This window comes from Bradyrhizobium semiaridum (genome assembly GCF_020329505.1).
Lineage (GTDB): Bacteria > Pseudomonadota > Alphaproteobacteria > Rhizobiales > Xanthobacteraceae > Bradyrhizobium > Bradyrhizobium semiaridum.
Genome location: NZ_JAGKJJ010000002.1, coordinates 166,388 through 222,745, shown reverse-complemented (window position 1 = coordinate 222,745; position 56,358 = coordinate 166,388). Strand labels below are relative to the sequence as shown.

Below are 56,358 nucleotides of genomic sequence, written 5' to 3'. Positions count from 1 at the left end.
ACTTCGGCGAGTTCGACAGCCGCCTCTTGGCGGGCCCTTCGGTGGTGACGCCGCGGCTCACCAACGTGCCGGTGCGCATGCCGCTGCCGCCGGCGAAACGGCAGGGCTCGATCTACGAGACCCAGTCGGCGTCGAAGAAATCCTACTTCACCCGCGCCGCCTGATCGAACGACCAATGCCCGCGGTCTCGCCGCGGGCATTGCTGCTTTCAATACATAAAAACAGACATAACGGGAAAACGAATGACCAAGATGGCAGATGGCGCCGGCCAATCGCGCCTGCGTGTGATTCTCGCAGCCAGCGTCGGATCCGCGCTGGAATGGTATGACTTCTTCCTCTACGGCACCGCCGCCGCGCTGGTGTTCGGGGAGCTGTTCTTTCCGAAGAGCGATCCGGTCGTCGGCACGCTGCTGTCGTTCCTGACCTTCGGCGTCGGCTTCGTGGTGCGGCCGCTCGGCGGCCTCTTGTTCGGTATCCTTGGCGATCGTTACGGCCGCAAGCCGGTGCTGGTCTCGACGCTGCTGATGATCGGCATCGGCACCACCGCGATCGGCTTCCTGCCGACCTATGCGCAGATCGGCGTCTGGGCGCCGATCCTGCTGGTCGCGATGCGCGTCGTGCAGGGCCTCGGCGCTGGCGCCGAATATGGCGGCGCGGTGATCTACCTCGTCGAGAACGCGCCGCCGAAGCATCGCGGCTTCTGGGGCGGCTTCGCGCCGCTCGGCGTCTCCGTCGGCAATCTGCTCGCGGCCGGCGCGTTCGCGCTGGCGACGATGCTGCCGCGCGAGGATTTGATGAGCTGGGGCTGGCGGGTGCCCTTCCTGGCGAGCTTCCTGCTGATCCTGGTCGGCATCTTCGTCCGCATGCGCGTCGCCGAGACGCCGGTCTATACCGAGGCGGTGGTCGCGCGCGGCAAGGTCGAGAGCAATCCGGCGATGGAGGCGCTGCGCCGCCACCCGCGCAACTTCTTCGTGGTGCTGGGAGCGCGGATGGCCGAGAACGGGCTCGGCTATTTCTTCCCGGTGTTCGGTCTCAGCTACGTCATCACCACGCTGGGCGTGCCGAAAGCGGATGCGCTGAGCGCGCTGATGCTGGCGTTCACGATCGAGCTGTTCGCGATCCTCGGCTTTGCGGCGCTGTCCGACCGCATCGGGCGGCGGCCGGTCTACATGTTCGGCGCGCTGGCCGGCGTGGCGCTCGCCTTCCCGTTCTTCTGGATGGTCGGCACCAAGGAATGGATCATGATCGCACTCGCCTTCATCCTGGCGCGCGCAGTGGTGACGGCGGCGATGTTCGGGCCGCAGGCGGCGTATTTCGCCGAGCTGTTCCCGCCGCAGCGCCGCTTCGCCGGCTTCGCCTTCGCGCGCGAGCTCGGCTCGCTGCTGTCGGGCGGTCCGGCGCCGTTCGTCGCCACCGCATTGGTGGCAGCTTATGGCACCTGGTGGCCGGTCGCCTGCTACGCGATGTTCCTGTCGCTCTGCACGGTGATCGCGATCTGGATCGGGCCCGAGACCTATCAGGAGAATATCGCGACCGACCAGACCACGCGGAACGAACTGCCCACCGCGATCCCGGCGCGGGCGTGAGCCGTGGTCCGACGGCAATCGCGCGCCGTGCGGGTCAGGTGCAAGCCTGCACTCTGGTAAGGGACGCACTGGCGGAAGGGTTCCTCCCCCCCCCCTTGTGGGGGAGGGCTAGAGAGAGGGGTGCCACGCAGCGTACTCTCTCGACATGTTCTTTGATCAAGCGCGATAGATGATTGCGATGGCGGTGCACCCCAACGATCATCTCGCCTGGGGCTTACCCCTCTCCCCAACCCTCCCCCGCAACGGGGGAGGGAGCCTGACTGGCTTGCTTACCTTACGCTCCAGCGGACCCATCTCGCTTTGCAGGTCCGTTCGCCAACGCGCCGCGCGCTTCATTGCCACGGCCATCGCGACCTTCGTCTGCACGAGCGCGCTCGCGGCCGAGCTTGTGCTTGACGTTGCGACCATGCCACGCGTTGCGACCATCGATCCGCGCTTCCAGTCCTACAACATCGAGATGGTCGAGGTGACCGGCGGGCGCTTCTGGAAGCCCTATGCCGCGGCCGATGCGCAGGCGGGCAAGGCCGACCGGTTCGCGCAACGCCCACCCATCGATCTGCACGACGCAAGGCTGCGCAAGCTCGCGGCGGCGCTCGCCCCATCGTATTTGCGCGTGAGCGGGACCTGGGCCAACAGCACCTTCGTTGCCGATACCGACATTCCGCCGCCCGTGCCGCCGGCCGGATTCGACGGCGTCCTGACGCCACAGCAATGGCGAAGCGTGATCGACTTCTCGCGCGCGGTTGACGCGCCGATTGTCACGTCGTTTGCGATCAGCGCCGGCACGCGCGATGCTGGTAGACCGTGGACAGCGACACAGGCCCAGCGCCTGCTCGCCCACACGCTGAGCTATGGCGGACACCTCGCCGCTGCCGAGTTCATGAACGAGCCCGACCTCCCGGCGATCGGCGGCGCCCCTGACGGCTACGATGCTGCGGCCTACGCACGCGACTTCGCGACCTTCCGCAGTTTCATGAAGCGCGCCGCGCCCGATGTGACCATCCTTGGCCCAGGCACTGCCGGCACTGGCGCAGATGCCGCGGCGTTGTTTGCCGCGACAGCACAAGGCATCGATGTGGTCTCCTATCACCACTATGGCGCGCTCTCGGCCCGCTGCGATGGCGATCGCACGTCGGAGACCGCCCTGTCGGACGAATGGCTGGCGCGAACCGACAAGACATTTGCATTCTATCGAACGCTGCGCGACCGGCTCGCGCCGGGCATGCCGATCTGGCTGACCGAAACCGCCGAGGCGGCGTGTGGCGGCAACCGCTGGGCCGCCAGTTTCGTCGATACTTTCCGTTATCTCGACCAGCTCGGACGACTTGCAAAAGCCGGCGTCCAGGTGGTGATGCACAACACGCTTGCCGCCAGCGACTATGGTCTGCTGGACGAGCAAGCCCATCGGCCACGGCCGAATTACTGGGCGGCCCTGCTCTGGCGCCGCTTGATGGGCACGACCGTGCTGGATACCGAAGTCGCGCCGCAGCGTGGCCTTCACGTCTACGCCCACTGTGCGCGCGACCGGCGGGGCGCTGTTGCGCTGCTCGTCATCAACAATGACAGGGAGCTGGAACGCAAGCTGATGCTGCCGACCGCATCGCAGCGCTACACGCTGGCAAGCGCGACGCCCGAAGACGGCACCATCAAGCTCAACGGCAACACGCTTGCGCTTACGGCCGGAGACGATTTCCCGGCCCTCACCGGTGAAGCCGTCGCAGCTGGCCCGATCACGCTGGCGCCAGCTACGGTCACCTTCCTGATCGCGGCCGAAACCGGCAACCCGAACTGCTTGTAGCCTTATGCCGCATCGCGGCTCGCGGCGAAGGCTCCCAGCGGGCGCGCAACGAGATGGCCGAGCATGATCGCCATCATCAACCGCTCCATTTCGAGCCTTGCGGTGACATGCGACATGGTCGGCCGCGCATTGAGCGTGAGCTGGCTGACGTCGTCGATCGCCGTCAGCCCGCGCGGATAGAATTCGCGGAAGATCACCCGTTCGGCCAGCCCGTCGACCAGTCGGAAGTTCAGCGTCTTCGACAGCTCGCTCAGGGCTTCGCCGACCAGGCGCTTGTTACGCGACCCGAGCGTGGACAGCCGATTGCGCAGCACCACCCACTCGAACGCCGGTTGATCGTGGGCGCTGCGCTCGCGCCGCGCCGCCTCCACCATGTTCGAATAGTGGCTGATCCCGGTGACCTTGAAATCGTTCGGATCGACGGTACCGAGCACGTCGAAATCGAGGAAGCTGTCGTTGAGCGGCGTGATCAGCGTATTCGCCAGCGAATGCGTGAACGTCGTCAGGTAGGTGTCGTGGCCAGGGCAGTCGATGACGACGAAATCATGCGTGCGGCCGAGCCGTTCGACGATCTCGGCAAGCGCGCTGCGGCCGAGCGTCTCGACCTCGCTGGTCCGGCCGCCAACCGTCTCGAAGCACATATGGGTCGGAACGCCGAGGTCATGGGACGTCTCGCGCGCCCAGTCCCGCCGGTTATCGATGTAATGGGTGAGTGACTTCTGCTTGTTGTCGAGATCGATGGTGGCGACACGCTGACCCGCCTTGATCAGCGCGATGGCGACATGCATGGCAATTGTCGATTTGCCGGAGCCGCCCTTGTTGTTTCCTACGACAATTATGCGTGCGTTTGTCATGCGAATCCTTACGGACGCTTGAGTCAAAGCGGGACGAAAATTGACTAAATGAAAGTTGGCTGAGTACGGAATCGAATCTCCCTGATTCGACGAATCTCGACAAGAGTCGTCGCGGCATCGTCATGATCGAAATGCGGCCGGTTGCGACATCATTGCCACAAACAGCCTCGTACGGATCGTGAACGCGACCAAGGCGCGATGAGATCGGGTTGAGGCGTTCATCGCGCTTCAGCGCCTTGTTTGCGCATGATCTCTGCGCAAACGCTTCGCGTTTGTCGCGAGGGAAAATCGCTTCGCACGCGCTCTAACGCCCCTGAAATACGGCGGCGCGGCGTTCGACGAACGACTTGATGCCCTCGGCCGCGTCGGCGCTGCCCAGCACGCGCGCGCGGATCTCCGGAATGACCGCGATCGCCGCCTGTTCGCCGGCCTCGATGAACTTGCGGCCTGCCTCCTTCGTGACCTGGATGCCGAGCGGCGCGTTGCGGGCGATGATCCCGGCGAGCGTCATGGCACGCTCGATCTGCTGTCCCGCCGGCACCACTTCCTGCACGAGGCCGATCCGGTGCGCCTCCGCCGCCGAGAACTCGTCGCACAACAGCAAGTGATACATCGCATCGCCCCATCCGGCGCGGCTGATGTAGCGGAAATGCGCGCCGGCGAGCGGCGCGATGCCGCGTTTGGCCTCCATCTGGCAGAAGCGGCTATCATCAGCGGCGACGACGATGTCGCCGGCCAGCATCATCTCGATGCCAACCGTGAACACGATGCCTTGGACCGCGGTGACGATCGGCTTCCGGCACCGCTTCGACAATCCGAACGGATCGACATTGCCCTCCGGCAGCGGCTTGCGCGTCGCGGTCGGGCCGAAGAATTTCGGCATGTCGAGGCCGGCCGTAAAACTGTCACCGGCGGCACAGAGCACGCCGACCCAGAGCCCTTCGTCATTGTCGAGCAGCGTCAGCGCGTCGGACAACTGCTCCATCATCTCCGGGCTGAACGCGTTCTTCTTTGCCGGATTGTCGATGACGATCTGCAGGATGCGGTCATGCCGTTCGTAGCGGACCCGCCCTTCACTCGCGCTGCCGGTCATCTGTTCCTCCCATGCTTGTGACTGCATAATCCTGGATGATGCTTGTCATCCTGATAGATGATGGTCATAATACTGAATGAGCGTCAAACACGAACGAGGTGACGCGCGATGGGACATTCCCAGGCCGACAAGGCCAGGAGCCGCCGACGCATCCTGAACGAGGCCGCGACCCAGATTCGCGACAAGGGTTTGGATGCGCTCAGCATCGGCCATTTGATGCAGCAGGTGGACCTCACCCACGGCGGCTTCTACGGGCACTTCGCGTCGCGCTCGGAGCTGATCGCCGCGGCGCTCGAGCGGGCGCTGGTCGCGGGCGAAGCGCGGGCGCGCGCCTCGCGCGACTCCAACAAATCGGTCAGCGTGACTGCGCTGGCCCGCAGCTATCTCAGCCGCGCCCATCGCGATACCCGCAAGTCCGGCTGCGCGATCGCGGCGCTGATCTCCGACGTCGGCCGCGCCGATCCGCAATGCCGCGCGGTGATGGAGCCTTACATCGAAGCCTTCATCGCCAAAGTCGCGGAGACGTTTGGCGACGATGACAATGCCCGCGCCACGATGGCAGTGAGCGCAATGGTCGGCGCGCTCGCGATCTCGCGCGTGATGACAGATCCGAAGCGATCCGATTCCGTCTTGCGCACGGTGCGGGACGGCATCGCCGCGATGGCGTCGGATGCGTGATCCTGCCCGCTACGCGGGCGCATTGATGGAGTGAGCCATGAACGATCGATCCGTCCTCGAGCCGACCGCCGTGCAGGGCAGTGTGCTGATTGCCGGCGTCGGCGCGTCGCACGGACTTGGCGCGGCGATCGCGCGCCGCTTTGCCGCCGGCGGCTATCCCGTTGCGATCGCCGGCCGCAATGCCGACAAGCTTGCCGAGACCGCGGCCGAGCTCGCCGCCAGTGGCGCGACGGTCGCGCATGTCGTCGGCGACGCTTCCAATGCAGCCGATGTCGCCCGCTTCGTCGCGGCCGCAGAAGGGCTCGCGCCGCTGGCGATGGCCGTGCACAATGCGGGCTCCAACCGGCCGGCGCCGTTCCTGAAGGTCAGCGAGCAGCGCTTCGAGGAGCATTGGCGCGAGCATGCGCTCGGCGGCTTCCAGCTCGCGCAGGCCGCGATCCCGGCACTGCTGAAGCGCGGCGGCGGCACGCTGGTGTTCACGGGCGCCTCCGGCTCGCTGCGCGGCAAGGCCAATTACGCGCCGTTCGCTGCGGCCAAGGCCGCGCTGCGCGCAATGGCGCAGAGCGTGGCGCGGGAATTCGGGCCGCAGGCATTCATGTCGGTCATGTCGTGGTCGACGGCGGCATCGAGGGCGATCGCCTGCTCAGCCTGCGTCCGCAATTGAAGGACGACCGCGGGCCGGACGGGCTGCTCAACATCGCGGCCATCGCCGACGCCTATTGGGTGCTGCATCACCAGCACCGCAGCGCCTGGACGCTGGAGCTCGACCTGCGGCCGTGGGCGGAAGCGTTCTGACAGCGCCCTGCCCGCCGTCCGCCGGATGGAAACCCAGCGTTTCAGCGTATGGTCTTGTTCCGCCGCGAACAGCCTCTAGTTGCTAGGTATCTCCAACCAAGGCTCCACAGCGCAGCTTTGCGGGAATAAACACCGCAATGTGACTTCCGGCCTGCGTGCGATGGGTAGCGCGTGGCGGATCTTCGCCGCGTCGACAAACTGGACTGACCGATGACGACCTCTCTCGAATTTGGCCTCGACACGTTCGGCGACGTCACCAGGGACGCCGCCGGCGCGGCGCTGCCGCACGCCCAGGTGATCCGCAATGTCGTCGAGGAGGCCGTGCTGGCCGACCAGCTCGGCATCGACTTCATCGGGCTCGGCGAGCATCACCGGGCCGATTTTGCGATCTCCTCCCCCGAGACCGTGCTGGCGGCGATCGCCGCTCGGACCAGCAGGATCCGCCTCGGTTCGGCGGTGACCGTGCTAAGCTCGGACGATCCGATCCGGGTATTCCAGCGCTTCGCCACCGTCGATGCCGTCTCGAACGGTCGCGCCGAGGTAATCCTCGGCCGCGGATCCTTCACCGAATCGTTTCCGCTGTTCGGCTTCGACCTGCGGCAATACAGCGAGCTGTTCGAGGAGAAGCTCGATTTGTTCACCGAGCTGCTGAAGCAGCAGCCGGTGAGCTGGCAGGGCAAGCTCCGCCCGCCGCTCGACAACCAGTCGGTCTTTCCGCCGGTCGAGCACGGCCGGCTGAAGACCTGGATTGGCGTCGGCGGCAGCCCCGAATCGGTGGTGCGCGCGGCGCATTACGATTTGCCACTGATGCTCGCGATCATCGGCGGGGACCCCAAGCGGTTTGCGCCCTATGTCGACCTGCACAAGCGCGCCTACGAGCAGTTCGGCCGCGCGCCGCAGCCGGTCGGCGTGCATTCGCCGGGCTATGTCGCGGAGACCGATGCCCAGGCACGCGAGGAGCTGTGGCCGGACTACAAGGTGATGCGGGACCGCATCGGCAAGGAGCGCGGCTGGTCGCCGATGGGCCGCGACGAGTTCGTCTCCGAAGCCGAGCACGGCTCGCTTTATGTCGGATCGCCGGAAACTGTCGCACGCAAGATCGCGGCGACCGTCAAGGCGCTCGGCAGCGCGCGCTTCCAGCTGAAGTATTCGGCGGGCCCGCTGCCGCACGAGAAGCTGATGAAGAGCATCGAGCTCTACGGAAACAAGGTGGTGCCGCTGGTACGCGACCTGCTGGCGGCGTAAGGCGCCCGTCCTCAGTCGCAATATCGGTCACCATAAAAGCAAAACCCCCGGCGGTCGCCCGCCGGGGGTTTGTTAGATCGTGATCAGATCAACCGGTCTTACCAGTTGCGCTGAGCGCGGAGCAGGAGGCTGACGGTGTCCTGGTCCTTCATTTCGTACAGGGCAGCCGGCTTGCCGATTGAACCGCTCGGCAGCGAGACGACACCCGTGTACTTCTGGTCCAGATGCGTCCAGATCACGTCGGCCGAGAAGGTCAGGTTCTTGACCGGGGTCCAACGGGTGATCAGGCCGAGCTGGGCGATGTTGTAGTCGGGGTTGCAGGAGGTCAGGCCAGTGCCGGCCGCCGAAGCGAGCGTGGTACGGACCGTACCACCGACACCGCCGATGCCGCAGAGCAGCGTCTTGGACGTGTCGTTGTACATCACAGCGGCGTAAGCACCGTAGATCGCCGTGTTCCAGTAGGGGTTCCAGTTGTGCGTGTAAGCACCACGGAAGCCCCAGGTCTTGATCGTCTGCTGCTGGATGCCAGCGGCGAAGATCGTATCAGGCGCGAAGCCGATACCGACGCTCTGGTAGAGGCCCGGAATGTTGGTGCCGCCGTAGATCGTGTTCGCACCAGCCGCACCAGCCAGATCCTGGATGTTGTAGCGGGTCGCACCATCCGTGTAGACGCCCTGGACGTTGATCGTGTCGCCAGGTCCGGTCGGGATGTTCTTGATCGACAGAGCCAGCGCACCAGCCCAGCCCCACTTGTCGTCCGGATGACCGGTCAACTCGGTGGCGCCGTAGTAGGCAGCGTGGTTGTCATGCGCAGCGACCGACGCCTGGAACAGACCCCAAGCCTGGTCGACACGCAGCATACCGACGAAGTCCGGCGAGATCGTGCCGGCGTAGTCGCTGGCTCCGTACGGGCCGCCGGCGCTGAGGTTGTTCACGCCAGCCTGGTAGTAGGCAGCCTGATCCTGAGCCGACAGAGCGAGCGACACGCCGTTGCCGAATTCAGCGGTGTAGGTGAACTGGTTGACACCAGTGACCGTGCCGCCGCCGCCGACGAGACCGTCGTAGTTGTTGCCCGGATAGTTCTGCCACGGAGCCGAGAACTGCGACACCGCCTTACCGATGGTGAAGCCGGCGAACTGGATGAAGGCGTAGTAGACGCCGACTGTGCCGTAGGAACCGTTGCCGGCGCCCGCGTTGTTCGGAGCCGAAGCCGGGGCAACCGTGCCGCCGCCGCCGAGCGGAGCGTAGACGGTCGCGCCGGGAGCCGCACCGTTCACGCCGTAGTTGTCGGTGGTCCAGGTGAAGGTCGCATCGAAGAACGTACGAACCACGCCGTACTCGGTCGCGGTGCGCGTATCGATGTTCAGGTCTTCACGCGAACGCCAGGTGTAGCCGTTGGTGAAACGGTTGTTGGCGCCGCCGAAGCTGTTGGTGTTGCCGGTGTAAACCGAGTTGGCGTTCGCGAGAACTTCAACGCGCAGGTAGCCGCCCAGCTTGATGCAGGTGTCGGTGCCCGGGATGTAGTAGAAACCGGGACCATACAGGGAGCAAACCTTCACGTACTCGACCGCTTTGGCCTTGACGGGAAGATCGGCCGCCTGAGCTCCGCCGACCGCGACGAGTGCCGCCGCCGAGCCGAGGATAAGGCTCTTAACCATCTTCATGTTAAACCTCCAAGTTGCTCTATCTCAGGGAAGGTTCCGGCTCCGCTGGGTAAGACACCCTCAGGTTGGTTCCCTTAATCCCCCTCAACCCGCTTAGTCGCTTCGCGCCTTCGGACACACCCGCTGAACGCGAGGGACTTAAGCGAACCACCTAGAACGGGACGACCTTGGGATGCCCCCCTCCGTCGTAGTTCCATATGAGACAGAAGCCCCCCGATCACGCAACAAAAGACAGCTTCGTTTCGGCTCAGTTTCGACTGTTTTCGGGCGGATGTTGCGAAAATATCACGGGCATGTGAAGCTCAGGCCGCTTACAACCTATTGAAATACCTTGTGAATATTTGCAATACCGTTGCCCGCCGTGAATTTGGGCAACAATGGGGGGAACGAAAGGCATGGCGCCGGCCCTGGGGAGAACCGCGGGGAATCGGCCCCCACTCCAGCCGCGGTGATTCCGGTGTCCGGCCCCGCTTTCGCCGCAAAATGTTTCGGAGCATGAACGACATAGCGGCGTTTTGATACCGTCAATTCCGCCCTCAAGAGGCCCCCGTCCCCCGGAGGGAATCTCATCTGTCCGGGACAAGCGCATGCGGCGGCGCCGCCGGCCGGTTCAGGTCGCAAGGCGCGTGCAGATCGATGGATTTATTCTCTTCATGCGGCCCGCGACGAAAAAAGCTCCGCTGCCGGCGCCGGGCGGACGACACATCGATGTAGCAATCATCGCTGGCTGGGGCGGGAGGGATCGAACCTCCGAATGGCGGAATCAAAATCCGCTGCCTTACCGCTTGGCTACGCCCCAACGCGCCGATCGAAGGCCACGCCGGTCTATAGAGTGCAATTGGCCATTTCAACAGGGCAGCGATCGAAATCGGCCGACGGTCCCGCGGATGTCGCCACGGACCCACCCTTATAGTGCGTCGCCGCCACGGCTGAAACCATCCGCGTCCGCAAGGCAGGCCGGGCTCGCAGAGTTGAGAGGCGACGGGTTTCATGGGATGACAATTCCCAAACGCCTCGTCGGGAGTAACGCCATGACCTACCGTGCACCGATCAACGACATCCTGTTGTCCCTCAATCACGGCGCGGGCCTCGCCGCCGCCGTTGCGGCCGGCCATTACGGCGATTTCGACGGCGACATCACCGCCGCGGTGCTGGAAGAGGCGGGCAAGTTCGCCTCCGACGTGCTGGCGCCGCTCAACAAGGTCGGCGACGAGCACGGCATCAAGCTCGATGACGGCAAGGTGACGACCGCGCCCGGCTGGCCCGACGCCTATCAGCGCTGGACCGCGGCAGGCTGGAATGCGGTGTCCGGACCGGAAGCGTTCGGCGGCCAGGGCCTGCCGCTCGCGATCAACGCTGCCTGCACCGAGATCTGGAGCGCGTCGAACGTCGCCTTCGGCCTCTGCCCGCTGCTGACGCTGTCGGCGATCGAGGCGCTCGATGCGCATGGCAATGCCGAACTGAAGAAGATCTACCTCGAGAAGCTGGTCACCGGCGAATGGACCGGCACGATGCAGCTCACCGAGCCCAACGCCGGCTCCGACGTCGGCGCGCTGCGCACGCGGGCTGAGAAGCAGGCCGACGGCACCTACCGTCTCAAGGGGACGAAAATCTTCATCACCTATGGCGAGCACGACATGACCGACAATATCGTGCATTTCGTGCTGGCGCGGCTGCCCGATGCCCCTGCCGGCACCAAGGGGATCTCGCTGTTCCTGGTGCCGAAATTCCTGGTCAATGCCGACGGCTCGCTCGGCGCGCGCAACGACATCCATGCCTCCGGCGTCGAGCACAAGCTCGGCATGCACGCCTCGCCGACCTGCACCATGACGATGGGCGATAAGGGCGGCGCGATCGGCTATCTGATCGGCGAAGAGAACCAGGGCATGCGCTGCATGTTCACGATGATGAACCAGGCGCGGCTCGGCGTCGGCCTTGAAGGCGTCGGCATCGCCGACCGCGCCTATCAGCAGGCGTTGGCTTATGCGCAGGAACGCAAGCAGGGCAAGGCAGTCGGCCGCAAGGGCGACGGCATGGACCCGATCATCGTGCACCCCGACGTCAAGCGCATGCTGATGCAGATGCGCAGCATGACGGCGGCGGCGCGCTCGATCTGCTACGCCACCGCGGTCGCGCTCGACATTTCGGTGCGCGCCAAGGACGCCAAGGTGCGCGCTGCGGCCGCCGCGCGCGGCGCACTGCTGACGCCGATCGCAAAAGCGTTCTCCACCGACATCGGCAACGAGGTCGCCTATCTCGGCGTGCAGGTGCATGGCGGCATGGGCTTCATCGAGGAGACCGGCGCCGCGCAGCACTACCGCGACGCCCGCATCACCTCGATCTATGAGGGCACCAACGGCATCCAGTCGATCGACCTCGTCACCCGCAAGCTCGGCGCCAATGGCGGCGCCTCGGTGTGGGCGCTGCTCGACGAGCTCGCCGCCACCATCAAGCAGGTCGAGACCTCCAACGACCCGGCGTTCGGCACCACCGGCGCCAAACTGCGCGACGCGCATGCCGCGCTGGAGCGCAGCAGCAAGTGGCTGCTCGAACGCCTCGCCGCCGCGCCGAACGAGGCGCTGGCCGGCGCGACACCCTACCTGCGGCTGTTCGGCGCCACGCTCGGCGGCTGCATGCTCGCCGGCGAGGCGCTGGCTGCCAAGGCCAACGGCGAAGGCGAGCCGCAGCGCTACGTCGCCCTCGCCCGCTTCTTCGCCGAGAACATCGCCGTGCAGGCGCCGTCGCTGGAGAAGACGGTGACCGAGAGCGCCGAGGCGGTGGTCGGCGCGGATGCGGTGCTGGCAGGCTAACGGGATCGACGGCCACCAGCCGGGCCGATTGATCCTTCGAGGCTCGCAAGAGCTCGCACCTCACAATGTCGAGCAGGTCGAGAAGTCGGTGGAGGACGTGCAGATCGAGGCCTCGCGCCGCGACTGCGCCTTCCGTGGTGTCGTACGCATCTCGGTCGGCGTCGGCCTGATTTAGGCCGCGCCGAACGGGCCGCTGCGGTTCGACTATGCCGTGCGGACGGCCGAGTGTGGCGGCAAGAAGCGCGCCTTTGCACGCCGAGCGTGCTAGATTCTCATCGCTATCGTGCACTCAGCTGATGAGGACAGACATGCCCGCCGGCCTCGTTCAGACCTTTCGCGGCTTTGCCTACAACAATGCATGGGCCAACCATCGCCTGCTGACGGCCTGCGCCGGTCTTGGCGCGGCCGAATTCGCCGCGGCGCGGACCGGGTTCTTTCCGAGCCTGCAGGCGACGCTGAACCACATCTATATCATCGACCTGTTCTACATCGACGCGCTGGAGGGCGGCTGGCTCGGACCTAAGGCGTGGGCCAACGAGGTGCCCTATCCCGCGGTCGACGCGCTCAAGCGGGCACAACGTGCAATGGATCAGCGGCTGATCGACCACTGCGATGCGCTGACGCCGGAGCGGCTCGACGATGTCGTCAGGATCAATCGCGACACCACGGTGCAGACCGAGCGGCGCGACCGCCTCCTGATGCACCTGTTTCAGCACCAGATCCATCACCGCGGCCAGGCCCATGCGATGCTGTCGGAAACCGCGGTCAAGCCGCCGCAGCTCGACGAGTTCTTCGCCGCCGGCGAGGCGCCGCTGCGCGCCCATGAGTTCGCCGAGCTGGGCTGGACCGAATCGACCATCTGGGGCGGCTGACGGCGCGGGAGCACCGCGCACCGACATGCATGACGGGTTCCCGCATGCGACTGCAGGTCTTGAATCCGGCGCTCGCCGCCCTCACCTCCCGATGGAACGTGGGGAACCTGCCAAATGCCTTTCGCCAGCCATCGCGGCCAGCGCATCCATTATACCGTCGAAGGGACCGGCCCGCTGATCGTTTTGCAGCACGGCCTTCTGCTCGACGCCGCGAGCTGGCGGGAATGTGGCGTTGTTGCGGCACTCGCCGATCGCTTCCGCGTCGTCTGCATCGACTCGCTCGGGCATGGCCTGAGCGACAAGCCGACCGACCCTGCGCTCTACGGCCAGGCGCAGCGCGCCGGCGACATCGTCGCCGTGCTCGACGATCTCGGCTGCGAGCGCGCGCATCTCGTCGGCCACTCGATGGGCGGCTGGCTCGCGGTGGGCGTCGCCAGGTATTTCCCGAAGCGGCTGGCGTCGCTGGCGATCGGCGGCTGGGATTTTCAAACCGGGCTGCCGCGCGGCAACAGCGGCCCGTTGACCTACAGCGCCTTCATCACCTTCGCGCGGCGTACGGTGCCGGAACTCGTCGCCTGGGTGACGCCCGATCTCGAAGACGGCGTGCGCGCCTGCTTCAATGCGATGGCCCAGCTCGACGGCGCCGAGAACGCGATTCTCGGCTCACAGGTACCGGTGCTGCTCTGGAACGGACGCGAGGATGGGCCACACGATCCGATGCTGCGGTTTGCCGAGGACAACGGCCTGCACGCGATGTCGATCCCCGGCGACCACCTCGGTGCGCTGTATCAGAACGGCCCCGTGATCGGCGAGCGCATCGGCGCCTTTATCGGACAGGCTAGCTAGCGGTCCGCGCGATCACGAAAACAGGAAGGTCCCGATCAGCAGGCCCGCGGCAAACGCCCAGAGCCCCAATGTGCAGGCTGAAATGACGCGGACGAGATTGCGGAAATCGCCGTCCTGCAAATCGCCGTCCTGCAAGGTCTCATGAACGCGATGGGTCACTTGCCGGCACCCCCTGCGGCGGCCGCCTCGACATCCCTTGGCATCCCTGCTCCCGGCGCGAGTCTCCACCCGATAGGGGCGCAAATCAAGGCCCGAGGCGATCACACACGCTCACGGTTTGGCACAAGTTATGCTGGAGGTTTACCCGCGATCAGGGGCGTTTTCGGCCCGATAATGGCCAAAAAGCGGCAGATAATTACCCCGCACCGGCCAACCGAGCGATGATCGGCGCCGCGTAGCCCGCATGAGCGCAGCGACATGCGGGTCCGACGAGCGAAAGACCCGCATGTCGCTGCGCTCATGCGGGCTACGAGATCTTATCCAACCTCGGGCAGCTGCCCGATCAGTTTGTCGAGCGTGATCGGATAGTCGCGCACCCGGATGCCGGTCGCATTGTGGACCGCGTTGGCGACGGCCGCGGCGACGCCGCAGATGCCGAGCTCGGCAACGCCCTTGGCCTTCATCGGCGACGACACCGGATCGGTCTCGTCGAGGAAGACCATGTCCTGATGCGGGATGTCGGCGTGGACCGGCACCTCATAGCTGGCGAGGTCGTGGTTGATGAACAGGCCGTGCCGCTTGTCGACCACCAGATCCTCCATCAGCGCCGCGCCGACGCCCATCGTCATCGCACCGATCACCTGGCTGCGCGCCGCCTTCGGATTGAGGATGCGGCCCGCCGCGCACACCGCCAGCATCCGCCGCACGCGGATCTCCGCGGTGTCGGCGTCGACGCCGACCTCGACGAAATGCGCGCCGAAAGTCGACTGCTGCCAGGTTTTTGCAAGATCGCCATACTCGATGGCGTCCTCGGCGACGAGGCCGTCCTGCCCGGCGGCCTGCGCCAGCGGCACGCTGCGGTTTCCGGCACGGACCAGACCGTCGGCGAATTCAGCCTCATCGGAATTGAAGCCGAGCTTCTGCGCGATCGCCTCGCGCAGCTTGACGCAAGCAGCATAGACGCCGGCGGTAGAGTTGTTGCCGCCCCACTGCCCGCCCGAGCCGCAGGACACCGGGAAGTCGGAATCGCCGAGCCGCACCACCACCTTCTCCAGCGGCACGCCCATCATCTCGGCCGCGGTCTGCGCGATGATGGTGTAGGAGCCGGTGCCGATATCGGTCATGTCGGTTTCGACCGTCACCACGCCCTGCTGGTCGAGCCGCACGCGTGCGCCCGATTTGGTCACCAGGTTGTTGCGGAAGGCTGCGGCGACGCCCATGCCGACCAGCCAGCGTCCGTCGCGGACCTGGCCGGGCTTCGGGTTGCGCTGGCTCCAGCCGAAGCGCGCGGCGCCCTCATTGAGGCACTGCACGAACTGACGCTGCGAGAAGCGCCGCTCCGGATGCTCCGGATCGACCTGGGTGTCATTCTTGATGCGCAGCGCGACCGGATCCATGCCAAGTTTTTCCGCCAGCTCGTCAATCGCAATCTCGAGCGCCATCATGCCGGAAGCCTCGCCCGGCGCGCGCATCGCATTGCCTTCGGGCAGATCGAGCGCGGCCAGCCGCATCGCCGTCATGCGGTTGGCGCCGGCATACAGGAGCCGGGTCTGGCTGACGGCCGTCTCGGCCTCGCCGTCCTTGACGTTGCCGGACCAGCTCTCATGGCCGATCGCGGTGATGGTGCCGTCGCGGTCCGCGCCGATGCGGATGCGCTGGATCGTCGCCGGCCGGTGCGTGGTGTTGTTGAACATCAGCGGGCGCTGCAACGCCACCTTCACCGGGCGCTTGGCGGCGCGAGCGCCCAGCGCGGCGAGCAGCACGTCGGCGCGCAGGAACAGCTTTCCGCCGAAGCCGCCGCCGATATAGGGCGAAATCAGCCGCACCTTGTCCTTGGGGATACCGAGCGTCTGCGCCAGATCGCCCGCGCCCCAGGCGATCATCTGATTGGAGGTCCAGACCGTGAGCTTATCGCCGTCCCAGGCCGCGATCGAGGCGTGCGGCTCCATCATGGCGTGCCCTTGGTCCGGCGTGGTGTAGCGCGCGTCGAGCTGCACCGGCGCGGCCGCGAAGGCCGAGGCAAACGTGCCGACGGCGGTATCCGCCGGGCCGCCGAACGAGGGTTTTGGCGCAATCGCACCGTCGACGCCGGCCGCCAGATCGAATTTGCCGTCGGCCTTTGAATAGTCGATCCGGAGCAGTTGCGCGGCAGCGCGCGCCTGCTCGAACGTCTCGGCGACCACGAGGGCAACGGCCTGGTGATAATGCGCGATCTCGGGACCGCCGAGCAGCGGCGCCGCGTTGCGTTCGCCCTTGCCGAGCTTGCCTGCATTGTCGGCCGTGACGATGGCGAGTACGCCGGGCGCGTCTTTCGCCGCGGCGAGATCGATCGCGTTGATCCGCCCCTTGCCGATCGCGGCACCTACGATATAGCCGTAGGCCTGGTTCGGCACGACATCGTGCCGCTCATAGGCATAGGGCGCGGTGCCGGTGGTCTTCAGCGGCCCTTCGATCCGGCTGGTCGGGTGGCCGACCACTTTGAGCTGGTCGATCGGGTTGAAGGTCGCGGGATGTTCAAAGCGCATGATTGACCCTTTTCTATCCCCTTGCCTCGCGCAGCACCGCTGCCAGCGTTCGCTCGGCGAGCGGCAGCTTGAATGCGTTGTCCTGCGTTGGCTTTGCATCGGCGAACAGCCTTGCGGTGACCGCTTTGGCGCCCCGCGGCAATTCCGCCTCCGCCGCCTCGACGCGCCACGGCTTGTGCGCGACTCCGCCGAGCGCGACACGGCCGGTGCCGTCCGGCTGCACGATCGCGGCGACCGAAACCAGCGCGAATGCATAGGAGGCTCGGTCCCGAACCTTGCGGTAGGCCTGCGTGCCGCCGACGGGTTTTGGCAGCGTCACCGCAGTGATCAATTCGCCCGGCTGCAGCGTGGTTTCGATCTCGGGACTGTCGCCGGGCAGACGATGCAGCTCGGCGATCGGGATGGTACGTGCGGCACCGTCGGGCCGCACCGTCTCCACGGTCGCATCGAGCGCGCGCATCGCCACCGCCATGTCGCTCGGATGCGTTGCGATGCAGGCTTCGCTCACGCCGACCACGGCATGCTGGCGGGACGCGCCGCCGATCGCGGCACAGCCACTGCCGGGCTTGCGTTTGTTGCAGGGCAGATTGGTGTCGTAGAAATAGGGGCAGCGCGTCCGCTGCAACAGGTTGCCGGCCGTGGTCGCCTTGTTGCGCAACTGGCCGGAGGCACCGGCCAGCAGCGCGCGCGACAGCACGGCATAGTCGCGGCGCACGCGCTCATTCGCCGCCAGATCGGTGTTGCGCACCAGCGCGCCGATGCGCAGGCCGCCGTCCGGCGTCTCCTCGATGCGGTCGAGCGCAAGGCCGTTGACGTCGATCAGATGCGCTGGCGTCTCGATCTCGAGCTTCATCAAATCGAGCAGGTTGGTGCCGCCTGCGATGAATTTTGCGTTGTCGGTGTGCGCGGCCGCGCTCGCCGCCTCGGCCGGCGACTGCGCCCGCGTGTAACTGAAGGCTCTCATGCGCTCCTCCCGGCGACCTCGCCGATCGCGTCCGCAATGTTGGAATAGGCGCCGCAGCGGCAGATATTGCCGCTCATGCGCTCGCGCAGTTCGGCATTGGTCAATCGCACCGGCGCGGTGAGATCGGCCGTCACGTGGCTCGGAATGCCGCTCCGGACCTCGTCGAGCACGGCGACCGCGGAGCAAATCTGCCCCGGCGTGCAGTAGCCGCATTGATAGCCGTCGTGCTTGACGAACGCCGCCTGCATCGGATGCAGATGATCCGGCGCGCCGAGCCCCTCGATCGTGGTGATCTCGTCACCCTCATGCATCACAGCGAGCGTCAGGCAGGAATTGATCCGCCGTCCGTCGACGATGACGGTGCAGGCGCCGCACTGGCCGTGGTCGCAGCCCTTCTTGGTGCCGGTCAGATGCAGATGCTCGCGCAACGCATCGAGCAGCGTGGTCCTGGTATCGAGCTCGAGTTGGTGGGTGTCGCCGTTCACATCAAAGGACACTTTTGTCATCACAGGCGCTCCAGGCGGGGCTGATGCAGTTTGCGCCGTCGCGGATGATGCCGGCGCCGCGACAGACGACGCGGCAAGCGAGGCGGCTCCGACAATCAACAAATGGCGCCGGGATAGTTCCAAACGACCGGAAATTTGCATGCCGCTCTCCTGCTGCTCAGCCGCGCTTGCCGGACGGCGGAACCGGGCATGACCTCCGCGCGCGTGTGCCGGCTGCACCGGATGAATGCTGCAGGGCGCGGAATGTTTCTGCGCGGGACTTAAACAACTCGCGAGCGGAACGTATGCAGAGCCAACCGCCGCGCTCGGGACGAGGTGAATTCCAGCTGCGCCGTCAATGCTCGCCTGACGGAAAAGCGTCCGGAAGCACTTGGGGCCTGCGGCGGATCATGTAGGATGACGGCAAGGACCGCGCCGGGCGGCAGTGAAGCCGCCGGCCAATGCAAGGACCCGCTTGATGACCGCGCATGTGATCGTGACCGACGAAGCCGCCACGCGCGTGATCAAGCTGCGCCGCCCCGAGAAGAAGAACGCGATCACGCAGGACATGTATCGCGCGATGAGCGATGCGATCGACACGGCGCAGAACAACCCGAATATCCGCTGCCTGATCGTCACCGGCGGCTCCGGCGTGTTCACCGCCGGCAACGATATCGAGGACCTGTTGACCGCTGGCACCTCGAACACCGATCCGCCCGCCGCCTCCAACCTGGTCAAGTTCCTGTATTCGCTGGCCCATAATGTGAAGCCGATCATCGCCGCCGTCGACGGCGTCGCGATGGGCATCGGCACCACCATGCTGTTCCACTGCGACTACGTGCTGGCCAGCAAAACCGCCTCGTTCTCGACCCCGTTCTCGAATTTCGGCCTGGTGCCGGAGGGCGCCTCCAGCCTACTGATGCCGCGCAGCATGGGCCATCAGCGGGCGTTCGCGATGCTGGTAATGGGCCGCACCATGACCGCCGACGACGCCCGCGTCGCCGGCTTCGTCAACACCGTGGTGGCGCCGGGCCACGCCGAGGTCGAGGCGCACAAGGTGGCGCGCGAGATCTGCGCGCTGCCGGCCGAGGCGGTGGCGATCTCGCGTCGGCTGATCCGCCTGCCGCCGGAGGATGTCACCCGCCGGATCGAGCAGGAAAACCATCTGTTCACCGAGCGCATGCGCTCCAGGGAAGCGATCGCCGCCTTCAAGGCGTTCATGGCGCGCACGAAGGATTGAACGCGCGCGTCGCAAAAATGTAGTGGCGCGGCGTCATCATCGCGTGCTCCATGGACAGATCATGAGACATCACCACCTCTCCGTCGCCATCGCTTCGCTCGCCCTCCTCGCGGCCGGCCCCTGCCTGGCGCAGAGCACTGCGCCGGTGGACTTGCGTATTCTCGCCATCAACGATTTCCACGGCTATCTGCGGCCGCCGCCCGGCGGCATCCGCATCACCGATCCCGCCGACGCGACCAGGAAGGTCATGGTGCCCGCCGGCGGCGCCGAGCGGGTGGCGACCGCGGTCAAGGAGATGCGTCAGGGTCACAGAAACAACATCTTCGTTGCGGCCGGCGACCTGATCGGTGCGAGCCCGTTCCTGTCGGCCATGTTCCACGATGAACCGACCATCGAGTCGCTGTCGATGATGGGGCTGGCGATCTCCTCGGTCGGCAATCACGAATTTGACGAAGGCAAGGATGAGTTGCTGCGGATGCAGAACGGCGGCTGCCATCCGATCGACAAGTGCCAGGGGCCGCATCCCTTCACGGGCGCCAAATTCCGCTATCTGGCCGCCAGCACGATCGAGAAGGCGACCGGCAAACCCGTGTTTCCACCCTACGAGATCAAGACGTTCGACGGCATCCCGGTCGCCTTCATCGGGCTGACATTGAAGAACACACCGAACCTGGTGTCGCCGGCCGGCGTCGCCAGCCTGGAATTTCGCGACGAGGCCGAGACCGTCAATGCGCTGATCCCCGAATTGAAGGCGAAGGGCGTCGAGGCGATCGTGGTGCTGATCCACGAAGGCGGCTTTCCGACCGGCGACTACAATGAGTGCCCGGGGATATCAGGACCGATCGTCGACATCGTCAGGAAATTCGACAAGGCGGTCGACGTCGTGATTTCCGGCCACACCCACCAGGCCTATGTCTGCGAGATCGACGGGCGGCTCGTCACCTCCGGCGACAAGTACGGCACGCTGGTCACCGCGATCGATCTGCAGCTCGATCCGAAGACGCGCGACGTGATCAGCGCCAAGGCCGACAACACCATCGTGCGGATCGACACCTATCACCGCGATCCCGAACAGACCGCGCTGCTCGAGGCCTATGACCGGCTCGCCGCGCCGATCGCCAACCGCGCCGCCGGATCGGTCACCGAGACGCTGTCGCGCACGCCGAACGACTCGGGCGAAAGCGCGCTCGGCGACATTGTCGCCGATGCGCAGCTGGCCGCGACCAGCTCCGAACCGAATGGCGGCGCCGTGATCGCCTTCACCAATCCCGGCGGTGTGCGCACCGACATCACCCACCGCGAGGACGGCGCGGTCACCTACGCCGACATCTTCGCCAGCCAGCCGTTCCGCAACCAGCTGGTGACGATGACGCTGACCGGCAAGCAGCTCAAGGACGTGCTGGAGCAGCAATGGGCCGACCCCAAGCGGCCGCGTCCGCTGCAGGTATCGAAGGGTTTTGTCTATGCCTGGGACGCGAGCAAGCCGGACGGCGAGCGCATCATCGCCGCAAGGATGTCGCTCGACGGCAAGCCGATCGACCCCGCGGCGAGCTATCGCGTGACCGTGAACAACTACCTCGCCGAAGGCGGCGACGGCTTCACTGTGTTCAAGGACGGCAAGGCACAGCAGTTCGGCATCTACGACGTCGACGCGCTCTATGCATACTTCAAGGCCAACAGCCCGGTCAGCCCGACCGCGGGCAAGCGGATCGAGCGGATCAACTAGGCGAAGCGGCGCGCATGAAGCACGGGTCCCTCCCCGTCATTGCGAGCGAAGCGAAGCAATCCATGCTACCGCTTGCGCGGTGACAATTGATTGCTTCGCTTCGCTCGCAATGACGGGGATGGAGTTCGGCTTCTAGCCGTCGCGCCAAGGTGAGGCCGGCAGAACAAAGTCGGACCTTTCCGGACCGCCGCTAACGGCCTACATTGGGGCCTTCCTCGTACGCGCCACCAGTGGCGCCGGGAATTCGCATGACACTGCTTCTGACGCATTCGGCCTGCCTCAATCACCTCACCCCGCCCGGACATCCCGAACGCCCCGACCGGCTGCGTGCGGTCGACGAGGTGCTCGGCGAGGACCGCTTCAAGGCGCTGGTGCGCGATTTGGCGCCGGAAGGCGACCTCGATTCCGTGCTGCTCTGTCACGGCGAGCATTATGTCGGCGAGCTCCGCCACATCGCGCCGACTTCGGGTCTAATCTATCTCGACGGCGACACCTCGATGTCGCCGGGCACCTGGGAGGCGGTGATGCGCGGCGTCGGCGGCGCGGTGGCCGCGACCGACGCGGTGATGCAGGGCAAGCATCAGAATGCCTTCGTCGCGGTGCGCCCGCCCGGCCATCACGCCGAAAAATCGACGCCGATGGGTTTTTGCTTCTTCGACAACGTCGCGATCGCCGCGCGCCACGCGCAGCGCAAATACGGCATCGCGCGTGCCGCGGTGATCGACTTCGACGTCCATCACGGCAACGGCACGCAGGATATCTTCTGGGCCGATCCGACCGTGATGTACTGCTCGACGCACCAGATGCCGCTGTTTCCCGGCACCGGCGCGATGAGTGAGCGCGGCGAGCACGATACCGTGGTCAATGCGCCGCTGGCTCCTGGCGATGGCAGCGCCAAGTTCCGCTCGGCGTTCGAGAACCTGATCCTGCCGCAACTCGAGAAGTTCTCCCCCGAACTCGTCATCATCTCGGCCGGCTTCGATGCGCACCATCGCGATCCCTTGGCCTCGATCAATCTGAGGGGCGAAGATTTCGGCTGGGTCACGCGCAAGCTGATGGACTTCGCCGACAAGAGTGCCGGCGGCCGCGTGGTCTCGGTTCTCGAGGGCGGCTACGATCTGGAGGGCCTGAAAGAGTCGGTGGCTTCCCACGTCACCGCATTGATGGGCGGGTAAATCCCCGCCACAATACGCCCGCAAAACTTCGATTTGATTCTCCGGTGGGCGAGCATGACCGAATAGACGCCCGAACCTGCGACGGATCATGCTCAAGGATAACAGATCAGATCGCGATCTGATCGGCGCAATCGGGAACGCAAAGAATGGCCGAGAATACCCAGGTGGACGTGAAGCAGCTCTCCTTCGAACGCGCGATCGAGGAACTCGAATCGATCGTCAAGCGGCTTGAGGACGGCAAGGTCCCGCTTGAGGAATCGGTCGCGATCTACGAACGCGGCGAGGCGCTGAAGCGGCGCTGCGAGGAGCTGTTGCGCCAGGCCGAAGCCCGCGTTGACAAGATCACCACCGACGCGTCGGGCCAGCCGACCGGCACCGCGCCGCTGGACGTGCAGTAGCGCTTCGGCCGATCGCAGGACGCGGCCAACGCCTCAAAATATTTCTGCATGTTTCCGCCGTGCCTGCCCGCGGAATGCACAGCGCTGCGCCGCCCGCCCGGTGCGACGTGCGATCGAATCGGCCAATCCGAGGCCGACCGGCTGCCCATGAAATAGGCGGAATGGAACCCGCAGTCCACGACACCCATTGAAATATCTGTATTTTTCGGAACGGAGCATGGGAACCCATTGCGCCGAGCGGGTTGGCTTTGCCGACAGGTTTGGTGTAATGCTTCCAGTTCTATGGGCATTTGAGGGGGGCGGCCGGCCGGATTCTTCCGGCGGCAAGCACCTCAAATGGTTCGACAAAACTGAACCGGGACGGGTGAAAAGCGACCAACGTGAGGGATATCACAGGGTCCAATCCGGAGTGCATCTAGGCTTACATCCAGGCATCGGCTTGCCGGGGCGGCACCAGTGTCTGGCATTCGCTGCGCGCGAGCGCGCAACCCTTCTCGCGTCGGGCCGTTGGTTCCGACTTGGCAAAATTGGAATATCGCTGTGACCACATTTAGTAAGACGCCGCTTCTTGACACCATCCGCACGCCGGAAGACCTGCGCAAGCTCAAGGTCGACCAGGTGCGGCAGGTTGCCGATGAACTGCGCCAGGAGACGATTGACGCCGTGTCGGTGACCGGCGGGCATTTCGGCGCCGGTCTCGGCGTGGTCGAGCTGACCACCGCCATCCATTACATCTTCGACACCCCGCGCGACCGCCTGATCTGGGACGTCGGCCACCAGGCCTATCCGCACAAGATCCTGACCGGCCGCCGCGACCGCATCCGCACGCTGCGCACCGGCGGCGGCCTCTCCGGCTTCACCAAGCGCACCGAGAGCGACTACGATCCGTTCGGCGCCGCGCATTCCTCGACCTCGATCTCGGCCGGTCTCGGCATGGCCGTGGCACGCGACCTCTCCGGCGGCAACAACAACGTTATCGCCGTGATCGGTGACGGCGCGATGTCGGCGGGCATGGCCTATGAGGCCATGAACAACGCCGGCGCCATGAACTCGCGCCTGATCGTGATCCTCAACGACAACGACATGTCGATCGCCCCGCCGGTCGGCGCGATGAGCGCCTATCTGTCGCGCCTTTATTCCGGCAAGACCTACCGCTCGCTGCGCGAGGCGGCCAAGCAGATCAACAAGCGCCTGCCGAAGATCCTCGCCAACCGCGCCAACCGCGTCGAGGAATATTCGCGCGGCTTCATGATGGACGGCGGCACGCTGTTCGAGGAGCTCGGCTTCTACTATGTCGGCCCGATCGACGGCCACAATCTCGACCATCTGCTGCCGGTGCTGAAGAACGTCCGCGACATGGAGACCGGCCCGATCCTGGTCCACGTCGTGACCCAGAAGGGCAAGGGCTACGGCCCGGCGGAAGCCTCCGCCGACAAGTATCACGCAGTGGTGAAATTCGACGTCGCGACGGGTACGCAGGCGAAAGCAAAACCGAACGCGCCGGCCTATCAGAACGTGTTCGGCCAGAGCCTCGTCAAGGAAGCGCAGAAGGACGACAAGATCGTCGCCATCACCGCGGCCATGCCGTCGGGCACCGGCGTCGACATCTTCAACAAGGCGTTCCCGGACCGCACCTTCGACGTCGGCATCGCCGAGCAGCATGCGGTGACCTTCGCCGCCGGCCTCGCCACCGAGGGCTACAAGCCGTTCTGCGCGATCTACTCGACCTTCCTGCAGCGCGGCTACGACCAGGTGGTGCACGACGTCGCGATCCAGAGCCTACCGGTCCGCTTCGCGATCGACCGCGCCGGTCTCGTCGGCGCCGACGGCGCGACCCATGCCGGCTCGTTCGACAACGCCTATCTCGGCTGCCTGCCGAACATGGTGATCATGGCCGCCTCCGACGAGGCGGAGCTGGTCCACATGGTGGCGACGCAGGTTGCGATCAACGACCGTCCGAGCGCGGTGCGCTATCCGCGCGGCGAAGGCCGCGGCGTCGAGATGCCCGAGGTCGGCGTTCCCCTGCCGATCGGTAAGGGCCGCATCATCCGCGAAGGCAAGAAGGTCGCCCTGCTCTCGTTCGGCACCCGCCTCGCCGAGTGCGAGAAGGCGGCCGACGAGCTCGCCGCCCACGGCCTCTCCGCCACCATCGCCGACGCGCGCTTCATGAAGCCGCTCGACGAGGACATGATCCTGAGGCTGGCGCGCGACCACGAGATCCTGATCACGATCGAGGAAGGCTCGATCGGCGGGTTCGGCTCGCATGTGGTGCAGTTCCTGACCGATCACGGCATGCTCGACAGCGGCATGCTCAAGTTCCGCTCGATGGTGCTGCCCGACGTGTTCCTCGACCACGACACGCCGGCGGCGATGTATGCCCGCGCCGGTCTCGACGCCAAGAGCATCGTCGCCAAGGTGTTCGAAACCCTCGGCAAGGATTTCAAGACCGAGACCGTCAAGCTCGCGTAATCCTTCCGGACGGCGCTTCGGGGCGGCAAGTCCATGAAAATCTATCTGGCAGGTCCTGACGTGTTCCTGCCGGATGCCGTGGAGATCGGACGCCGCAAGGCGGCGATCTGCGCGCGGCATAGCCTGACCGGACTGTTTCCGCTCGACATCGCGGTGGAACGGGCGGCAGCCGACGCCTCCCTTGTCATCTTCAAGAACAATGAAGCGATGATGGACTCCGCCGATGCCATCATCGCCAATTTGACGCCGTTTCGCGGCCCCAGTGCCGACGCAGGCACCGTCTACGAATTGGGCTACATGGCAGGACGCCGCAAGCGCTGCTTCGCCTACGCGAACGATCCTGCATCCTACGCCAACCGCGTGGCGCGGCGCCAACCGGTCGCGCCGGCGCCCAACGGGCGGCTGATCGATGCGGAGGGGCTGACGGTGGAGGAGTTCGGATTGCCCGACAATCTGATGATGATCCATGCGCTCGACCTGCACGGTGCGCCGCTAGTGACCCCGCGCGAGGTGCCCCGCGACATCTGGCGCGATCTCGCCTGCTTCGAGGCCTGCGTGCAGCTCGCAGCCGCATACGCAGTGCAGCCGCCGGCAGCCCAGTGACCAAGGCGGGCGACAACGACAATGCACCGGCCGGCAAGCGCATCGACGTCCTGCTGGTCGAGCGCGGCCTGTTCGAGAGCCGGGCTCGGGCCCGTGCCGCGATCGACGCCGGGCTCGTGACCGCGGACGGCAAACAGATCGCCAAGGCCTCGGAGATCATCGCGTCCGATGCGGCGCTCGCCGCGGAGCCGGCGCATCCCTACGTCTCGCGCGGCGGCGTCAAGCTCGCCGGCGCGCTGGAGCATTATCCGATCGAGATCGAGGACCATGTCTGCCTCGATGTCGGCGCCTCCACCGGCGGCTTCACCGAGGTGCTGCTCGCCAACGGCGCGAGCCTCGTGTTCGCCATCGATGTCGGCCACGGCCAGTTGCATCCCTCGCTGCAGGGCCACCCGAAGATCGTCTCGATGGAGGCGACCGACATCAGGAGCTTTGAGGGCAAGCGGCTGCCGGCGCGGCCCGACGTCGTCGTGATCGACGTCAGCTTCATCTCGCTCAAGCTGGTGCTGCCGGTGGCGCTGTCGCTCGCGGCGGCGCCGATGCATCTGCTCGCGCTGATCAAGCCGCAATTCGAGGCGGCGCGAAAACATTCCAAGCGCGGCATCATCCGCAACGCGATGGTGCATCAGGACATCTGCGACGACATCGCCGGCTTCGCCGCCTCGCTCGGCTGCACCGACATCCAGGTGTTCCCGTCGTCGATCCCAGGCGGCGACGGCAACATCGAATTCTTCCTCGGCGCGCGGCGTGGCTGAAACCCTCACCATCGACCATGTCGGCCATCGCGGCGACGGCGTTGCGATCGAGGGTGCGCAGTCGATCTACGTCCCCTATGCGCTGGTGGGCGAGCGCGTCGAGGTCGCCGAGATTCCCGGCAACCATCCGGACCGCCGGCGGCTGCTGCGCGTCGAGCGCGCCAGCGCCGAGCGCATCACCCCGTTCTGCCCGCATTTCGGCGTCTGCGGCGGCTGTGCGATCCAGCACTGGAGCGAGGCGCCCTATCAGGCCTGGAAGCGCAACATCGTGGTCGAGACGCTGGCGCAGGCCAGGATCGATTGCGAGGTCGCGCCGCTCATCGACGCCCATGGCGCCGGCCGCCGGCGCATGACCCTGCATGCGCGGATGGGTACCCACGAGGTGCTCAAGGTCGGCTTCGCCGCGGCCGGCTCGCACGACATCGTCCCGGTCGACCGCTGTCCGATCCTTGATGCTGCGCTCGACGGCGCGCTCGAGGCGGCCTGGGCGATCGCCGAGCCGCTGATCACGGTCGGCAAGCCGCTCGACATCCAGGCCACTGCGACGCGCAACGGCCTCGATATCGACGTGCGCGGCTCCGGCGCGCTGCCGACGGCGATGATCGCGACGCTGTCGCGCGTCGCGGACAAGCATCGGCTGGCGCGGCTGACCCGGCACGGCGAGCTGGTCCTGATGCGCAGCGCCCCGGAGATTTCAATCGGCAAGGCCAGGGTGGTGCTGCCGCCGGGCTCGTTCCTGCAGGCCACCGTCAAGGGCGAGGAGACATTGGCCGCGCTGGTGCGCGAATATTGCGGGCGCGCCAAGCAGATCGCCGACCTGTTCTGCGGCGTCGGCCCGTTTGCGCTGCGCCTTGCGGAGCAGGCACGCGTTGCGGCGTTCGACAGCGATGCCGGCGCCGTTGCCGCCCTGCAAAAGGCCGCGCAGGCGACATCCGGGCTGAAGCCGCTCAAGGCCGAGGCGCGCGACCTGTTCCGCCGCCCGCTGATGCCGCAGGAATTGCGCGACTTCGATGCCGTCGTGTTCGATCCACCGCGGCAGGGCGCGCAAGCCCAGGTCACGCAACTCGCGGCCAGCAAGGTACCGGTGGTCGTCGCGGTGTCCTGCAACGCCGCCACCTTCGGTCGCGACGCAAGAATCCTGATCGATGGCGGCTACCGGATCGACGGCGTCGCCCCGGTCGACCAGTTCCGCCATACGCCACACGTCGAACTGGTGGCGCGCTTCACGCGTCGAAGGATGATCCGCTGATCCTGTTCAGATCGATCGCTGATATTGCGGCGTCGTTGTGAGCGCCCTCACCGCCCCCAACGGTCCTGCCAGATCTTCTCGCCGATCATGCAATTGACCCGCGGCTCCTTGTCGGCCACCGGCACGACGTGGTGCTCCGGCACGCGGCCGGCGACCTCGAGCAGCAGCTTGGTGCGGATCGCCTCCTTGAACTTCTCGCGATCCTTGATCGACACCACGAACGAGCCGGGACCGCCGATCACGCAGTCCTCGTAGTAGTAATCGAGGTTCTCGATGTCCATCGTGGAATAGGACGGTTCCTTCACCATGATCGGCAGGCCGTTGATGATGATGCCCTTCTCCAGCGCCGCATCGCGCGCCGGCCGGATCGGCGTGCCGTCGTTGTTGGGGCCGTCGCCGGAAATATCGATCACGCGCCGCAGGCCGCGATGCGGATTCTCGTCGAACATCGGCATCGCGAAATAGATCGCACCCGAGATCGAGGTGCGCGAGGCGCGCCGCACCGGTGTCTTCATGATCTCGGCAGCGACGGCGTCGGCGGTTTCCGGGCCGTCGATCACACGCCAGGGAATGATCAGTTTCTGGTCCTTGGAGGCGGCCCATTCGAAATAGGTGATCGAGATCTTGCCGTTCGGGCCGGCCTTCAGCGCCTGCAGGAACTCCTTGGAGACGATCGCCTGCGCGTAGCCCTCGCGCTGCACCGCGAGCTCGTCCATGTCCATCGAATAGGAAACGTCGACCGCGATGATCAGCTCGACGTCGACGCTCGGGCTGGCTTCTTTTTCCGCAAGGCTGTGGGCAGGTTGTGTTCCGGCCCTTGGCGCGGCAACACCCGCCACATCGCCGCCGGCCAGCACGCCGGCGACAAGCACCGCTCCGATCGAGACATACCAGCGCATTCGCGGCCCTCCCGTCGTGTGAGCATTATGGTGACACGCAAATCAGGCGGCGCAAAGCGCAGATATCATCTGTCCTTCACATTCAGGTTAGCCGCCCACACATTATGCGGCCACACGTTGCACGCGCCGTGCCGTTGCCGCAACGAGCCCGTGCAAATCGACCGGTTCCAACTCGCGGCGGAAGACGGTAGTCTTACGGGGCGCAATCGTGAGGGAGGTGGCGGGCGATGCCCGATACCGTCGTCAAGCCGAAAACCAGGACGAAGACCAAGGTCGAGCGGCCGCGCCTGCACAAGGTGATCCTGGTCAACGACGACTACACGCCGCGCGAGTTCGTCGTCACCGTGCTGAAGGGCGAATTCCGCATGACCGACGACCAGGCCTACAAGGTGATGCTCACCGCGCACCAGCGCGGCGTCTGCGTGGTCGCGGTCTTCACCAAGGACGTCGCCGAGACCAAGGCGACGCGCGCCACCGATGCCGGCCGCGCCAAGGGCTATCCCCTGCTGTTCACCACCGAGCCGGAGGAGTAACCGGCACGCTAATCGCCCCGCCCCGAGGCCTATCCGGCCGCTGCGCGCGAGGCCTCGTCGTGCAGGCCGTAGACCCGCTCGGCCTTCGAGAAACCCGCGATCGGAAACTCGCCGAGATCGCTCCAGCCGCCATTGCAGATCCCGGCGAAGCGTTCGGACGCCACCACCGTGCGGCCGAGCCTGCCGGCGATCCTCTCCAGCCGCGCTGCGAGATTGACCGCGGGCCCGATGCAGGTGAAGTCGAGCCGGTTGCCACCGCCGATATTGCCGTAGAGCACGCGGCCGAGATGCAGCGCGACGCCGAAGCGGAAGCGCTCGACCGCCTCACCATTGGGAAATTGCAGCGCCGCGACGCCGGCGCGGGATGCGCGCGCGGCATCCAGCACCCGCGAGCAGACCTGCGCCTCGTCGCCGACATATTCGTCGATCGGAAACACCGCGAGCAGGCCGTCGCCCATGAATTTCAGCACCTCGCCGCCCTGGTCGCGTATCGCCGCGACCTGACAGTCGAAATAGAGGTTGAGGATCTCGACCACCGTCTCGGACGGCAAGCGGTCCGACAACGCGGTGAAACCGCGCAGGTCGGACAACCAGATCGCCGCGTCCATCGTATCGGCGCTGCCGCGCCTGATCTGGCCGCCCCAGATACGCTCGCCGGCGCGGTTGCCGACATAGGTGTCGAGCAGCAGCATGGCGGTGCGACGCAAGGTGACGATCTCGATGTAGCGCGCCAGCGGAACGGTGATCGACCGGATCGCATCCATTTGCTCATCGGTGAAGCCGCCCGGCTGCCTGGTGGTCCAGCTCGAAGCATTGATGAAGCCGTCGGTATAAACGAGCGGCAGCGCAACGTATTCGGTCACGCCTTCGGCGCGCAGATCCTCGACGATCGGAAAGCGTGCGCTCGCGGGGTCGTCGAGCCGGGCTCGCACCTCGAGCCCCTGCTTGAACACCGGCGCAAGCGGGCTGACGAGAAATTCCGGGGAGTTCTGGATATCGTGATCGACCGTGCCGGTTTCGACCTCGGAGCCGGGCTTCCAGAGAAAGTGCCGGCCGAAGATTTCAGGATGCAGCGTGCGGACAAAGACGCCGACGCGCCACAGCGGCAGGCCGGCCCGCACGGACCGCTCGCAGCATTCCGCCATCATCTGCTGCGGGGTCGGCGCCGAGCGCGCGCCGCCGATGATCCACTCGATCATGTCCCGCAATTCCGACGCGTTCATGGCAGCTCCCCAGGCGAGCACCCGATCAGGCAACCACGACTATACAGGAATTAAGGCGCGATCCGGAAAAGTGTGAAGCGGTTTTCTGCAAAGGTCGTGGCTGGACAAGCCGCTAAAGCGCGATGCATCGCGCTTCAGCGGCCGATCTGCCCGCGATCGCGCAGAAAATGATCGGCCAGCACGCAGGCCATCATGGCCTCGCCGACCGGTACTGCGCGGATACCGACGCAAGGGTCGTGGCGACCCTTGGTCAGGATGTCGGTATCGGCGCCCTTGCGGTCGACGGTGCGGCGCGGGGTCAGGATCGAGGAAGTCGGCTTGACCGCAAAACGCACCACCACCGGCTGGCCGGTCGAGATGCCGCCCAGAATGCCGCCGGCATTGTTGGACAGGAAGCGGGTGCCGTTGTTGCCCGTGCGCATCTCATCGGCGTTCTCCTCGCCCGAGAGCTCGGCGGCGCCGAAGCCGGCGCCGATCTCGACGCCCTTGACCGCATTGATGCTCATCATTGCCGATGCCAGATCGCTGTCGAGCTTGGCGTAAATCGGTGCGCCCAGTCCCGGCGGCACACCCTCGGCCACGATCTCGAGCACCGCGCCGATCGAGGAGCCGCTTTTGCGGATGCCGTCGAGATAGCTTTCGAAGAAGGCCGCCTTATCCTTGTCGGGGCAGAAGAACGGATTTCTCGCGACCTCGTCCCAGTCCCATTTGCCGCGGTCGATCTTGTGCGGGCCCATCTGCACCAGCGCGCCGCGCACCTTCACCTCGGGCAGGATCTTGCGCGCGATCGCGCCGGCGGCGACGCGGGTCGCGGTCTCGCGCGCCGAGGAGCGTCCGCCGCCGCGATAGTCGCGCAGGCCGTATTTCGCCTCATAGGTGAGGTCGGCATGGCCGGGCCGGAACTTGTCCTTGATCTCGGAATAGTCCTTCGAGCGCTGGTCGGTGTTCTCGATCAGAAGCGCGATCGGCGTGCCGGTCGTCACCTGCACCCCGGTCTCCGGATGCGCCATCACGCCGGACAGGATCTTCACCGCATCCGGCTCCTGGCGCTGGGTGGTGAAGCGCGACTGGCCGGGCCGGCGGCGATCGAGGTCGCGCTGGATCTCCGCGACGTCGAGCGGGATCAGCGGCGGGCAGCCGTCGACCACGCAGCCGATCGCAACCCCGTGGCTCTCGCCGAAGGTCGTGACGCGGAACATATGGCCGAAGGTGTTGAAGGACATGGGCGTGTGGTAACGCGCGATGGCACCGGGGTCAAACGTTGCTCCATCATTCCTGGGCGGTGCACAGCGCATCACCCGAAATGACGGGGCAAGTTAACTATACTTCCGCAGTCCATCCTCGGCGAACACATAAACCGCGCCCTGCTCGATGAAGAGATCCGCGGCGCTGGCCGGCGTCTCGTAGCCGAGCCCGACCATCAGCGCCCGCGCCGTGCCGCCATGGGCGACGGCGACCGTGTCCGAGGTCACCGAGTGGTACCAGTCGGTCATCCGCGCCTGCACCTCGACATAGCTCTCGCCGCCGGACGGCGACACTGTCCACTTGTCGGCCTGGCGGCGGGCATAGAGCGCGGGATCGGCCGCCTGCGCCTGCGCCAGTGTCGAGCCTTCCCAGACGCCGTAGGCGATCTCGCGCAGCCGCGCGTCGAGCGCGTAATCGGCCGGCGGCAGGCCGAGTTCGCCGCGCACCAGCTCCATGGTCGCGCGCGCCCGGATCAGCGGGCTGGCGACAAACGACAGCGCCGACGTGTCGCGGCCGTCGCGCGCGATGAGACCGCCGAGCACACGACCGGCATGCGCGGCCTGGTGGCGGCCGAGGTCGTTCAGGCCGATGTCCTGTACACCCTGCAATCGGCCCGCCGCGTTCCACGACGTCTCGCCGTGACGGATGAAGTAGATCGTCGGAGCGGGCATCTGCGAATCGCCAGTCCTTGCTGAGCCAGTCGAGCGCGCTCGGCCGGAGTCTGCGAGAAGTCCTGCCATGCGCCGAATTTGCGGGAGTTCGCTACACCAGCAGTCCGGCCCGGTACAGCACCAATCCGCGCGCAGACCCTGCGCAAATCCGCGCAAGTGGAATAGCCGCTGGATTCGGGTGTTATGCTCGATAAGGCGGTTTTCGCCGCGACCATCAAGCGCTGGGATACATGAACGCGTTTCGTCAAAGTGTCGAGGCCATGATTCCGGCGCTGCGCCGTTACGCGCGTGCGCTGGCACGTGACGCCGACATCGCCGACGATCTGGTGCAGGATACCCTGGTGCGCGCGCTGCGCTCGGAAAGACTGTTTCTCGGCGGCGACCTCAGGAGCTGGCTCTATACGATCCTGACCAATCTGAACAAGAATCGCCGGCGCTCGCTGGCGCGGCGGCCGCCGCTGGTGCCGCTGCTCGACAACAATGCCGACGCCAGCGGCACCGAGGCCGAGAGCCGCGACATCGAGCGCGCGCTGTCGACGCTGGTCGAGGAGCAGCGCTCGGTGCTGTTGCTCGTGGTCTTGGAGGGCATGAGCTATCGCGAGGTCGCCGACATCCAGGGCGTGCCGATCGGCACCGTGATGTCCCGCCTCGCCCGCGCCCGCGCCCATGTGCGGGCCATGCTGGAGGGCGAGCGCCCGGCGCTCAGGCGGGTGAAATGACATACGCGACTGGCCTGTGCTTGAACGATTATCGAAGCGAGATTTGACAGAGACGACGATATGACCGAGCCGAACATCCCCGTCACCGAAGACGAGCTCCACGCCTACGTCGACAACGAGCTGCCGGCCGAACGCCGCGCCGATGTCGAGGCGTGGCTCGCCGCGCATCCCGACGACGCAGCGCGGGTCCAGTCATGGCGCGAGATGGCAGATACGCTGCACGCGCGCTACGATTCCGTGGTGGACGAGGCGGTGCCGAAGCGGCTCGAGATCGAACGGCTGCAGCGCCAGCCGCGGCGCTGGGTCTACGGCGCGGTGGCGGCGACGCTCATGGCCTTTGTCGCCGGCGGCGGCGCCGGCTGGATCGCGCGCGGTGCGGCGGCGACGCCGTCAATCGTCCAGAGCTTCACGCTCGACGCGCTCGATGCGCACCGACTTTACGTGGTCGAGGTCCGCCATCCGGTCGAGGTGCCCGGCAGTGAGCGCGACCATCTGCAGCAATGGCTGACGAGGCGGTGCGGCTGGGATGTCCGGGCCCCGGAGCTCGCCGGGCTGAAGTTGGTCGGCGGCCGGCTGTTGCCCGGGCCGAGCGGGCCGGCCTCGTTCCTGATGTATGAAGGTGCGTCCGGCGAGCGCTTCACGATCTACACCGCAAAGGCGAAGACCGAGCCGACTCAGATGCGCTACTCGGTCAAGGGTAGCGACGGCGCGCTGTTCTGGGCCGATCGCGGCGTCGCCTATGTCGTGAGCGGCGGCAACGACCGGGGCCGCCTGACCCAGGTCGCGCAGGCGGTCTACGACCAGATGGAAAAGAGCGGCGGCTGAGAGGATGTGAGGCTTTGCCCTCACGCACCGCCGTCATCGTCCGCACTGTGCGCAATTGCGCACTTGGACCGGGGGATCCGGTACGCCGCGGCCTATCCGCTCAATCACACCTGTCTCTGGGTCAAGCTGGGCGATGACACCAAGCAAGGTAGCGCGCCGTAGTTCTACGGGCGAAGGACGCCGAATGAATCCCGCCTCACTCGCCGTCCCAATTCCGACATCGAAAATTTCGAATCGCGACATTGGCGCGTCTCATTATCGCACCGGATGCTCACGCGAAGATGATGTGCGCTCGATCCGCCGATCGGCGCACGCGGCCTCGATTGGGGCTTGGTACCGCGCTGGTCCCCCTCTCGAGGCCGCACTCCTTTATCCGCTGCCCGGGACGGTTCTGCACGCCGCAGAACGGAAGGTAGCGGCTTGGCCCTCTTTCAACGTGCTCGCAATGCCTGTTGTCTACCCCCAAGGACTCCGGGGTAGTGCAGTTTCGCATCTTGAGCGCGTTGCCTTGCGATCAGCCGAGATCGCCGCGCGGATTGTAGGGATGTCGCTCCCGCCACGTCTGCATCAATGCCTCAAGTTCGGCATCGTTCCCGTCGGGAAGGATAATGCGGGTGGTGACGTAGAGATCGCCCGATGCGCCCGCCTTGGGCAGGCCCTTGCCCTTGAGGCGGAAGGTGCGGCCGCTCGAAGTGTTCTTCGGGATCGATAGCTCGACCGCGCTGCCGAGCGTCGGCACGCGGACCTTGCCGCCGAGCACCGCCTCATACAACGTCACCGGCAGATCGATCCGCAGATCATTGCCGTCGACCTTGAAGAACGGATGCGGCGCGATCGATATCGTGATCAGGAGGTCGCCGGGCGGATGGCCGGGCGCGTTCTCGCCCTGCCCCTTCAGCCGGATCTGCTGACCGCTGGTGACGCCGGCGGGAATCTTGACGTTGAGCTCGCGGCCGGTCGGCAGGCGCACGCGCTTCTCGCCGCCATTGACCGCCTCTTCCAGCGACACCGTCATCGCAACCGACAGATCGAGGTCGACGCCGACCCCGCCACCCTCGAAGTCAAACGGGTTGGCGCGCCCGGCGCGGCCGCCGCCACGCGCGGCATTGCCGAACATGCTGTTGAGAATGTCCTCGAAGCTGCCGCCGCCCATCGCGCCGCTGCCGCCAGGGCCGGTGCGGAAGCTGTACTCGAATCCGCCGGGACCGGCACGGCCGCCTGCGCCGCCGCCAGGGAAACCCTGGAAGCGCGGCTTGCCCTCGCTGTCGATCTCGCCGCGATCGAACTGCTTGCGCTTGTCCTCGTCGCCGATGATCTCGTTGGCGCTGTTGATCTCGGCAAAGCGGGCCGCCGCCTTTGGATCGTTCTTGTTGCTGTCGGGGTGGTGTTTCTTGGCGAGCTTGCGATAGGCGCTCTTGATCGCCGCGGCGCTGGCGCTCCGCGGCACCCCCAAGACCTCATAGGGGTCGCGCATCCGTCACGTCTCCTTCACGGGAACATCGATTCTGGGTCCGGGACCCGAACGGGCCCACTTTGCGTTCATGTGGGGATTTAGTGGCATTTTTGCAACTCGCCCCGCCCCTCTGGCCCCGAAAATCCAGGCAAGATGCGTTCAGGACTTTCGCCACGGCTTCAGGCTATGGATTTCCCACCGCCCTTGTCCAGTCTTGCAGGCGGCGCCCTGTAGCCAGCTCTCGGTGGTTCCATTGACATAGCTGGCGAGGAAGTCCCGGCAGGTCCGGCCGTCCTCGCCCGAATAGGACTGCGCCAGCGGCGTCACCGAGCCGCGCGCGCCGGTCTCCGGATTCTCCCAGGGCTGGCTGGAATCCTTGCTGCCCTTGGTCAGCACGTCGGAGGCGGCATTTCGGGTGAAGGCGAGATCGCTGTCGGTCGGCGCCGGCGCGCTCGCCAGCGTCGGGCTGATCGTACCAGTCACATCCTTGTCGTCGAGCTTGGCGAAGGCATCGCTGCGCGAGATGCTACAGCCGCCGGCACCGACGCCGATCAGGATCAAAATGACCACGGTGCCCGCGGGCGGGATCGACGATAGGCCAATGCGTCCGCATGCCCTATATAGGGCTAGCAATGCGTTCTGGGACGCGGGCGAATGCAAATCGGGACCCCTGACATGACCGACACGAGCTCCATCAAACACCCGGCACCGTTAACATCGGGTGATTTTACCGCGGCGGAGGAGCCGTTTGCCCTGTTCGCCGAATGGTTTGCCGAGGCGGTCAAGTCCGAGCCCAACGACCCGAACGCGATGGCGCTGGCCACCGTCGATGCCGACGGGCTGCCTGACGTGCGCATGGTGCTGATGAAGGGCTTCGATGCCGCCGGCTTCGTGTTCTACAGTCATATCGCGAGCGCCAAGGGCCGCGAGCTCGCCGCCAACCCGAAGGCCGCGCTGCTGTTCCACTGGAAATCGCTGCGCCGCCAGGTGCGCATCCGCGGGCCGGTGACGCCGGTGAGCGATGCCGAGGCCGACGCCTATTTCGCGACGCGGCCGAAGCAGGCGCAGATCGGCGCCTGGGCCAGCAAGCAGTCGCAGCCGCTGGAGAGCCGCTTCGCCTTCGAGCAGGCCATTGCAAAGGTCGGCGCCAAATACGTCATCGGCGAGGTGCCGCGGCCGCCGGGCTGGAGCGGCTGGCGCATCACGCCGCAGCGCTTCGAGTTCTGGCACGACCGCCCATTCCGCCTGCACGACCGCATCGAATTCCGCCGTGACGGCGCGGATCATGCATGGTCGAAAGTGCGGCTCTATCCCTGACCCCAATCAGACGCAGACGCCGTTCAACGCTGAAAGACCGACATGCCCCCCTCATCCAATGCACCGCGGCGCACGCTGCTCCTGACCGGCGCGAGCCGCGGCATCGGCCATGCCACCGCGATCCGCTTCTCATCCGCCGGCTGGCGGGTCATCACGCTGTCGCGGCACGCGTTTCCGGAAGTCTGCCCGTGGGGCGCGGGGCCGGAGGACCATATCGAGGTCGACCTCGGCAGCCACGACGACACTGTGCGCGCGATCTCCGAGATCCGCCGGCGGCTGGACAACGACGAGCTGCACGCGCTGGTCAACAATGCGGCGATCTCGCCGAAGGCGCCCGGCGGCGGCCGGCTCGGCACCATGGACACCGACATCGAGACCTGGACCCACGTCTTCCATGTCAACTTCTTCGCCCCGATCATGATCGCGCGCGGCCTGATCGAGGAGCTGAAGCACGCCCGGGGCGCGGTGGTGAACGTCACCTCGATCGCCGGTTCGCGCGTGCATCCGTTCGCGGGCGCGGCCTATGCGACGTCGAAGGCGGCGCTTGCTGCGCTTACGCGGGAAATGGCCTCCGACTTCGGCCGTGTCGGCGTCCGCGTCAACGCGATCGCGCCCGGCGAGATCGACACCTCGATCCTGTCGCCGGGCACCGAGAAGATCGTCGACCAGCAGATCCCGATGCATCGCCTCGGCACGCCGGACGAAGTCGCCAAGATCATCTACGTGCTGTGCACGGAAACCAGCTCCTACGTGAACGGCGCCGAGATCCACATCAACGGCGGTCAGCACGTCTGAGCGTTGGAGAGGCTGGTCACTTCACTGAAGGGTGTCGAGGCGATCCCGGCCGCCGCCGCGGCCTCACGTCGGGATTGCTTCGAGTGCAGACGTAACGAGGAAGGCGAGGCTTCTGCCTCGGAAGCGAGAGCTTCTAGTCCGCGTAGAACCGGCGCGGCTTGTTCTCGAGCGGCTGCAGCGTAAGCGTGTTCAGCGCGCTGGAGCACTCGTCTTCGTTCTCACCATCGAGCAGCGCAGCGCCACAGTATCGGCAAAGCCTCGGCGAAATCGCCTGCACCTTGCCTGCTCCGCGGCCCTGTTGATAGCGCGCAAAGTCGATGACGTTACGCCGTGGCGTTATGATTTTCGCAACCATTGCTGTCCTCCGGCTTTCGAGGACGGCGTTATCGCAGACAAGTTTCGCCCAAACGTTCAGCGCAACGCTCAAATTTTAGAAGAGGAAATAAGGCAGCCTGCCCGAATCCCAAAATGCGACGCGCACGCTGAAAAGCAGCGTCCTACAGCCACTTCTTCCACTTGAAGATCCAGTACGGCACGATCGCCGCGACCAGCATCATGATCAGCGCCATCGGATAGCCGTGCACCCATTCGAGTTCCGGCATCACCTTGAAATTCATGCCGTAGATCGAGGCGATCAGGGTCGGCGGCATCAAGACGACCGCCATCACCGAGAACAGCTTGATGATGTTGTTCTGTTCCAGATTGACCACGCCGAGCATGGCGTCGAGCACGAAGGTGATCTTGTTGGAGAGATAGGAAGCGTGGTCGGTCAGTGACGAAACGTCACGCTGCATGGTCTTGAGCTGCTCGCGCATGTCCTTGGACCATTTCACGCCCTCCACCACCGCGGAGAGGAAGGTGACGAGGCGGCCGATCGAGACCAGGCTTTCACGAACCTTCGAGGTCAGGTCGCCCTTGCGGCCGATCGCGATCAGGATTTGCGAATAGCGCTTGGCCTGGCCGTGGCGCTCGCTCTCGGGCTCGAAGATGTCGTGGGAGACCTCGTCGATCTCGGAGCCGCAGCGCTCCAGAATGTCGGCGCAGCGGTCGATCACCGCATCCAGCAGTTCCATCAGCACCTGCTCGCCGGTGATGGTGGGCGCGCAGGAGCGGCCCAGCTTGTTCTCGACCAGCGCGAACGGTTTCGGCAGGTCATAGCGCACCGTGACCAGGCGGTGGCCGGTCAGGATGAAGGTGACGGCCGTGGTCCGCGGCATGTCGGTGTCGGATTGGCACATCAGCGTCGCGGTCATGTAGCGCGCGCCGTTCTCGATATAGAGCCGGCTGGAGATCTCGATCTCCTGCATGTCTTCCCGGGTCGGCACCGCGATCCCGGCGAGCTTCTCCACGGCCCTGTCCTCCTCGACGGTCGGGTTCACCAGGTCGACCCAGACCGCGGCCTCCGGCAACGCCGCCAGGTCGGTGACGGCGGCCTTCTTGAGGGTAAACTCGGAGGGGACGAACACCGACAGCATAGGAACTCCACGAAACGGGACGCATGACCCGTGGACTTAGCGCGATTCTGACGGGCGCTTGATGACCGGCGGATTAACCGAGCGTCCATCCTTGTGGCGGCGAGGCGGCCAGCGCGTTGGGCATCGACTCGGGGACCGTTGCCTGTTTGCACAAAATTCCATCCGGCGCCAGCGAACTTGCGGCAAAAAAGCCACAGATCGCGTCCCGCAACGCGGGAAGAGCATCTAAACGCTGGGAAGAAAGTCGGGTTTCGGCAATAATGCCATTGAAGGAATCGTGGCGTTTGGAGCGCGATATTGGCGCGTTAGAGCGCAGATTTTCGATTGGAATGTAAATCATGTCGTCGCTCAAAGTTATCTTCGGGATCCTGGCCGCGGGCCTGATGCTGTCGGGTTGCATGCAGGCCACAACCTACGAGGCCACCAACACCTCGAACTTCAAGCCGCGTGACAAGGAACTGCTGGCCAAGACCACCTACGTCAAGACCCCGGTCGCCGAGCCATTCCGCCGCGCCATCGTCGCATATCACCGCAAGGAAGCCCCGGGCTCCATCGTGGTCGATTCCGACAACCATTACCTCTATTACGTGCTGAACGACGGCAAGGCGATCCGCTACGGCATCACGGTCGGCGAAGAGGCGATGGCCTGGTCCGGCATTGCCAAGGTCGGCAGCATGACCGAATGGCCGGCCTGGCACCCGACCCCGGGTGAGATCTCTCGCCTCGGCGTCCCGACCTATGTGGCTCCGGGCCCGGACAATCCGATGGGCTCGCGCGCGATGTATCTCTACTCGGGCGGCAAGGACACGCTGTTCCGGATCCACGGCACTAACCAGCCGGAATATATCGGCGCCTCGATCTCCTCGGGCTGCATCCGCATGACCAACGAGGACGTCATCGACCTCTACAACCGCGTCAAGCTCGGCACCATCGTCGTGGTGCTGGAGCCGAAGCACGGCGACAGCCCCTACAAGCCGCAGATGGCGCTGCAGGGCGGTGGCGGCGCCACCTACTGATCTTCTCGTTATCGACGAGCTCAAAAGCGCCAGCTTTGCCGGCGCTTTTTTGTTGGCTGCGGCTTGGTTTCAGCGGCGCCCTTCGGCGCGGCTGCGTCACCTGACTTCGTTGCATTCGGCTTGCCGTCGCCAAGCTTCGACGTATCGGCCTTCGACCTCTCATCCTTGCCACCGTCGGATTTGGCGGCGACTTCGCGCGGCGGAGCCTCCTCGGGGCGCTCGGCCGGGAGCAGCGGGGCCGTCTGCGGCAGCGGATCGTACACATTCCACTGGCAGATCCGGTAGTTGTTGCGACGCTCCATCAGGTCGAGATGGATATGGTCCTCGTGGTACCAATCCGAACCCGGGCCGAGCACGGTCGCAAAGCGTGCGCACACCGAATGCAGCACGCTCTCGCGCAAGCCGCGTGGCACGCTGCGGTCGGTCAGCGAGATCGACTTGCCGTTGGCAAGACCGAACGCGCGCACGTCGAGCGCGTTGGCGCGGCCGTGCTCGGAGAGCTGCGCGCCGGCGACGCGGTTGCGGCCGCGGCACTCGAATGAGTCGAAATTGTCGAGCACGCTGATCGCGCTGCCCTGCCCCTGCACGAGCGGCGCGATGTCGGTGCGGATCCAGTCCGCGATCTCGCTCGCCATCTTGCAGCGGAGGATCGCCACGGGCTTCACCGTGACCTTGCGCTTGTCCGGCAGCACGATCGCCTCGAGGCGCACCAGATCCTCGCCGCCGCAGCCCCCGGCGCCGTGGATGTCCGGAATGCTCGGCGCGATCGCAATCTCCTCGGTGAGGGCCTGCCGGCAGGCCGAGGGCTGCGGCGCAGCGGGTTCGGCCGGCTTGGCAGCCTCGGCTGGTTGCGCGGGCTGGGCAGGAGGTTGCGTCGCAGCCGCGGGCGGTTCGGGCTGCTCCGCGGCAGGTGCCTCTGCGGGGCGCGGCTTCGGCAACGGTACCACCACGCGCCGCGGCGCCGCGCGCGGCCTGTGGTGGGGGTGCGTGCCGAACAGATCGTCCCATGGGAAGCCTGCAGAGCGCCGAGCAGCCTCCGCCGGCCCGGCTTGCATGCCAAGCCAAAGCGCTGCCGCGGCAGCGGTAACCATTGCCGCGCGGGAGCGACGAAACGCGCCATCAGGCCATTTTCGGCTTGCTTTCTCCGCGCTACAGTTCATGTCAGTTCCATGATTTTACTGCCGGCCGCCAAGATGCCGGCAGATCATGCGCGAGGATTGAGGAGGGATTTGCGTATGCTTGGCTTGATGCAAGACTGGCCTTTGCTGTGTCACAAGATTATCGAGCACGCCGCGAAATATCACGGCACGCAGGAGGTCGTGACGCGCTCGGTCGAAGGACCCATTCATCGCACCACCTACGCCGAAATCCATGCCCGCGCGCTGAAAGTCTCGCAGAGCCTGGAGCGCGACGGCATCAAGCTCGGCGACCGCATCGCCACCATTGCCTGGAACACCTGGCGCCATCTCGAAGTCTGGTACGGCATCATGGGGATCGGCGCGATCTGCCATACGGTCAATCCGCGGCTGTTTCCAGAGCAGATCGCCTGGATCGTCAACCACGCCGAGGACCGCATCGTCATCACCGACCTGACCTTCGTTCCGGTGCTGGAGAAGATCGTCGGCCAGTTGCCCAGCGTCGAGCGCTATGTGATCCTGACCGACAAGGCGCACATGCCGGAGACGACGCTGAAGAACGCGGTCGCCTATGAGGACTGGATCGCGGCTTCCGACGGCAAGTTCGCGTGGAAGACCTTCGACGAGAACACCGCGGCGGCGATGTGCTACACCTCCGGCACGACGGGCGATCCCAAGGGTGTCCTGTATTCGCACCGCTCCAACGTGTTGCATGCGCTGATGGCTAACTCGAAGGACGCGCTGGGCACCTCCGCCGCGGACACAATGCTGCCGGTGGTCCCCTTGTTCCATGCCAACAGCTGGGGCATCGCGTTCTCGGCGCCCTCGATGGGCACCAAGCTGGTGATGCCGGGCCCGAAGCTCGACGGCGCCTCGGTCTATGAGCTGCTGTCGACCGAGAAGGTCACGCACACCGCCGGCGTGCCGACGGTCTGGTTGATGCTGCTGCAATACATGGCGGCGAACAATCTCAAGCTGCCGGACCTGCAGATGGTGATCTGCGGCGGCTCGGCGATGCCGCGCTCGATGATCAAGGCGTTCCTCGACATGGGCAGCCAGGTGCGCCACGCCTGGGGCATGACCGAGATGAGCCCGCTCGGCACGCTGGCCACGCTGAAGCCGCCGTTCACCGCACGCACCGGCGAGGAGCGGCTCGACATCCTGCAGACCCAGGGCTATCCGCCGTTCGGCGTCGAGATGAAGATCACCGACGATTCCGGCAAGGAGCTGCCGTGGGACGGCAAGACCTTCGGCCGCCTCAAGGTCTCGGGTCCGGCGATCGCGAAAGCGTATTTCCGGGTCGATGCCAACATCCTCGACGACGCCGGCTATTTCGACACCGGCGACGTCTCGACCATGGACGAGCACGGCTACATGCGGATCACCGACCGCTCCAAGGACGTCATCAAGTCCGGCGGCGAGTGGATCTCGTCGATCGATCTGGAGAACCTCGCGGTCGGCCATCCGGCGGTCGCGGAGGCCGCCGTGATCGGCGTGCACCACCCGAAATGGGACGAGCGTCCGCTGCTGATCGTGCAGCTCAAGCAGGGCCAGAGCGCGACGCGCGAGGACATCCTGAAGTTCATGGACGGCAAGATCGCCAAATGGTGGATGCCCGACGACGTCGCCTTCGTCGACGGCATCCCGCACACCGCGACCGGCAAGATCCTGAAGACGGCGCTGCGCGATCAGTTCAAGGACTACCGCTTCCCGAACGCGGCGGCGTAGGACGCAGAGCCATCCTCCTCTGGAGGGGGAGGATCGGTTCGCATGCAGCGTAGCGGCATGCGAACCGAGGTGGGGTGGCAGTCCATCCGCTCGGCCGCTACCTCGTGTTGAGAGATCACCCCACCCCGTCTCACATTGCGCTGCGCTCCATGTGAGCCGACACTCCCCCTCCAGGGGAGGGTGATAACACCGCCTAATTCCCTTGAATTTGCCGCAGGGCCATGGTCTCAAGCGGGCAATAGCGGCGGCATTGGCCGCCCGGCGCATTTCAACAGGCAGATTTCGAGAGCATGGCCCGCAGGTTTTCCGCGCCCTACCAGCAGGAACCCGTGTCCGGTCTTGCGACCTGGTCGCGCAACCTTGCCATTTTTTCCGTTGTCGTCGTGGTGGTCTCGATCCTGATCCTCCGCTTCGACTTCCTCGAGGTGAAGCCGGCGCTGGCGACCTTCTTCGGCGCGCTCGCCTGCGCCGGCCTGTCGATCCTGCTCGGGCTCGCTGCCTTCGCCGCGATCTGGCAGAACGGCACCCGCGGCATGGGCCGGATCCTGCTCGCGTTCCTGATCGACGCCGCCGTGCTCGCCTATCCCGGCTACCTCGCCTATCAGTACCGCAAGCTGCCGCGGATCTACGACATCACCACCGATTCGATCGACCCGCCGAAATTCGAGGCGCTGGCGCGGCTGCGCACCGGCGAAGGCACCAACCCGGCGATCTATGCCGGCCTCTATTCAGCCGACCAGCAGCGCAAGGCCTATCCCGACATCGAAACGGTCGAGCTCGAGGTTCCGGTGGACCGCGCCTATGAGCTGACGCTGCGGCTGGTGCACCGGCGCAAATGGCTCGTGATCGACGAGCGCCCCCCGCAGCCGCCGCGCCGCACCGGCCGGATCGAAGCGGTGGCGCGCACGCCGATTATGGGGTTCCGCGAGGATGTCTCGATCCGCGTGACCGCCGACGGCGACGATGCGCGCGTCGATATCCGCTCCGCCTCACGCTATTTCGACGCCGATCTCGGCAGCAACGCCGCGCGGGTAAAAAAGCTGATCGAGGACCTAAACGCCGCCGCCGAGAACGACAAGGACAAGCCGGTGAAGAAGCCGGCGCCTGCCCCGAAGCCGCCGCCGGCGAAGACGGTGAAGAAATAACCCTCACCTCGTCATTCCGGGCGTGCGAAGCACGAGCCCGGAATCCATTTCGCCTCAGGGCTTGCGGCCAGATGGATTCCGGGCTCGCGCTATCGCGCGCCCCGGAATGACGGGTGGAGAGAGCCGCGCTTACGCCAGCCGATACGTTCCGCCGATCACCGGATCGCCGTCGGTCACCACGATCCCGCGCCCGACCAGATCCTCCAGATGCGCCAGCACGGAATAGCCGGCGGCGCCGGCGAGCCGCGGGTCGAGGCCGATGTAGATCGCACGCACCATGGTCGGGATGTCGGCCTCGCCCTTGCCGAGCCGGTGCAGGATCGACTGCTCGCGCGCCCGGCGGTGCCGCGCCAGGAATCGGACGTAGCGCGGGCCCTCCGGGATCTCCGGACCATGGCCCGAGAAATACAGCTGCTCGGGCCGCTGCTCCAGCCGCTCCAGCGAGGCCATGTAGTCGATCATCGAACCGTCGGGCGGCGCCACGATCGAGGTCGACCAGCCCATCACGTGATCGCCGACGAAATTGATGCTGCGCTCGGCCCATGCGAACGCCAGATGATTGGCGGTGTGGCCGGGGGTCGCGACCGCCTCCAGCGCGAAGCCCGCGCCTTCGATGACGTCGCCATGCTTGACCACGATGTCGGGCCGGAAGTCACGATCGGCGCCGGATTCCGGATTGTGCTTCTCACTCTCGTAGCGCGGCCGCGAGGCGCGGTGCGGCCCCTCGGCATAAACAGGCGCGCCGGTCGCGGCCTTGATCCGCGGCGTATTCGGCGAGTGGTCGCGATGGGTGTGGGTGACCAAAATATGCGTCACGGTCTCGCCCTTCACCGCATCGAGCAGCGCTTTCGCGTGCGCCTCGTCATCGGGACCGGGATCGATGATCGCGACCTTGCCCTGCCCGACGATGTAGCTGACCGTGCCGGTGAAGGTGAACGGGCTCGGATTGTTGCAGAGCACACGCCGCACGCCGGGGCGGACCTCCTCGACCACGCCGGGCTTCAGCGGAAAGTCGCGGTTGAACGGGATGTCGTCGTTGTCGGCCATGGGAGATTCCTTGTGAGCCGTCATCCTGAGGTGCGAGCGCTTGCGAGCCTCGAAGGATGTCGGGCACGAGCCCGGCCGTCCATCCTTCGAGGCGCGCCCAAGAAGGCGCGCACCTCAGGATGACGGGGGGCGAGATCTTACGAAAACGCCTGGATGCCGGTGATCGCGCGTCCAAGGATCAGGGCGTGCACGTCGTGCGTGCCCTCGTAGGTGTTGACCGTCTCGAGGTTCGCGGTGTGGCGCATCACGTGATACTCGATCTGGATGCCGTTGCCGCCGTGCATGTCGCGCGACACGCGGGCAATGTCGAGCGCCTTGCCGCAATTGTTGCGCTTGACGATCGAGATCATCTCCGGCGCCATCTTGCCCTCATCCATCAGGCGGCCGACGCGCAGCGAGGCCTGCAGGCCGAGCGCGATCTCGGTCTCCATGTCGGCGAGCTTCTTCTGCACCAGCTGAGTGGCGGCGAGCGGCCGGCCGAACTGCTTGCGGTCCAGCGTGTACTGGCGGGCGCGATGCATGCAGTCCTCGGCGGCGCCCATCGCGCCCCAGGAGATGCCGTAGCGGGCGCGGTTGAGACAGCCGAAGGGACCCTTGAGGCCGGAGACGTTGGGCAGCAGCGCGCTTTCCGGCACCACCACGTTGTCGAGCACGATCTCGCCGGTGATCGAGGCGCGCAGCGAGAGCTTGCCGCCGACCTTCGGCGCCGACAGGCCCTTCATGCCCTTCTCCAGGATGAAGCCGCGGATCTGGTTATCGTGCGCCGCGGACTTGGCCCAGACCACGAACACGTCGGCGATCGGCGCGTTCGAGATCCACATCTTGGCGCCGTTGAGCCTGTAACCGTCGGCGACCTTCTCGGCGCGGGTCTTCATGCCGCCGGGGTCGGAGCCGGCGTCCGGCTCGGTGAGGCCGAAGCAGCCGACCCATTCGCCGGTCGCGAGCTTGGGCAGGTACTTCTTGCGCTGGTTCTCGTCGCCATAGGCGTAGATCGGATACATCACCAGCGAGGACTGCACCGAGTTCATCGAGCGATAGCCAGAATCGACGCGCTCGATCTCGCGGGCCACCAGACCATAGGCGACATAGCTCGCATTGGCGCAGCCATAGTCCTCGGGCAGCGTCACGCCGATCAGGCCGAGCTCGCCCATCTCGTTGAAGATCTCGCGGTCGGTCTTCTCCTCGAGATAAGCCTTGGTGACCCGCGGCAACAGCTTGTCCTGCGCGTAGGCTCGCGCGGTGTCACGGATCAGGCGCTCGTCTTCGGTGAGCTGGTCATCGAGCAGGAACGGATCATCCCACTGGAAGCTGGCCGCAGCCGGCTTGTCCTTTGCCTTGGGGCTCACACTCATGAAACATCCTTTCGCGTCGTCTCTCGGAATTTGGCAGATAAATTAAGGCGCTGCGGTGCAAAGCGCAATTGGATTGGGATCGCCGTCATTCCGGGGCGCGCCTCTTGGCGCGAGCCCGGAATCCATTGTCGAGCACAACCGATGGCGAAATGGATTCCGGGTTCTCGCTTCGCGAGCCCCGGAATGACGAAAGCTAGTTGTCCAGCTTCTCGTTAGACACGATCTCGATGCCGAAGCCGGACAGGCCCTTGTAGTCGTGCACCGACGAGGTCAGGTTTCGGATCGAGCTGACGCCGAGATCGCGCAGGATCTGCGCGCCGACGCCGACCTCGCGCCACTGCTTGTTGCGGTCGGCCTCTGCCGACTTGCTCTCGCCGACCGGCTCGACCGGAACGCCGGCAGCGCCATCGCGCAGATAGACCAGCACGCCGCGGCCGGCATCCTTGAAGTGCCGCAGTACCGCTTCCATCCGCGACTGGCCGGTGAAGAGGTCTTTCACGATGTTGGGCTTGTGCAGCCGGGTCAGAACGTTCCTGCCGTCACCGATGTCGTTATAGACGAAGGCGGCGTGCATGATCTCGTCGAACGGCGAGCGGTAGGCATAGCCTTGCAACTGGCCGATCGGGCTTTCCGTGGTGAAGGTCGCGACCCGCTCGATCAGCTTCTCGCGCGCCTGGCGGTAGGCGATCATGTCGGCGATGGTGACGTGCTTGAGCTTGTGGGCAGCGGCGAATTTCGCCACTTGCTCGCCCTTCATCACGGTTCCATCGTCGTTCATCAGTTCGCTGATGACGCCGACCGGCGGCAGGCCCGAGAGCTTGCACAGATCGACCGCGGCCTCGGTATGGCCGGACCGCAACAGCACGCCGCCGTCGCGCGCGATCAGCGGGAAGATGTGGCCGGGGCGCGCGAAGTCCGCGGCGCCGGCATTGGGATTGGCGAGCGCGCGACAGCAGGAGGCGCGTTCCTCGGCGGAAATGCCGGTACCGCCGTCGGGCTTGTAGTCGATCGACACGGTGAAGGCGGTGGTGTGGTTGGACTCGTTGTGCGCCACCATCGGATCGAGCCGCAGCCGGCGGGCGTCCTCGGGGGTGATCGGCGCGCAGACGATGCCGGAGGTGTGGCGGATGATGAAGGCCATCTTTTCCGCCGTGCAGAACGACGCCGCGACGATCAGATCGCCCTCGCCTTCCCGGTCGTCATCGTCGGTGACGACGACGAGTTCGCCCCTTGCAAAGGCTTGCAGCACTTCCTGGATCGTATCGGCCATTGTCCTGATATCTCGCTGATTGCAACCAGTGGATTAGCCGGGTTCCGAAGCCCGCGCCAGTATCATTATGCAACCCGCCATGCATCGGGCAGGTATGCCAGAGGGGTAGACACCGCTTCGTAGCCCGGATGAAGCGAAGCGCAATCCGGGATTTTTCCGCGGGCACGACCCCCGGGATTTCGCTTCGCTGCATCCGGGCTACAAGGCTGGTGCCTTTACGGCAGCACCTCGCGGCGGTCGCTGAGCCTTGCGTCCATCTCGGCCCGCTTGTCGTCGAGCAGGCCGGCGTCGGCGGCTTCGATCACGGTGTAGAGCTCGGCGGCGTCGCTGATCCGGGTCACCGTGACGTAGTCGGCGCCGGCGGCGTAGAGGTCGTTGACGTCAGCCAACAGGTCAGCGGTGGCGACGATCTTCGCGGTCGGGTTGAGCGCGCGGACGTGGCGCACCAGCTTCTCGTTGTCGGCGCCGACCAGGAGGAAATCCGGCACGCTCAAGATGATGATCTCGGCCTTGCCGATGCCGGCATGGACCAGCGTGTCGACATTGCTGATGTCGCCATAGATCACATGAAGGCCGCGGTCGCTCAGCGTGCGGAACACCAGCGGATTGAAGTCGATCACGCTGATCTGCTCGAGCAGCGACTGGTTCTGCCGCTCGATCTGGCTGAGCAGCGCGCTCGCCGCGCGGAAGAAGCCGAGGATGACGATGCGCCTGATCTCGCCATGGCCGCCCTCGTGCCCCTCGCCCTTGGCGCCGTCCTGACCGTGGTCGAGGTCGCGCAGGCCGATCCGCTTCAAGGGGCCGATCAGGCCGCGCACGATCTGGTCGCTGCGCCCCATCGCGAAGGTCGAAAGCACCGCCAGCACCACGAAGGCGAACGAGGCAGCGCTCGCGGTCTCGGTGGCGATGTGATTGGCGGCCGTTCCGGTCTGGATCACCACCAGCGAAAACTCGGAGATCTGCGCGAGGTTGATCGCCGGCAGCAGGCTCGCGCGGAGGCCCTGCTTCATCAGATAGAGCGGCGTGAACGTCGTCAGCAGCCGGCTCACCACCGTGAACGCCGCGATGATCAGCGCGAGGTTGATCACCGACAGGCCCGGAATCGGTATCGTCATGCCGAGCGCGACGAAGAACAAGGTGATGAAGAAATCCCGCAGCGTCGTCACCTTCGCGGTGACGTCGAGCGCGTAGGGGAAGGTCGACAGCGAGACGCCGGCGACCAGCGAGCCCATCTCGCGCGACAGATGCAGCCGTTCTGCGATCTCGCCGATCAGGAAACACCAGGCGAGCGCACCGAGCAGCACGAGCTCGGGCCGCCGCGCGATCTGATGGAACAGTTTTGGCAGCACGTAGCGGCTCAGCACCAGGGCGGTCAGGACCAGCACCGCGACGCGCGCGATCGACAGCAGCACGACGCCGATCTGCAGATTGTCGAGGCTCGGCTGCACTGCCAGAAACAGGATGGCGAAGATGTCCTGCAGCACCAGGATGCCGAGCGTGATGCGGCCCGGCAGCGTGTCCAGCTCGCGCTTCTCGTACAGCACCTTGACGATGATGACGGTCGAGGACAGCGCGCAGGCGACGCTGAGATAAATCGCATCGAACTTGCCGCCGCCGAGCGCAAGCCCGATGCCGGCAAAGAACAGCGCCCCGATCAGGCAGCCGCCCAGGAGCTGGCCGGCGCCTGCGAACAGGATCACCTTGCCGGCACGGACGATCTTCTTCAGGTCGATCTCGAGCCCGATCATGAACAGCATGAAGATCAGGCCGAGCTCGGAGATGACGCTGATCGACTCCTGGGACTTGACCCAGCCCATGCCGAATGGACCAATGAAAAAGCCGGCGATAAGGTAGGCCAGGATCAGCGGCTGCCGGGAGAAATGGGCGAGCAGCCCGACGCCCCAGGCGAACAGGATGGATAGCGTGATATCGCGAATAAGTTCGTGCATGCCCCAAGTCTTCCTGTTGCCGCAACCTAGAGGGCCGGGCGTGAGGATCAATCAAGCAATGTGTCACATCCGCGCAGGCGGCTTTTTTCTGGCGATTCTCGCTTGTCTGCTTACCGTGCGCATGGACCCGGCTTTAGCGCAAGCCGCCGGAAGTATTGAGCAAAATTTTGCGGGCTCGCTGACCGCGGTGCCCACGGAAAATCTCGCCACAACAGGCGCGTTCTACGTGCCGGTTTATTCCAGCGTGTCGATGAGCCAGGGCAAGTTCAGGGCCGATTTCTCGGTGACGCTGAGCGTGCACAACGCCTCCGAGACCAAGCCGCTGGTCCTGAAGCGGATCGCCTATTTCGACACATCAGGCAAGATGGTGGAGAGCTACCTCAAATCCCCGATCGCGCTAAAACCGTTCGCGACCGTCGAGGTCTCGATCGCCACGTCGGATGTCCGGGGCGGCACCGGCGCCAATTTCGTGGTCGATTGGGCGGCCGCCGCAGACATCGCGGAACCAGTGGTCGAGGCCCTGATGGTCGGCAGCGTCGGTGCCGGACACTATGCCTTCATCACCCAGGGCCGGCCGATCAGGCTGGTTGGCAAGAACTGACTTTCAGGGGAGGCCACGATACGGCCTTCTCAATGAAAACAACACGGGAGCGAAACAGCCATGTCCACTTCAGCCCAGTTCGATTTTGCACCCCTGCTCCCGGCCGGCCTGCCCGCGCCGGCCGCGCGGTGGACCGGGCTCGCCAAGTACAGCTTCGTCGGCGGCAACAACGATCCCGATCAGGTGCCGGTCGAGGGGCTGCTGGAGGCGGTCAACAGCGTGCTGAAGCGCGAGGGCCGGAATCTCGCGACCTACAATCTCGCCCACGGCCCGCAGGGCTATCTGCCGCTGCGCAAGTTCCTCACCGACAAGCTGAAGCGCGATGCCGGCATCGCCTGCACGCCGGACGACATCATGATCGTCTCCGGCTCGCTGCAAGCGCTCGACCTCGTCAATCACACCCTGCTCACCAAGGGCGACACCGTGCTGATCGAGCAGGAGACCTATCAAGGCTCGCTGAACCGCTTGACTCGGCTCGGCGTCAACGCCGTCGGCATTCCGCTCGATGGCGAGGGCATCCGGATCGACGCGCTGGCCTCAGCGCTCGCCGACCACAAGAAGCGCGGCATCACGCCGAAATACATCTACACCATCCCGACGGTGCAGAACCCGACCGGCTCGATCCTTCCCGAGAGCCGGCGCGCCGAGATGCTCAAGCTCTCCAAAGAATACGGCGTGCCGATCTTCGAAGACGATTGCTATGCCGATTTGGTCTGGAGCGGCGAGCGGCCGCCCGCGATCTACGCCATGAGCCGGCATGGCGGGGTGATCCATATCGGCTCGTTCTCGAAGTCGATCGCGCCTGCGCTGCGGGTCGGCTTCATCGTCGCGCCCTGGGAGATGATGTCGCGGATGTTGGCACTGAAGACCGACGCCGGCTCCGGCGCGCTGGAGCAGATGGTGCTGTCAGAATATTGCGCGCCGCATTTCGCGACCCACGTGCCGCGGCTGACGAAGGGTCTGCGGGCCAAGCTCGACACGCTGATGGAGGCGCTCAACGAGCAGTTCGGCACCGCCGCCGAGTTCGAGGCGCCGAAGGGCGGCATCTTCCTCTGGGTCAAGCTGCCGGATAATGTCGACACGATGAAGCTGTATCAGGCAGCGCTCGCCGCCGGCGTTTCGATCAACCCGGGACCGGAATGGTCGACCAGCAAGGCCCATTCGGGCAGCCGGCTCCGCCTCTGCTTCGCCAGCCCCTCGCATGAGCAGATCCGCGAGGGCGTCGCCGTTCTGGCCGAGGTCTGCCGCAAGGAGTTCGGCGTGCCCGCGCGCAGCGGCAATGTGGAGAAGCGCGGCTAGCTGTTCGCTTGCGGCGTGATGGATTGCTTCGCTTCGCTCGCAATGACGAGATGATCTCTCCTCACGTCATTGCGAGGAGCGAAACGACGAAGCAATCCATGCATCCACTTGCTCGAGATCACCTCACCGCGAACGGCGACTGATAGGGACGGCCGAACGCTACGCCATTGATCACGGTCTGCACCGGCTTCAGCAACAGATTGCCGTCGCGCTTGTTGTCGCGGGTGTCGACGAAGGAGACCGGGCCTTCGACGAGGTCCATGATCGCGACGTCGCCAGGCGCACCGCGCTGCAGCGTGCCGATCTTGGGCGTCCGGTTGATGATCCGCGCCGGGCCCGAGGTTGCCATCGCCACCACCTGCTCCAGTGAGGAGCCCATCGCCAAGAACTTGCTCATCACATTGGGCAGGAACGGCATGCCCGGCGAATTGCCGGAAAACACATGGATATCGGAGGAGATGGTATCCGGCGGGCAGCCGCCGGGGATCGCAATTTCAGCCACGGTGAAATCGAAGCTGCCGCCGCCATGGCCGACATCGAACAATACGCCGCGCTGCTTGGCCTCGAGCGCGGCCGGCAGCAGCCGGCCCTCCTGCACGATATTGGTGAAGGCGCCCGACATGTTCGGCGCGCCGGAATAAGCGTGGGTCAGGATATCGCCCGGCCGCAGCAGATTGAGGATGTCGCTCATCAGCTCTTTGGTTTCGACGCCGCCGATATGCACCATCATCCGCGCCGGCCAGCCGCACATCTCGCAGGCCTGAATGCCGCGCTTCAGCGGCTCCAGCCCATGCTTGAAGATCACGTTCTCGGACATCCGTACCTTGACGCCGATCAGGAAATCCTGGTTCTCGGCGAGCGCCATCGCACAGGCTTCGACCTGGGCGTTGTCGATGTTGTAGAGCTCGGCGACCGGGAACGCCGACAGGCCGTTGTTGGCGATGTGGACGAAGGCGTAGATCCGGGCCCGCGACTGCGCCACGATGTAGCGCCGCAGCGCCGCGAGGTTGTTGACGCCGGCATCGCCCGCCGAGACAACGGTGGTGGTGCCCTGGAATTGCACCAGCTCGTCGGCAGGAATGCCGATCGCTGAGCCATAGGGATAAACGTGGCAGTGCAGATCGACCAAGCCCGGCATCACCAGCTTGCCCGACGCATCGATGGTTTTCGTCGCGCGCGCCGCCGGGATTTCGTCCTCGATGGCCTCGATCACGCCCCAGCGGATGCCGATGTCGCGCTTGCCGCGCAGCGACTGGCTCGGATCGATCACGTCGCCGCCCTTGATCACGAGGTCGAACTTGTCGTTCTGCCCCATCGCGGCGCCGGCTGGCCCCGCGATCGCGGCAACCGTGGCCGATCCGGTCAGCGTCAGAAAATCACGGCGCGAGAATCCGCCCGAGAATCCACCCATGGCAACGCTCCCCCAGTTATATTCTTATGGCGCGATGATGCGTCGGGTGCGGTGGTTAGGCAAGCCGTGTCGATACGGGGAAATGGGGTCTCCGCAGGATGTCGTCCGCAGCGCATCCGCAGCACGTCGCCGACAGTCTTGCTGAACAGCTGTTCAGAAAACTCCTCGACGTCCGACAGGAACGTTTCGCCGGCTGCACTGTTTCATCCTCGATCAATTGAGGAGGATGAGATGAGGAAATTTGGATTGATGCTTGCGGCGATCGGCGCGCTTGCGGTGGCGGTTCCGTCGATCGCGAGCGCCGAGACCGTCGTGATCAAGCGTGGCGGCCACCATCATCATTGGGATCGCGGCTACGGCGCATATGGCGCGATGCGCCATTATGATCGCGGCTGGCACCGTGGCTGGCATCATGGCCATCGCGACCGCACCGTCATCATCAAGCGGTCGCACCGCTACTAATCAAAAAGACGACTGAGGATCGACACAATGGAAAATGGCTCCGCGCGGAGCCATTTTTTCTTTGCGAGGTCTTTGAGCGAGATCAAGATTTGCAGGGTGGGCAAAGCGACTTCTCCGCCGCCGACGTACCTTTGCCCATCTTACAATTCCACGATCAATCCCACGCCGGCGCAAAGCCCGGATTGACGCAACGCATGTCCTTGCGCAGCGCGTCGATCGCCTTGCGGTCGTCGTCATCGAGCTTGACTTTCAGCGCATCGAGATTGGCCTTCTGGCTCTCGCTGCGCGAAGCCTTCGGGATCGCCGCAACGCCGTCCTGGTCGAGCAGCCACCGCAGCGCGACCTGCGCCGCGGTCGCATCGTGCTTGCTGCCGATCTTCGCCAGCGTCTCGTCGGTGGCGAAACGGCCCTGCGCCAGCGGGCAATAGGCCACCAGCGGGATCGACTTCGCGGCGAGATATTTGCGCACCGGCGTCTGGTCCAGCATCACATGATATTCGATCTGGTTGCAGGCGATCGGCGCCTTGATGTCCTCGACCACGGTCTTGAGCAGCGCGGTGGTGAAGTTGGCGACGCCGATCGCGCGGGTGCGCCCTTCATCCTTCAGCTTCATCAGCGTCTCGAAGATCGCGGGCAGGTTCATTTCGCGCGACGGCCAGTGCACCAGATAAAGATCGACGTGATCGAGCCGCAGCTTCTTGAGGCTGGCGTCGAACGCGCGGCGGATCGCATCCGGTGCGAGGTTCTCGTGCCAGACCTTGGTGGTCACGTGCAGGTCCTTGCGCGCGATAGCGGAGGCGGCGATGCCGGCGCCGATCGGCTCCTCATTGCCGTACATCTCGGCGGTGTCGATGTGGCGATAGCCGAGGGCGAGCGCGCTCTCGACCGCCGCGCGGCAGGCATCGCCCTGCATGCGGAAGGTGCCGAGGCCGAGGCGGGGCAGGCTGATGCCCTGGGTTTGCAGATTATCCATGGATAGCTCCTGACGCGTGGGGCGCCGGGAAGATCGGCGACGTCACGCCAGCAAATCGTTTGTCGGGAATATTGGCAGGACTGCCAGCGCCGCAGTTTGCCCGCAAACCGGCCCCTCAGGCAAGGCTGCCGCCATCAAGATGTCGCGACGGACCGGCCGGAAGCGCGCGAGCTCAGATGTGCTGCGCCATGATCCGGCCCGGCCGCGCGTCCGGGCGCGGCTCGATATCGACCGCGAAGAGATCGTGGTTATCGACGTCCTTCAGCGTCACCGTCATCACGCCGGTGCTGCCGTCGATGCCGACGCGGCCGAAGAATTGCAGGCCGAAGCATGGCGCGAGATTGTCGCCCTGCTCCGCCGAGCAGCCCTTCTGGTACATCGCCCTGGGACCGAAGGTGTTGTCGAGCGCGCCCGGCGACCAGGTCCCGGCATGCAGCGGCCCGGAGACGAACTCCCAGAACGGCTCGAAGTCCTGGAACACCGCGCGGTTCGGATCGTAGTGATGCGCCGCCGTGTAGTGCATGTCGGCGGTAAGCCAGACGGTGTCACGGATGCTGGCGCGCTTGATGAAGGATAGCAGATCGGCGATCTCGCGCTCGCGCCGCGCCGGCGGCCCGTCGCCGAGCGCGACCGCATCGAGGCTGACGAGGCCGATCGGCAGGTCTGCCGCGAGCACCTTCCAGGTCGCGTCCGACGCCACCAGCTCGCGCTTCAGCCAGGCGAGCTGGCTACGGCCGAGGATGAAGCTGTCGTCGGGATCGCCCTGCTTGTTCCAGCTGGAATCGCGGTAGGAACGCATGTCGATCATGAAGACGTCGAGTAGCGGTCCATAGGCGATCTTGCGGTAGACCCGGCCGTCGCGCTCCGGCATCAGGCGCATCGGCATGAATTCGTGGAAGGCCCGGCGCGCCCGCGCCACCAGCCGCGAGCTGCCGTCGGCATCGTAGCCGGTCGCGTCAGCGGTGCCGACCGGCGACCAGTCGTCGGCGACCTCGTGATCGTCCCACTGCGCGAACATCGGCACCTCGGCGTGGAAGGCGCGGAAATGCTCGTCGAGCCAGTTGTACCGGTAGTTGCCGCGGAACTGGTCGAGGCTGTGCGCGACGACGGATTTCTCCTCGGTGACGATGTTGCGCCAGACCTCGCCGTTCGGCAGCTGTTGCTCCGCCGGTATCGTGCAATCGGCATAGATGTGATCGCCGGAATGGATGAAGAAGTCCGGCCGCTCGCTCAGCATGGTGCGGTAGCTGCGCATGCCGCCGCGCGCAACATCGATGCCCCAACCCTGCCCGGCGACGTCGCCCGACCACACGAACGAGACCGAGCGCCGGTCAGTAGGCGCGGTGCGGAAATGTCCGATGCGGGTTTCACCCGCAACGCCGTCGCTGTCGTCGAAGCGGATACGGTAGAACAGGTCCTGGCCCGGCGGCAGGCCGTCGAGCAGCAGCTTCGCGGTGAAATCGCGCTCGGGCAGTGCGTCGGCCGATGCGGTGCGCAGGATGCTGGCAAAGCTCTCGACCGCGGAGCACTCGACATGCATCCGCGCGGCGCGGTCGGCGCGCGCCCAGATCACCGCGGAGTCGCCGGCGACGTCGCCGGATTGAATGCCGGATATCGCGGGCCGGTCGGCGGCACGGCTCAGATAAGGCCTTGCCACCGAGCCCAATCCCGCCAGCGCGGCCATCGACGCCGAGCGCACCAGAAGCTGACGCCGAGTGAGGCCTCGCGCCGCCCTCGCGGAGATCGCCATCGCAAAACCCTCGTCGAATCGCGAGGAAGGTTTTGCCTGCGCTGCTTGACTCCGTCCTTACGGTTTCTTGACTCT

Annotated in this window: 54 protein-coding genes and 1 tRNA gene (1 of these 55 running past the window's edge); 30 read left to right on the top strand and 25 right to left on the bottom strand. The window is 65.5% G+C overall.

Features of this window, described 5'->3' with window-relative positions:
- The 3 genes from J6500_RS03455 to J6500_RS03445 form a co-directional block, all read left to right on the top strand.
- On the top strand, positions 1-164 hold the 3' end of the coding sequence (locus J6500_RS03455; RefSeq protein WP_225711264.1) for a phytanoyl-CoA dioxygenase family protein. The gene continues 709 nt to the left of window position 1, outside the view; 164 of the gene's 873 nt are visible here — the last part of the coding sequence; the start codon falls outside the window, past its left edge; it ends in the stop codon at positions 162-164.
- Positions 165-242: 78 nt separating this feature from the next.
- A complete protein-coding gene (locus J6500_RS03450; RefSeq protein ID WP_225711263.1) occupies positions 243-1,586 on the top strand; it encodes an MFS transporter in 1,344 nt (447 codons plus the stop codon).
- A 169-nt stretch (positions 1,587-1,755) separates the two neighbouring features.
- Positions 1,756-3,384 carry a glycosyl hydrolase family 79 N-terminal domain-containing protein gene (locus J6500_RS03445; RefSeq protein ID WP_225711262.1) on the top strand — a complete coding sequence of 543 codons (1,629 nt, stop codon included), beginning with the start codon at positions 1,756-1,758 and terminating at the stop codon, positions 3,382-3,384.
- A gap of 2 nt (positions 3,385-3,386) precedes the next feature.
- On the opposite strand, the gene J6500_RS03440 is transcribed toward J6500_RS03445, so the two are convergent.
- Positions 3,387-4,238, bottom strand: coding sequence for a division plane positioning ATPase MipZ (locus J6500_RS03440; RefSeq protein WP_225711261.1), 852 nt, complete (start codon positions 4,236-4,238; stop codon positions 3,387-3,389).
- Positions 4,239-4,542: 304 nt separating this feature from the next.
- On the bottom strand, positions 4,543-5,331 hold the full coding sequence (locus J6500_RS03435) for a crotonase/enoyl-CoA hydratase family protein (protein ID WP_225711260.1): 789 nt from the start codon (positions 5,329-5,331) through the stop codon (positions 4,543-4,545).
- A 108-nt stretch (positions 5,332-5,439) separates the two neighbouring features.
- Between J6500_RS03435 and J6500_RS03430 the strand changes: the two genes are divergently transcribed.
- The 4 genes from J6500_RS03430 to J6500_RS03420 all read left to right on the top strand — a co-directional run bounded on the left by J6500_RS03430 (position 5,440) and on the right by J6500_RS03420 (position 8,049).
- Positions 5,440-6,009, top strand: a complete 570-nt coding sequence (locus J6500_RS03430; RefSeq protein WP_225711259.1) for a TetR/AcrR family transcriptional regulator — start codon at positions 5,440-5,442, stop codon at positions 6,007-6,009.
- 37 nt (positions 6,010-6,046) lie between these two features.
- Positions 6,047-6,673: an SDR family NAD(P)-dependent oxidoreductase gene (locus J6500_RS03425; RefSeq protein WP_225711258.1), complete on the top strand. Its 627-nt coding sequence runs from the start codon at positions 6,047-6,049 to the stop codon at positions 6,671-6,673.
- Positions 6,670-6,804 (top strand): hypothetical protein, encoded by a 135-nt coding sequence (locus J6500_RS31930; protein ID WP_283842878.1) that lies wholly within the window; start codon positions 6,670-6,672, stop codon positions 6,802-6,804. Before J6500_RS03425 ends, J6500_RS31930 begins: the two co-directional genes overlap by 4 nt.
- 210 nt (positions 6,805-7,014) lie before the next feature.
- Positions 7,015-8,049, top strand: coding sequence for an LLM class flavin-dependent oxidoreductase (locus J6500_RS03420; RefSeq protein WP_225711257.1), 1,035 nt, complete (start codon positions 7,015-7,017; stop codon positions 8,047-8,049).
- A 98-nt stretch (positions 8,050-8,147) separates the two neighbouring features.
- Here the strand turns inward: J6500_RS03420 and J6500_RS03415 are convergent, their stop codons facing one another.
- Both J6500_RS03415 and J6500_RS03410 read right to left on the bottom strand, forming a co-directional pair.
- A complete protein-coding gene (locus tag J6500_RS03415; protein WP_225711256.1) occupies positions 8,148-9,713 on the bottom strand; it encodes a porin in 1,566 nt (521 codons plus the stop codon).
- Positions 9,714-10,437: 724 nt separating this feature from the next.
- A tRNA-Gln gene (locus J6500_RS03410) sits at positions 10,438-10,512 on the bottom strand.
- A gap of 232 nt (positions 10,513-10,744) precedes the next feature.
- Here J6500_RS03410 and J6500_RS03405 point away from each other — a divergent pair.
- The 4 genes from J6500_RS03405 to J6500_RS03390 all read left to right on the top strand — a co-directional run bounded on the left by J6500_RS03405 (position 10,745) and on the right by J6500_RS03390 (position 14,241).
- On the top strand, positions 10,745-12,523 hold the full coding sequence (locus J6500_RS03405; protein WP_225711255.1) for an acyl-CoA dehydrogenase family protein: 1,779 nt from the start codon (positions 10,745-10,747) through the stop codon (positions 12,521-12,523).
- Positions 12,524-12,551: 28 nt separating this feature from the next.
- Entirely contained in the window at positions 12,552-12,698 is a 147-nt protein-coding gene (locus tag J6500_RS03400; RefSeq protein WP_225711254.1) for a hypothetical protein, read from the top strand.
- 133 nt (positions 12,699-12,831) lie between these two features.
- A complete protein-coding gene (locus J6500_RS03395) occupies positions 12,832-13,395 on the top strand; it encodes a DinB family protein (RefSeq protein ID WP_225711253.1) in 564 nt (187 codons plus the stop codon).
- Between the two features lie 114 nt (positions 13,396-13,509).
- Positions 13,510-14,241, top strand: a complete 732-nt coding sequence (locus tag J6500_RS03390; RefSeq protein ID WP_225711252.1) for an alpha/beta fold hydrolase — start codon at positions 13,510-13,512, stop codon at positions 14,239-14,241.
- 12 nt (positions 14,242-14,253) lie between these two features.
- Here J6500_RS03390 and J6500_RS03385 read toward each other — a convergent pair whose 3' ends face one another.
- The 4 genes from J6500_RS03385 to paoA form a co-directional block, all read right to left on the bottom strand.
- Positions 14,254-14,400 carry a hypothetical protein gene (locus J6500_RS03385; protein WP_225711251.1) on the bottom strand — a complete coding sequence of 49 codons (147 nt, stop codon included), beginning with the start codon at positions 14,398-14,400 and terminating at the stop codon, positions 14,254-14,256.
- 317 nt (positions 14,401-14,717) lie between these two features.
- Positions 14,718-16,925 carry an aldehyde oxidoreductase molybdenum-binding subunit PaoC gene (gene paoC / locus J6500_RS03380; RefSeq protein ID WP_225711250.1) on the bottom strand — a complete coding sequence of 736 codons (2,208 nt, stop codon included), beginning with the start codon at positions 16,923-16,925 and terminating at the stop codon, positions 14,718-14,720.
- A gap of 13 nt (positions 16,926-16,938) precedes the next feature.
- Positions 16,939-17,889 carry an FAD binding domain-containing protein gene (locus tag J6500_RS03375; RefSeq protein WP_225711249.1) on the bottom strand — a complete coding sequence of 317 codons (951 nt, stop codon included), beginning with the start codon at positions 17,887-17,889 and terminating at the stop codon, positions 16,939-16,941.
- Positions 17,886-18,536: an aldehyde dehydrogenase iron-sulfur subunit PaoA gene (paoA, locus tag J6500_RS03370; RefSeq protein WP_225711248.1), complete on the bottom strand. Its 651-nt coding sequence runs from the start codon at positions 18,534-18,536 to the stop codon at positions 17,886-17,888. The genes J6500_RS03375 and paoA overlap by 4 nt, the downstream gene beginning before the upstream one ends.
- Before the next feature lie 316 nt (positions 18,537-18,852).
- Between paoA and J6500_RS03365 the strand changes: the two genes are divergently transcribed.
- The 8 genes from J6500_RS03365 (at position 18,853) to J6500_RS03330 (ending at position 27,989) form a co-directional block, all read left to right on the top strand.
- The gene (locus J6500_RS03365) at positions 18,853-19,614 is read left to right on the top strand and encodes a crotonase/enoyl-CoA hydratase family protein (RefSeq protein WP_225711247.1); all 762 of its coding nucleotides are present in this window, start codon (positions 18,853-18,855) and stop codon (positions 19,612-19,614) included.
- A gap of 61 nt (positions 19,615-19,675) precedes the next feature.
- Positions 19,676-21,340, top strand: a complete 1,665-nt coding sequence (locus tag J6500_RS03360) for a bifunctional metallophosphatase/5'-nucleotidase (protein ID WP_225711246.1) — start codon at positions 19,676-19,678, stop codon at positions 21,338-21,340.
- 248 nt (positions 21,341-21,588) lie between these two features.
- Entirely contained in the window at positions 21,589-22,515 is a 927-nt protein-coding gene (locus J6500_RS03355; protein WP_225711245.1) for a histone deacetylase family protein, read from the top strand.
- A gap of 146 nt (positions 22,516-22,661) precedes the next feature.
- On the top strand, positions 22,662-22,913 hold the full coding sequence (locus J6500_RS03350) for an exodeoxyribonuclease VII small subunit (protein WP_211984899.1): 252 nt from the start codon (positions 22,662-22,664) through the stop codon (positions 22,911-22,913).
- Positions 22,914-23,453: 540 nt separating this feature from the next.
- Positions 23,454-25,382 carry a 1-deoxy-D-xylulose-5-phosphate synthase gene (gene dxs / locus J6500_RS03345; protein ID WP_225711244.1) on the top strand — a complete coding sequence of 643 codons (1,929 nt, stop codon included), beginning with the start codon at positions 23,454-23,456 and terminating at the stop codon, positions 25,380-25,382.
- A gap of 33 nt (positions 25,383-25,415) precedes the next feature.
- A complete protein-coding gene (locus J6500_RS03340; protein ID WP_225711243.1) occupies positions 25,416-25,985 on the top strand; it encodes a nucleoside 2-deoxyribosyltransferase in 570 nt (189 codons plus the stop codon).
- Positions 25,982-26,740, top strand: coding sequence for a TlyA family RNA methyltransferase (locus J6500_RS03335; protein WP_225711242.1), 759 nt, complete (start codon positions 25,982-25,984; stop codon positions 26,738-26,740). The genes J6500_RS03340 and J6500_RS03335 overlap by 4 nt, the downstream gene beginning before the upstream one ends.
- Positions 26,733-27,989 carry a class I SAM-dependent RNA methyltransferase gene (locus J6500_RS03330; RefSeq protein WP_225711241.1) on the top strand — a complete coding sequence of 419 codons (1,257 nt, stop codon included), beginning with the start codon at positions 26,733-26,735 and terminating at the stop codon, positions 27,987-27,989. Before J6500_RS03335 ends, J6500_RS03330 begins: the two co-directional genes overlap by 8 nt.
- Before the next feature lie 47 nt (positions 27,990-28,036).
- On the opposite strand, the gene J6500_RS03325 is transcribed toward J6500_RS03330, so the two are convergent.
- Complete coding sequence (locus tag J6500_RS03325) at positions 28,037-28,888, bottom strand: DUF1194 domain-containing protein (protein WP_225711240.1); 852 nt, start codon at positions 28,886-28,888, stop codon at positions 28,037-28,039.
- A 227-nt stretch (positions 28,889-29,115) separates the two neighbouring features.
- On the opposite strand from J6500_RS03325, the gene clpS reads away from it, so the two are divergent.
- A complete protein-coding gene (clpS, locus tag J6500_RS03320; RefSeq protein ID WP_225711239.1) occupies positions 29,116-29,421 on the top strand; it encodes an ATP-dependent Clp protease adapter ClpS in 306 nt (101 codons plus the stop codon).
- Positions 29,422-29,450: 29 nt separating this feature from the next.
- Here the strand turns inward: clpS and J6500_RS03315 are convergent, their stop codons facing one another.
- The 3 genes from J6500_RS03315 to J6500_RS03305 all read right to left on the bottom strand — a co-directional run bounded on the left by J6500_RS03315 (position 29,451) and on the right by J6500_RS03305 (position 32,560).
- Complete coding sequence (locus tag J6500_RS03315) at positions 29,451-30,644, bottom strand: adenylate/guanylate cyclase domain-containing protein (RefSeq protein WP_225711238.1); 1,194 nt, start codon at positions 30,642-30,644, stop codon at positions 29,451-29,453.
- A 134-nt stretch (positions 30,645-30,778) separates the two neighbouring features.
- Positions 30,779-31,867 carry a chorismate synthase gene (gene aroC, locus J6500_RS03310; RefSeq protein ID WP_225711237.1) on the bottom strand — a complete coding sequence of 363 codons (1,089 nt, stop codon included), beginning with the start codon at positions 31,865-31,867 and terminating at the stop codon, positions 30,779-30,781.
- A 93-nt stretch (positions 31,868-31,960) separates the two neighbouring features.
- The gene (locus J6500_RS03305) at positions 31,961-32,560 is read right to left on the bottom strand and encodes a histidine phosphatase family protein (protein WP_225711236.1); all 600 of its coding nucleotides are present in this window, start codon (positions 32,558-32,560) and stop codon (positions 31,961-31,963) included.
- Positions 32,561-32,790: 230 nt separating this feature from the next.
- On the opposite strand from J6500_RS03305, the gene J6500_RS03300 reads away from it, so the two are divergent.
- On the top strand, positions 32,791-33,279 hold the full coding sequence (locus tag J6500_RS03300; protein ID WP_225711235.1) for a sigma-70 family RNA polymerase sigma factor: 489 nt from the start codon (positions 32,791-32,793) through the stop codon (positions 33,277-33,279).
- A 60-nt stretch (positions 33,280-33,339) separates the two neighbouring features.
- Positions 33,340-34,104: an anti-sigma factor family protein gene (locus J6500_RS03295; protein ID WP_225711234.1), complete on the top strand. Its 765-nt coding sequence runs from the start codon at positions 33,340-33,342 to the stop codon at positions 34,102-34,104.
- Positions 34,105-34,618: 514 nt separating this feature from the next.
- Here J6500_RS03295 and J6500_RS03290 read toward each other — a convergent pair.
- Complete coding sequence (locus J6500_RS03290) at positions 34,619-35,578, bottom strand: DnaJ C-terminal domain-containing protein (protein ID WP_225711233.1); 960 nt, start codon at positions 35,576-35,578, stop codon at positions 34,619-34,621.
- A gap of 138 nt (positions 35,579-35,716) precedes the next feature.
- Positions 35,717-36,127 (bottom strand): RT0821/Lpp0805 family surface protein, encoded by a 411-nt coding sequence (locus tag J6500_RS03285; protein ID WP_225711232.1) that lies wholly within the window; start codon positions 36,125-36,127, stop codon positions 35,717-35,719.
- Between the two features lie 105 nt (positions 36,128-36,232).
- On the opposite strand from J6500_RS03285, the gene pdxH reads away from it, so the two are divergent.
- Positions 36,233-36,874: a pyridoxamine 5'-phosphate oxidase gene (gene pdxH / locus J6500_RS03280; protein ID WP_225711231.1), complete on the top strand. Its 642-nt coding sequence runs from the start codon at positions 36,233-36,235 to the stop codon at positions 36,872-36,874.
- Between the two features lie 42 nt (positions 36,875-36,916).
- Positions 36,917-37,669, top strand: a complete 753-nt coding sequence (locus J6500_RS03275; RefSeq protein WP_225711230.1) for an SDR family NAD(P)-dependent oxidoreductase — start codon at positions 36,917-36,919, stop codon at positions 37,667-37,669.
- 133 nt (positions 37,670-37,802) lie between these two features.
- Here J6500_RS03275 and J6500_RS03270 read toward each other — a convergent pair whose 3' ends face one another.
- From J6500_RS03270 to J6500_RS03260, 3 genes are all read right to left on the bottom strand, one after another.
- The gene (locus J6500_RS03270) at positions 37,803-38,024 is read right to left on the bottom strand and encodes a hypothetical protein (RefSeq protein WP_225711229.1); all 222 of its coding nucleotides are present in this window, start codon (positions 38,022-38,024) and stop codon (positions 37,803-37,805) included.
- 142 nt (positions 38,025-38,166) lie between these two features.
- Entirely contained in the window at positions 38,167-39,144 is a 978-nt protein-coding gene (locus tag J6500_RS03265; protein WP_225711228.1) for a magnesium transporter CorA family protein, read from the bottom strand.
- 73 nt (positions 39,145-39,217) lie between these two features.
- The gene (locus J6500_RS03260) at positions 39,218-39,484 is read right to left on the bottom strand and encodes a hypothetical protein (RefSeq protein WP_225711227.1); all 267 of its coding nucleotides are present in this window, start codon (positions 39,482-39,484) and stop codon (positions 39,218-39,220) included.
- Here J6500_RS03260 and J6500_RS03255 point away from each other — a divergent pair.
- On the top strand, positions 39,483-40,160 hold the full coding sequence (locus tag J6500_RS03255; protein ID WP_225711226.1) for a L,D-transpeptidase: 678 nt from the start codon (positions 39,483-39,485) through the stop codon (positions 40,158-40,160). The genes J6500_RS03260 and J6500_RS03255 overlap by 2 nt on opposite strands.
- Positions 40,161-40,180: 20 nt before the next feature.
- Here the strand turns inward: J6500_RS03255 and J6500_RS03250 are convergent, their stop codons facing one another.
- Positions 40,181-41,320 carry an extensin family protein gene (locus J6500_RS03250; RefSeq protein WP_376707751.1) on the bottom strand — a complete coding sequence of 380 codons (1,140 nt, stop codon included), beginning with the start codon at positions 41,318-41,320 and terminating at the stop codon, positions 40,181-40,183.
- A gap of 75 nt (positions 41,321-41,395) precedes the next feature.
- Here J6500_RS03250 and J6500_RS03245 point away from each other — a divergent pair, with 75 nt between their 5' ends.
- Entirely contained in the window at positions 41,396-43,024 is a 1,629-nt protein-coding gene (locus J6500_RS03245) for a fatty-acid--CoA ligase (protein WP_225711224.1), read from the top strand.
- 290 nt (positions 43,025-43,314) lie between these two features.
- The gene (locus J6500_RS03240) at positions 43,315-44,169 is read left to right on the top strand and encodes a DUF1499 domain-containing protein (RefSeq protein WP_225711223.1); all 855 of its coding nucleotides are present in this window, start codon (positions 43,315-43,317) and stop codon (positions 44,167-44,169) included.
- 129 nt (positions 44,170-44,298) lie between these two features.
- On the opposite strand, the gene J6500_RS03235 is transcribed toward J6500_RS03240, so the two are convergent.
- The 4 genes from J6500_RS03235 to J6500_RS03220 form a co-directional block, all read right to left on the bottom strand.
- The gene (locus tag J6500_RS03235) at positions 44,299-45,216 is read right to left on the bottom strand and encodes an MBL fold metallo-hydrolase (RefSeq protein WP_225711222.1); all 918 of its coding nucleotides are present in this window, start codon (positions 45,214-45,216) and stop codon (positions 44,299-44,301) included.
- A gap of 137 nt (positions 45,217-45,353) precedes the next feature.
- Complete coding sequence (locus tag J6500_RS03230; protein ID WP_225711221.1) at positions 45,354-46,568, bottom strand: acyl-CoA dehydrogenase; 1,215 nt, start codon at positions 46,566-46,568, stop codon at positions 45,354-45,356.
- 193 nt (positions 46,569-46,761) lie between these two features.
- Complete coding sequence (gene ribB, locus J6500_RS03225) at positions 46,762-47,838, bottom strand: 3,4-dihydroxy-2-butanone-4-phosphate synthase (protein ID WP_225711220.1); 1,077 nt, start codon at positions 47,836-47,838, stop codon at positions 46,762-46,764.
- A gap of 215 nt (positions 47,839-48,053) precedes the next feature.
- Complete coding sequence (locus J6500_RS03220; RefSeq protein WP_225711219.1) at positions 48,054-49,787, bottom strand: cation:proton antiporter domain-containing protein; 1,734 nt, start codon at positions 49,785-49,787, stop codon at positions 48,054-48,056.
- A 58-nt stretch (positions 49,788-49,845) separates the two neighbouring features.
- On the opposite strand from J6500_RS03220, the gene J6500_RS03215 reads away from it, so the two are divergent.
- Both J6500_RS03215 and J6500_RS03210 read left to right on the top strand, forming a co-directional pair.
- Entirely contained in the window at positions 49,846-50,388 is a 543-nt protein-coding gene (locus tag J6500_RS03215; RefSeq protein WP_376707750.1) for a DUF3124 domain-containing protein, read from the top strand.
- A 60-nt stretch (positions 50,389-50,448) separates the two neighbouring features.
- Positions 50,449-51,687 carry an aminotransferase-like domain-containing protein gene (locus tag J6500_RS03210; protein WP_225711217.1) on the top strand — a complete coding sequence of 413 codons (1,239 nt, stop codon included), beginning with the start codon at positions 50,449-50,451 and terminating at the stop codon, positions 51,685-51,687.
- Positions 51,688-51,805: 118 nt separating this feature from the next.
- Here J6500_RS03210 and J6500_RS03205 read toward each other — a convergent pair whose 3' ends face one another.
- On the bottom strand, positions 51,806-53,098 hold the full coding sequence (locus J6500_RS03205; RefSeq protein WP_225711216.1) for an amidohydrolase family protein: 1,293 nt from the start codon (positions 53,096-53,098) through the stop codon (positions 51,806-51,808).
- A gap of 231 nt (positions 53,099-53,329) precedes the next feature.
- Here J6500_RS03205 and J6500_RS03200 point away from each other — a divergent pair, with 231 nt between their 5' ends.
- Positions 53,330-53,560, top strand: coding sequence for a hypothetical protein (locus J6500_RS03200; protein ID WP_225711215.1), 231 nt, complete (start codon positions 53,330-53,332; stop codon positions 53,558-53,560).
- Between the two features lie 154 nt (positions 53,561-53,714).
- On the opposite strand, the gene J6500_RS03195 is transcribed toward J6500_RS03200, so the two are convergent.
- Together J6500_RS03195 and J6500_RS03190 are read right to left on the bottom strand one after the other, a co-directional pair.
- The gene (locus J6500_RS03195; RefSeq protein ID WP_225711214.1) at positions 53,715-54,533 is read right to left on the bottom strand and encodes an aldo/keto reductase; all 819 of its coding nucleotides are present in this window, start codon (positions 54,531-54,533) and stop codon (positions 53,715-53,717) included.
- Positions 54,534-54,705: 172 nt separating this feature from the next.
- Positions 54,706-56,283 (bottom strand): alkaline phosphatase D family protein, encoded by a 1,578-nt coding sequence (locus J6500_RS03190; RefSeq protein WP_225711213.1) that lies wholly within the window; start codon positions 56,281-56,283, stop codon positions 54,706-54,708.
- Positions 56,284-56,358: the final 75 nt, after the last annotated feature.

Bases quoted from the DNA above. Each gene is read 5' to 3' on its own strand.
- J6500_RS03265 (WP_225711228.1), bottom strand. From the start codon at position 39,144: ATGCTGTCGGTGTTCGTCCCCTCCGAGTTTACCCTCAAGAAGGCCGCC.
- J6500_RS03210 (WP_225711217.1), top strand. From the start codon at position 50,449: ATGTCCACTTCAGCCCAGTTCGATTTTGCACCCCTGCTCCCGGCCGGC.
- J6500_RS03220 (WP_225711219.1), bottom strand. From the start codon at position 49,787: ATGCACGAACTTATTCGCGATATCACGCTATCCATCCTGTTCGCCTGG.
- J6500_RS03430 (WP_225711259.1), top strand. From the start codon at position 5,440: ATGGGACATTCCCAGGCCGACAAGGCCAGGAGCCGCCGACGCATCCTG.
- J6500_RS03215 (WP_376707750.1), top strand. From the start codon at position 49,846: ATGTGTCACATCCGCGCAGGCGGCTTTTTTCTGGCGATTCTCGCTTGT.
- J6500_RS03275 (WP_225711230.1), top strand. From the start codon at position 36,917: ATGCCCCCCTCATCCAATGCACCGCGGCGCACGCTGCTCCTGACCGGC.
- J6500_RS03340 (WP_225711243.1), top strand. From the start codon at position 25,416: ATGAAAATCTATCTGGCAGGTCCTGACGTGTTCCTGCCGGATGCCGTG.
- J6500_RS03360 (WP_225711246.1), top strand. From the start codon at position 19,676: ATGAGACATCACCACCTCTCCGTCGCCATCGCTTCGCTCGCCCTCCTC.
- J6500_RS03365 (WP_225711247.1), top strand. From the start codon at position 18,853: ATGACCGCGCATGTGATCGTGACCGACGAAGCCGCCACGCGCGTGATC.
- J6500_RS03315 (WP_225711238.1), bottom strand. From the start codon at position 30,644: ATGAACGCGTCGGAATTGCGGGACATGATCGAGTGGATCATCGGCGGC.
- J6500_RS03425 (WP_225711258.1), top strand. From the start codon at position 6,047: ATGAACGATCGATCCGTCCTCGAGCCGACCGCCGTGCAGGGCAGTGTG.
- J6500_RS03420 (WP_225711257.1), top strand. From the start codon at position 7,015: ATGACGACCTCTCTCGAATTTGGCCTCGACACGTTCGGCGACGTCACC.
- J6500_RS03450 (WP_225711263.1), top strand. From the start codon at position 243: ATGACCAAGATGGCAGATGGCGCCGGCCAATCGCGCCTGCGTGTGATT.
- J6500_RS03355 (WP_225711245.1), top strand. From the start codon at position 21,589: ATGACACTGCTTCTGACGCATTCGGCCTGCCTCAATCACCTCACCCCG.
- J6500_RS03255 (WP_225711226.1), top strand. From the start codon at position 39,483: ATGTCGTCGCTCAAAGTTATCTTCGGGATCCTGGCCGCGGGCCTGATG.
- ribB (WP_225711220.1), bottom strand. From the start codon at position 47,838: ATGGCCGATACGATCCAGGAAGTGCTGCAAGCCTTTGCAAGGGGCGAA.
- J6500_RS03305 (WP_225711236.1), bottom strand. From the start codon at position 32,560: ATGCCCGCTCCGACGATCTACTTCATCCGTCACGGCGAGACGTCGTGG.
- J6500_RS03200 (WP_225711215.1), top strand. From the start codon at position 53,330: ATGAGGAAATTTGGATTGATGCTTGCGGCGATCGGCGCGCTTGCGGTG.
- J6500_RS03240 (WP_225711223.1), top strand. From the start codon at position 43,315: ATGGCCCGCAGGTTTTCCGCGCCCTACCAGCAGGAACCCGTGTCCGGT.
- J6500_RS03190 (WP_225711213.1), bottom strand. From the start codon at position 56,283: ATGGCGATCTCCGCGAGGGCGGCGCGAGGCCTCACTCGGCGTCAGCTT.
- clpS (WP_225711239.1), top strand. From the start codon at position 29,116: ATGCCCGATACCGTCGTCAAGCCGAAAACCAGGACGAAGACCAAGGTC.
- pdxH (WP_225711231.1), top strand. From the start codon at position 36,233: ATGACCGACACGAGCTCCATCAAACACCCGGCACCGTTAACATCGGGT.
- J6500_RS03290 (WP_225711233.1), bottom strand. From the start codon at position 35,578: ATGCGCGACCCCTATGAGGTCTTGGGGGTGCCGCGGAGCGCCAGCGCC.
- J6500_RS03230 (WP_225711221.1), bottom strand. From the start codon at position 46,568: ATGAGTGTGAGCCCCAAGGCAAAGGACAAGCCGGCTGCGGCCAGCTTC.
- J6500_RS03325 (WP_225711240.1), bottom strand. From the start codon at position 28,888: ATGCGCTGGTATGTCTCGATCGGAGCGGTGCTTGTCGCCGGCGTGCTG.
- J6500_RS03295 (WP_225711234.1), top strand. From the start codon at position 33,340: ATGACCGAGCCGAACATCCCCGTCACCGAAGACGAGCTCCACGCCTAC.
- J6500_RS03405 (WP_225711255.1), top strand. From the start codon at position 10,745: ATGACCTACCGTGCACCGATCAACGACATCCTGTTGTCCCTCAATCAC.
- J6500_RS03245 (WP_225711224.1), top strand. From the start codon at position 41,396: ATGCTTGGCTTGATGCAAGACTGGCCTTTGCTGTGTCACAAGATTATC.
- J6500_RS03390 (WP_225711252.1), top strand. From the start codon at position 13,510: ATGCCTTTCGCCAGCCATCGCGGCCAGCGCATCCATTATACCGTCGAA.
- paoC (WP_225711250.1), bottom strand. From the start codon at position 16,925: ATGCGCTTTGAACATCCCGCGACCTTCAACCCGATCGACCAGCTCAAA.
- J6500_RS03415 (WP_225711256.1), bottom strand. From the start codon at position 9,713: ATGAAGATGGTTAAGAGCCTTATCCTCGGCTCGGCGGCGGCACTCGTC.
- J6500_RS03250 (WP_376707751.1), bottom strand. From the start codon at position 41,320: ATGAACTGTAGCGCGGAGAAAGCAAGCCGAAAATGGCCTGATGGCGCG.
- J6500_RS03260 (WP_225711227.1), bottom strand. From the start codon at position 39,484: ATGATTTACATTCCAATCGAAAATCTGCGCTCTAACGCGCCAATATCG.
- paoA (WP_225711248.1), bottom strand. From the start codon at position 18,536: ATGCAAATTTCCGGTCGTTTGGAACTATCCCGGCGCCATTTGTTGATT.
- J6500_RS03375 (WP_225711249.1), bottom strand. From the start codon at position 17,889: ATGAGAGCCTTCAGTTACACGCGGGCGCAGTCGCCGGCCGAGGCGGCG.
- aroC (WP_225711237.1), bottom strand. From the start codon at position 31,867: ATGTCCTTCAACACCTTCGGCCATATGTTCCGCGTCACGACCTTCGGC.
- J6500_RS03300 (WP_225711235.1), top strand. From the start codon at position 32,791: ATGAACGCGTTTCGTCAAAGTGTCGAGGCCATGATTCCGGCGCTGCGC.
- J6500_RS03270 (WP_225711229.1), bottom strand. From the start codon at position 38,024: ATGGTTGCGAAAATCATAACGCCACGGCGTAACGTCATCGACTTTGCG.
- J6500_RS03440 (WP_225711261.1), bottom strand. From the start codon at position 4,238: ATGACAAACGCACGCATAATTGTCGTAGGAAACAACAAGGGCGGCTCC.
- J6500_RS03195 (WP_225711214.1), bottom strand. From the start codon at position 54,533: ATGGATAATCTGCAAACCCAGGGCATCAGCCTGCCCCGCCTCGGCCTC.
- J6500_RS03350 (WP_211984899.1), top strand. From the start codon at position 22,662: ATGGCCGAGAATACCCAGGTGGACGTGAAGCAGCTCTCCTTCGAACGC.
- J6500_RS03435 (WP_225711260.1), bottom strand. From the start codon at position 5,331: ATGACCGGCAGCGCGAGTGAAGGGCGGGTCCGCTACGAACGGCATGAC.
- J6500_RS03395 (WP_225711253.1), top strand. From the start codon at position 12,832: ATGCCCGCCGGCCTCGTTCAGACCTTTCGCGGCTTTGCCTACAACAAT.
- J6500_RS03445 (WP_225711262.1), top strand. From the start codon at position 1,756: ATGATTGCGATGGCGGTGCACCCCAACGATCATCTCGCCTGGGGCTTA.
- J6500_RS03235 (WP_225711222.1), bottom strand. From the start codon at position 45,216: ATGGCCGACAACGACGACATCCCGTTCAACCGCGACTTTCCGCTGAAG.
- J6500_RS03205 (WP_225711216.1), bottom strand. From the start codon at position 53,098: ATGGGTGGATTCTCGGGCGGATTCTCGCGCCGTGATTTTCTGACGCTG.